At 45.3% G+C, this 57671-nt stretch carries 50 protein-coding genes and 1 tRNA gene (2 of these 51 cut by a window edge); 30 read left to right on the top strand and 21 right to left on the bottom strand.

Annotated features, from left to right (window positions below; genetic code table 11):
• A protein-coding gene (locus tag R7O03_RS02005; RefSeq protein WP_017819703.1) for a glycerophosphodiester phosphodiesterase family protein crosses the window boundary here: on the bottom strand, positions 1 to 537 show its 5' portion. Its footprint begins 174 nt before the window's first position; only the first 537 of its 711 coding nucleotides appear in the window; it begins with the start codon at positions 535 to 537; its stop codon lies beyond the left edge, outside the window.
• A 231-nt stretch (positions 538 to 768) separates the two neighbouring features.
• On the opposite strand from R7O03_RS02005, the gene R7O03_RS02000 reads away from it, so the two are divergent.
• The 19 genes from R7O03_RS02000 (at position 769) to R7O03_RS01910 (ending at position 17804) form a co-directional block, all read left to right on the top strand.
• Positions 769 to 1434 carry a response regulator transcription factor gene (locus R7O03_RS02000; RefSeq protein WP_005386018.1) on the top strand — a complete coding sequence of 222 codons (666 nt, stop codon included), beginning with the start codon at positions 769 to 771 and terminating at the stop codon, positions 1432 to 1434.
• Entirely contained in the window at positions 1434 to 2807 is a 1374-nt protein-coding gene (locus R7O03_RS01995) for a sensor histidine kinase (RefSeq protein ID WP_005374264.1), read from the top strand. The genes R7O03_RS02000 and R7O03_RS01995 overlap by 1 nt, the downstream gene beginning before the upstream one ends.
• 207 nt (positions 2808 to 3014) lie before the next feature.
• The gene (locus R7O03_RS01990) at positions 3015 to 5114 is read left to right on the top strand and encodes a TonB-dependent siderophore receptor (protein WP_318131367.1); all 2100 of its coding nucleotides are present in this window, start codon (positions 3015 to 3017) and stop codon (positions 5112 to 5114) included.
• Positions 5115 to 5188: 74 nt separating this feature from the next.
• A complete protein-coding gene (locus R7O03_RS01985) occupies positions 5189 to 5956 on the top strand; it encodes a DUF3450 domain-containing protein (protein ID WP_053304675.1) in 768 nt (255 codons plus the stop codon).
• Entirely contained in the window at positions 5957 to 7324 is a 1368-nt protein-coding gene (locus R7O03_RS01980) for a MotA/TolQ/ExbB proton channel family protein (protein WP_171345943.1), read from the top strand.
• Positions 7324 to 7878: a MotA/TolQ/ExbB proton channel family protein gene (locus R7O03_RS01975; RefSeq protein WP_017635540.1), complete on the top strand. Its 555-nt coding sequence runs from the start codon at positions 7324 to 7326 to the stop codon at positions 7876 to 7878. Before R7O03_RS01980 ends, R7O03_RS01975 begins: the two co-directional genes overlap by 1 nt.
• On the top strand, positions 7875 to 8279 hold the full coding sequence (locus tag R7O03_RS01970; protein WP_005374257.1) for an ExbD/TolR family protein: 405 nt from the start codon (positions 7875 to 7877) through the stop codon (positions 8277 to 8279). Before R7O03_RS01975 ends, R7O03_RS01970 begins: the two co-directional genes overlap by 4 nt.
• Positions 8279 to 8899 (top strand): energy transducer TonB, encoded by a 621-nt coding sequence (locus tag R7O03_RS01965; protein ID WP_005374256.1) that lies wholly within the window; start codon positions 8279 to 8281, stop codon positions 8897 to 8899. The genes R7O03_RS01970 and R7O03_RS01965 overlap by 1 nt, the downstream gene beginning before the upstream one ends.
• Positions 8896 to 10068 carry a tetratricopeptide repeat protein gene (locus R7O03_RS01960; RefSeq protein ID WP_017635539.1) on the top strand — a complete coding sequence of 391 codons (1173 nt, stop codon included), beginning with the start codon at positions 8896 to 8898 and terminating at the stop codon, positions 10066 to 10068. Before R7O03_RS01965 ends, R7O03_RS01960 begins: the two co-directional genes overlap by 4 nt.
• Positions 10069 to 10201: 133 nt before the next feature.
• Positions 10202 to 10831, top strand: coding sequence for a PepSY-associated TM helix domain-containing protein (locus tag R7O03_RS01955; RefSeq protein WP_021035904.1), 630 nt, complete (start codon positions 10202 to 10204; stop codon positions 10829 to 10831).
• Positions 10832 to 10852: 21 nt separating this feature from the next.
• Positions 10853 to 11392 (top strand): DUF2271 domain-containing protein, encoded by a 540-nt coding sequence (locus R7O03_RS01950; RefSeq protein ID WP_054576196.1) that lies wholly within the window; start codon positions 10853 to 10855, stop codon positions 11390 to 11392.
• Between the two features lie 15 nt (positions 11393 to 11407).
• Positions 11408 to 12238 (top strand): DUF4198 domain-containing protein, encoded by an 831-nt coding sequence (locus R7O03_RS01945; RefSeq protein ID WP_025768070.1) that lies wholly within the window; start codon positions 11408 to 11410, stop codon positions 12236 to 12238.
• A gap of 42 nt (positions 12239 to 12280) precedes the next feature.
• The gene (locus R7O03_RS01940; RefSeq protein ID WP_005374251.1) at positions 12281 to 12601 is read left to right on the top strand and encodes a hypothetical protein; all 321 of its coding nucleotides are present in this window, start codon (positions 12281 to 12283) and stop codon (positions 12599 to 12601) included.
• Positions 12598 to 13149 carry a DUF6162 family protein gene (locus tag R7O03_RS01935; protein WP_130546498.1) on the top strand — a complete coding sequence of 184 codons (552 nt, stop codon included), beginning with the start codon at positions 12598 to 12600 and terminating at the stop codon, positions 13147 to 13149. The genes R7O03_RS01940 and R7O03_RS01935 overlap by 4 nt, the downstream gene beginning before the upstream one ends.
• Before the next feature lie 22 nt (positions 13150 to 13171).
• Positions 13172 to 14098, top strand: coding sequence for a metal ABC transporter solute-binding protein, Zn/Mn family (locus R7O03_RS01930; protein WP_130546497.1), 927 nt, complete (start codon positions 13172 to 13174; stop codon positions 14096 to 14098).
• On the top strand, positions 14098 to 14826 hold the full coding sequence (locus R7O03_RS01925; protein WP_017635536.1) for a metal ABC transporter ATP-binding protein: 729 nt from the start codon (positions 14098 to 14100) through the stop codon (positions 14824 to 14826). Before R7O03_RS01930 ends, R7O03_RS01925 begins: the two co-directional genes overlap by 1 nt.
• Entirely contained in the window at positions 14826 to 15701 is an 876-nt protein-coding gene (locus tag R7O03_RS01920) for a metal ABC transporter permease (protein ID WP_005393560.1), read from the top strand. Before R7O03_RS01925 ends, R7O03_RS01920 begins: the two co-directional genes overlap by 1 nt.
• Before the next feature lie 22 nt (positions 15702 to 15723).
• Complete coding sequence (locus R7O03_RS01915) at positions 15724 to 16593, top strand: ABC transporter substrate-binding protein (RefSeq protein WP_318131365.1); 870 nt, start codon at positions 15724 to 15726, stop codon at positions 16591 to 16593.
• A 215-nt stretch (positions 16594 to 16808) separates the two neighbouring features.
• On the top strand, positions 16809 to 17804 hold the full coding sequence (locus R7O03_RS01910) for a porin (RefSeq protein WP_017635534.1): 996 nt from the start codon (positions 16809 to 16811) through the stop codon (positions 17802 to 17804).
• A 218-nt stretch (positions 17805 to 18022) separates the two neighbouring features.
• Here R7O03_RS01910 and R7O03_RS01905 read toward each other — a convergent pair whose 3' ends face one another.
• The 4 genes from R7O03_RS01905 to speA all read right to left on the bottom strand — a co-directional run bounded on the left by R7O03_RS01905 (position 18023) and on the right by speA (position 24947).
• Positions 18023 to 20188 (bottom strand): S9 family peptidase, encoded by a 2166-nt coding sequence (locus R7O03_RS01905; protein ID WP_318070552.1) that lies wholly within the window; start codon positions 20186 to 20188, stop codon positions 18023 to 18025.
• 311 nt (positions 20189 to 20499) lie between these two features.
• Positions 20500 to 21705 (bottom strand): multidrug efflux MFS transporter EmrD, encoded by a 1206-nt coding sequence (emrD, locus tag R7O03_RS01900; protein WP_205391280.1) that lies wholly within the window; start codon positions 21703 to 21705, stop codon positions 20500 to 20502.
• A gap of 409 nt (positions 21706 to 22114) precedes the next feature.
• On the bottom strand, positions 22115 to 23035 hold the full coding sequence (speB, locus tag R7O03_RS01895; protein WP_237305788.1) for an agmatinase: 921 nt from the start codon (positions 23033 to 23035) through the stop codon (positions 22115 to 22117).
• Position 23036: 1 nt separating this feature from the next.
• On the bottom strand, positions 23037 to 24947 hold the full coding sequence (speA, locus tag R7O03_RS01890) for an arginine decarboxylase (protein ID WP_033906546.1): 1911 nt from the start codon (positions 24945 to 24947) through the stop codon (positions 23037 to 23039).
• 323 nt (positions 24948 to 25270) lie between these two features.
• Here speA and R7O03_RS01885 point away from each other — a divergent pair, with 323 nt between their 5' ends.
• Entirely contained in the window at positions 25271 to 25996 is a 726-nt protein-coding gene (locus tag R7O03_RS01885) for an MBL fold metallo-hydrolase (protein ID WP_213972892.1), read from the top strand.
• Between the two features lie 66 nt (positions 25997 to 26062).
• Here the strand turns inward: R7O03_RS01885 and R7O03_RS01880 are convergent, their stop codons facing one another.
• The 3 genes from R7O03_RS01880 to R7O03_RS01870 form a co-directional block, all read right to left on the bottom strand.
• The gene (locus R7O03_RS01880; protein ID WP_005384193.1) at positions 26063 to 26491 is read right to left on the bottom strand and encodes an ATP-dependent zinc protease; all 429 of its coding nucleotides are present in this window, start codon (positions 26489 to 26491) and stop codon (positions 26063 to 26065) included.
• A gap of 65 nt (positions 26492 to 26556) precedes the next feature.
• The gene (gene rimK, locus R7O03_RS01875; RefSeq protein WP_005374224.1) at positions 26557 to 27462 is read right to left on the bottom strand and encodes a 30S ribosomal protein S6--L-glutamate ligase; all 906 of its coding nucleotides are present in this window, start codon (positions 27460 to 27462) and stop codon (positions 26557 to 26559) included.
• A 329-nt stretch (positions 27463 to 27791) separates the two neighbouring features.
• On the bottom strand, positions 27792 to 28406 hold the full coding sequence (locus tag R7O03_RS01870; RefSeq protein WP_025768062.1) for a TetR/AcrR family transcriptional regulator: 615 nt from the start codon (positions 28404 to 28406) through the stop codon (positions 27792 to 27794).
• Positions 28407 to 28561: 155 nt separating this feature from the next.
• Between R7O03_RS01870 and R7O03_RS01865 the strand changes: the two genes are divergently transcribed.
• Positions 28562 to 29575, top strand: a complete 1014-nt coding sequence (locus R7O03_RS01865) for an MBL fold metallo-hydrolase (protein ID WP_186585616.1) — start codon at positions 28562 to 28564, stop codon at positions 29573 to 29575.
• Positions 29576 to 29670: 95 nt separating this feature from the next.
• On the top strand, positions 29671 to 30015 hold the full coding sequence (locus R7O03_RS01860) for a DUF5329 family protein (protein ID WP_025768060.1): 345 nt from the start codon (positions 29671 to 29673) through the stop codon (positions 30013 to 30015).
• Here the strand turns inward: R7O03_RS01860 and R7O03_RS01855 are convergent.
• Positions 29983 to 30882 (bottom strand): LysR family transcriptional regulator, encoded by a 900-nt coding sequence (locus R7O03_RS01855; protein ID WP_005384184.1) that lies wholly within the window; start codon positions 30880 to 30882, stop codon positions 29983 to 29985. The genes R7O03_RS01860 and R7O03_RS01855 overlap by 33 nt on opposite strands.
• Positions 30883 to 32213: 1331 nt before the next feature.
• Positions 32214 to 32552: a YggL family protein gene (locus R7O03_RS01850; protein ID WP_005374208.1), complete on the bottom strand. Its 339-nt coding sequence runs from the start codon at positions 32550 to 32552 to the stop codon at positions 32214 to 32216.
• A 266-nt stretch (positions 32553 to 32818) separates the two neighbouring features.
• Between R7O03_RS01850 and R7O03_RS01845 the strand changes: the two genes are divergently transcribed.
• Positions 32819 to 34855, top strand: a complete 2037-nt coding sequence (locus tag R7O03_RS01845; RefSeq protein ID WP_256896000.1) for a PhoX family protein — start codon at positions 32819 to 32821, stop codon at positions 34853 to 34855.
• Between the two features lie 99 nt (positions 34856 to 34954).
• On the opposite strand, the gene R7O03_RS01840 is transcribed toward R7O03_RS01845, so the two are convergent.
• From R7O03_RS01840 to R7O03_RS01830, 3 genes are all read right to left on the bottom strand, one after another.
• Positions 34955 to 36346, bottom strand: a complete 1392-nt coding sequence (locus R7O03_RS01840) for a glycoside hydrolase family 1 protein (protein ID WP_225496538.1) — start codon at positions 36344 to 36346, stop codon at positions 34955 to 34957.
• A 191-nt stretch (positions 36347 to 36537) separates the two neighbouring features.
• The gene (locus R7O03_RS01835; RefSeq protein ID WP_256896001.1) at positions 36538 to 37665 is read right to left on the bottom strand and encodes a conjugal transfer protein TraF; all 1128 of its coding nucleotides are present in this window, start codon (positions 37663 to 37665) and stop codon (positions 36538 to 36540) included.
• 212 nt (positions 37666 to 37877) lie between these two features.
• Positions 37878 to 39950 (bottom strand): sensor histidine kinase, encoded by a 2073-nt coding sequence (locus R7O03_RS01830; RefSeq protein ID WP_253657308.1) that lies wholly within the window; start codon positions 39948 to 39950, stop codon positions 37878 to 37880.
• 178 nt (positions 39951 to 40128) lie between these two features.
• Between R7O03_RS01830 and R7O03_RS01825 the strand changes: the two genes are divergently transcribed.
• Complete coding sequence (locus tag R7O03_RS01825; protein ID WP_213872760.1) at positions 40129 to 41478, top strand: sigma-54-dependent transcriptional regulator; 1350 nt, start codon at positions 40129 to 40131, stop codon at positions 41476 to 41478.
• 43 nt (positions 41479 to 41521) lie between these two features.
• On the opposite strand, the gene R7O03_RS01820 is transcribed toward R7O03_RS01825, so the two are convergent.
• Both R7O03_RS01820 and brnQ read right to left on the bottom strand, forming a co-directional pair.
• Positions 41522 to 42730, bottom strand: coding sequence for a GGDEF domain-containing protein (locus R7O03_RS01820; protein ID WP_005374203.1), 1209 nt, complete (start codon positions 42728 to 42730; stop codon positions 41522 to 41524).
• Positions 42731 to 42833: 103 nt separating this feature from the next.
• Complete coding sequence (gene brnQ, locus R7O03_RS01815) at positions 42834 to 44144, bottom strand: branched-chain amino acid transport system II carrier protein (protein WP_104980348.1); 1311 nt, start codon at positions 44142 to 44144, stop codon at positions 42834 to 42836.
• Between the two features lie 836 nt (positions 44145 to 44980).
• Between brnQ and R7O03_RS01810 the strand changes: the two genes are divergently transcribed.
• The 3 genes from R7O03_RS01810 (at position 44981) to lhgO (ending at position 49438) form a co-directional block, all read left to right on the top strand.
• Entirely contained in the window at positions 44981 to 45991 is a 1011-nt protein-coding gene (locus R7O03_RS01810) for a TAXI family TRAP transporter solute-binding subunit (protein ID WP_017635521.1), read from the top strand.
• An 88-nt stretch (positions 45992 to 46079) separates the two neighbouring features.
• Positions 46080 to 48203, top strand: a complete 2124-nt coding sequence (locus tag R7O03_RS01805; RefSeq protein WP_009705104.1) for a TRAP transporter permease — start codon at positions 46080 to 46082, stop codon at positions 48201 to 48203.
• 8 nt (positions 48204 to 48211) lie between these two features.
• The gene (gene lhgO / locus R7O03_RS01800) at positions 48212 to 49438 is read left to right on the top strand and encodes an L-2-hydroxyglutarate oxidase (protein ID WP_258614174.1); all 1227 of its coding nucleotides are present in this window, start codon (positions 48212 to 48214) and stop codon (positions 49436 to 49438) included.
• Between the two features lie 47 nt (positions 49439 to 49485).
• Here the strand turns inward: lhgO and R7O03_RS01795 are convergent, their stop codons facing one another.
• The 3 genes from R7O03_RS01795 to R7O03_RS01785 all read right to left on the bottom strand — a co-directional run bounded on the left by R7O03_RS01795 (position 49486) and on the right by R7O03_RS01785 (position 52462).
• Complete coding sequence (locus R7O03_RS01795) at positions 49486 to 49890, bottom strand: cystatin (protein ID WP_213870221.1); 405 nt, start codon at positions 49888 to 49890, stop codon at positions 49486 to 49488.
• A 174-nt stretch (positions 49891 to 50064) separates the two neighbouring features.
• On the bottom strand, positions 50065 to 51063 hold the full coding sequence (gene cydB, locus R7O03_RS01790) for a cytochrome d ubiquinol oxidase subunit II (RefSeq protein WP_318131360.1): 999 nt from the start codon (positions 51061 to 51063) through the stop codon (positions 50065 to 50067).
• A 10-nt stretch (positions 51064 to 51073) separates the two neighbouring features.
• Positions 51074 to 52462, bottom strand: a complete 1389-nt coding sequence (locus tag R7O03_RS01785; RefSeq protein WP_238855207.1) for a cytochrome ubiquinol oxidase subunit I — start codon at positions 52460 to 52462, stop codon at positions 51074 to 51076.
• A 159-nt stretch (positions 52463 to 52621) separates the two neighbouring features.
• Between R7O03_RS01785 and R7O03_RS01780 the strand changes: the two genes are divergently transcribed.
• The gene (locus R7O03_RS01780; protein ID WP_017819725.1) at positions 52622 to 53866 is read left to right on the top strand and encodes an NADH:ubiquinone reductase (Na(+)-transporting) subunit B; all 1245 of its coding nucleotides are present in this window, start codon (positions 52622 to 52624) and stop codon (positions 53864 to 53866) included.
• Between the two features lie 298 nt (positions 53867 to 54164).
• Positions 54165 to 55565: a tryptophanase gene (locus R7O03_RS01775; protein WP_104976313.1), complete on the top strand. Its 1401-nt coding sequence runs from the start codon at positions 54165 to 54167 to the stop codon at positions 55563 to 55565.
• A gap of 78 nt (positions 55566 to 55643) precedes the next feature.
• On the opposite strand, the gene R7O03_RS01770 is transcribed toward R7O03_RS01775, so the two are convergent.
• The 3 genes from R7O03_RS01770 to R7O03_RS01760 all read right to left on the bottom strand — a co-directional run bounded on the left by R7O03_RS01770 (position 55644) and on the right by R7O03_RS01760 (position 56518).
• Complete coding sequence (locus R7O03_RS01770) at positions 55644 to 56255, bottom strand: DUF2913 family protein (protein WP_005374167.1); 612 nt, start codon at positions 56253 to 56255, stop codon at positions 55644 to 55646.
• 32 nt (positions 56256 to 56287) lie between these two features.
• Positions 56288 to 56371, bottom strand: a tRNA-Leu gene (locus R7O03_RS01765).
• On the bottom strand, positions 56336 to 56518 hold the full coding sequence (locus tag R7O03_RS01760; RefSeq protein WP_021035910.1) for a hypothetical protein: 183 nt from the start codon (positions 56516 to 56518) through the stop codon (positions 56336 to 56338). The genes R7O03_RS01765 and R7O03_RS01760 overlap by 36 nt, the downstream gene beginning before the upstream one ends.
• Positions 56519 to 56930: 412 nt before the next feature.
• Here R7O03_RS01760 and R7O03_RS01755 point away from each other — a divergent pair, with 412 nt between their 5' ends.
• Positions 56931 to 57671 carry the 5' portion of a NupC/NupG family nucleoside CNT transporter gene (locus R7O03_RS01755; RefSeq protein WP_017635515.1) on the top strand. It continues 468 nt past the right edge of the window, so only the first 741 of its 1209 coding nucleotides appear in the window; its start codon is at positions 56931 to 56933; its stop codon lies beyond the right edge, outside the window.

The raw sequence follows: 57671 nt of genomic DNA, 5'->3' as shown, positions 1-57671 counted from the left end.
AACTTCTTCCAAAAGGCGTTTATCTTTTCTCGTAAAGAATTCACTTAACACACCCAATCGGTAGCCACTGCAGTATTTGTGCATCGCTCTAATGACGTCATGACTAAAGCTCGATAGGAGTACATTCTCTTGCGGCATTGGACTTTTTGTTAACGCATTGGCGAGAGTCTGCGCCACTTCTTCCGCTGGATGGTTGTCTACTTTAACTTCGATATTCAAGTTAAGCTTATTCTCAGTAGCTAAAGTGAGCAGTTCATCTAGTGTCACGATCTTCTCGCCTGAAAAGTCTGTGCTAAACCAACTACCGAAATCTAATGCTTTTAAGTCTTCCAGGGTGAGCTCATCAACACGCCCTTGTCCATTGCTGCATCGATTGACGGTATGATCATGGCAAACCACTAAAACATTATCTTTGGTAGGCTGTATATCCACTTCCACCCACTTCAACCCCAGGTCAATGGCTGCTTGAATGCTTATTTTTGTATTCTCAGGGTATGAACCTGCCACGCCACGGTGACCAATTAATAACGTTTCCATTCGCTTTATCTTTTGCTTTGCGGTTGCCAGATTGTACTCGTTTTTTCTATGAAGATATATCTAGGTGCATATTGTTAGGAACCTTTAGTACAAGTGAACATTAAACTCTAATTAGTACGTTGCTGCTTCTTGGACTGAGTCCTGTGGACTTAAAGCCTTAGAGTGTGTAGTTGTTTAATTGGTAAATGAGTAATAAAATGCGAACCATTTTTATTTGAATGGTGAGTGGTAATGTCACGAGTTTTGATAGTCGATGATGACGTTCCTTTGTGCGAGCTGTTAGAAGCGGTTTTGCAAGAGGAGGGCTACATCGTCTCTTCTGTACATTGCGGTGAAAGTGCGCTGCAATATATGGAAAAAACGCCTGTAGATCTTGTATTGCTTGATGTCATGTTACCAAACCTTAACGGTATGCAAGTTGCTCGTAGGATCTGTCAGCGCTTCGCGACACCTATCCTAATGCTTACCGCTCTCAACGATGAAAACTCGATGCTTGATGGTTACCAAGCGGGGGCCGATCAGTATATCGGAAAGCCCTTTAATGTCGCTGAGCTTCTAATGCGCATCAAAGCAATTCTTCGTCGTGTTGGCTTGGAACGTCAACGTCAGACGATGTGTAGTACCGTTCAAACGATCAGTGACCAGCTTAATAGCTTACCCCTCACAAGTACGGAAGCTGAACTATTGAGCTACTTGGTAAAAAACCAAGGAGTCGTGATTTCAAAAGCAGAGCTTCAAACTGAAGTGTTAAAGAAAGAGCTGAGTCCTTTTGATCGCAACCTTGATATGCACATCAGTAACATACGTCGCAAGTTAGTTGAAGCGGGGCTTTCCAAGCAACATATCAAAACCTTCCGTGGCAAAGGTTACAGTTATTTAGAGGCTGTAAACCGTTAATGAAGCTCCGGTGTCCACCTTTTATTGCAAAACGTAAAGATAGCTTAGCGTTCAAGTTATTTAGTTGCATGACCGCAATTGTCATTAGTATTTTGGTCGTGCAATCCTTAGCGGAACAAGCTCTGGTGAAAGCCATGTTGAAAGTGCCCGATAGTGTGCGAGAAGAAATGCTAGACCTTGCACATCAAGCCAATGTATTGATTGAGCACGGAGACATGGACGAACTTGCTGACTGGGCAAATGCGCAAAACTTTTATTTATTTGTGTTGAATGAACATCAGCAACCAGTTACGCACCGTCTGATGCATCCGCACTTCGAGTTCAAACTTCAATTTAAGAGAAGCATTGATGATCAACTTGAGGGGAAAGTGAATCGCCCCATCATCAATATTCCTTTAGTTCATGGCAATACTTTAGTGATTCAATTGCCACATCGACTGCACCCTGCAAATGACTTCATTCTGTATTTCTCTATTCTCAAAGTCGTGATTGCAGTGGTTATTTTGGCGCTCTTTTCACTGCTAATGGCACGTAACTTACAGCAACCATTGGATCGATTGAGAGAAGCAAGCAAAAAGCTATCTAATGGCGATTTTAATGTCAGTGTCGTGAAAGAACTGAAGTCGAGCACGCGTGAGTTTAACGAGTTAGCGCAAGATTTCGATCACATGACGCAACAGATTCATTCTCTCGCTGAAAAGCAGCGACTGCTTATAAGAGATGTCTCTCACGAATTGAGAACGCCGTTAGCGAGGCAGAACTTGGTTCTGCATCTTTTGCGAAAGCGTGTTGGAGAAAGTGAGCAAAGTCTAGTGACAAGGCTAGAAGATGAAGCAAAAGAGCTAAACCATTTGATCAGCGATATATTGGAGTTCAGTCGCTTGGAAAATGCGCGTTTCGACAAAGCCACGAAACGCTGTGATTTAGAAGTTTTGCTCTCCCCGCAAGTAGAGCGTTGCAAAATAGATTTGAAGTCAGAACAGACGTTGTCTTTCCGCTCAGAAGCTGTATGTGCTAAAGCTTTTTGTGAAGAAACGCTCGTCATTCGTTGTTTGAACAATCTTATTGGTAATGCCATTAAATATTCAGGACAAGCATCTCAGATAGAAGTTTCTCTGGAAAATTATGTCAAAGAAGGGCAGCAGTTCACCATCATGTCAGTATCTGATGATGGGCCTGGTATTCCAGATAACAAGCTGGTCGATATTTTTGATCCGTTTACGCGCTTAGATGCTTCTAGAGATAAAAAGCTTGGTGGCTACGGTTTAGGTCTTGCGATTGTCAAAGAATCCATGCGTATTATGGGTGGAGCAGTTACGGCGAAAAACCGTGAGCAAGGTGGTCTGAGGGTTACTTTAGTGTTCAAGCAATAAGTATGATTAAGTCGTAATTTTTGTGATTAATATCACATTATCATGGCGCATCATCAGAGAGTACTTTACAAAAGTTTGCAAATGCAAAGAATGTAAATTTAATGCAAATGGTAATACTTATCACTTATATTCACCCGCGAAATAATTAAGAGGGAATCGCATTCAACAAGTATGTGACCCGAAAAATAATAATCGGAGTGAAAGGATATGTTTACTAAGAGCCATTTGGCGTTAGTGATCGGTGCAGTGTTAGCAACACCTGCAGTGGCGGAAGTTCAAACAGACGAACATGTAGTTGTAGAAGGTCGAGAGTTCGGCTACAAGGCAGATACAAACAGTACAGCAATGCGCATGGAAATGACGCAGCTGGAAACGCCGGGACAAGTAGCGGTTATCGATGAAACGGTAATTGATGAGCAGCGTGCAAGTACACTTGGTGAAGTGCTACGTAACGATGCAAGTGTTAGCGCGGGTGGTACAAGCCGTAACCGCGAACGTTTCTCTCTACGTGGTTTTGAACTTAGCAGTTCAGACGGTTTTCTTCGTGATGGTCGTCAACACTGGTCACATTACCGTCAGCCAATTGAGCTTTTAGAGCGTGTTGAAGTGCTTAAAGGTCCATCAGGTCTGCTATACGGCAAATCTGAGCCGGGTGGCTTGGTAAACATGGTTTCGAAAAAACCAACAACTCAAACACAAGCAAGTTTGAGTCAAGATCTAGGTTCGAATGATCACTCACGCACTGTGCTTGATGTGAGTGGCGCACTAAATGATGCAGAGACACTGCGTGCGCGCGCAATTTTTGCCAAAGAAAGCTACGGCTCTTGGCGCAGATACGGCGATGGTACAGAGCCAGAAACAGATCGTACGGTAGCGGGCCTAGTGGTTGAGTACGACATCACCGACAACTTTATGGTATCGGCTCATTACGATCGCACGAAAGACGATGGTAGCGTGGACTCTGGCGCATACATTATTGATGGCAAAGCGGTTCGCGGTGATAAGTACATTTGGGATGCGCAGTGGTCTGAAATTGATAACGAAGTAGAAAACTACGGTGTCGATATTAATGCGCAAGTCACGGATAACGTGAACGTAAAAGCAGGTTACAACCGTCAAGACTTTAAGCGTTTTGATGTGGAGTCTTACCCAGGTTTCGAAACTTATGACCAAGATACTAAGATCGACCATTCTGGTAACGAACGCAAAGATAATTGGGTGTTTGATACTGCATATATAGATGTGACGACGGACTTTTCTCTGTTTGGTACAGATAACACGTTTTTGGTAGGTGCGAACTATCTAGAGTATACCTATGACCGTTTCCAAAAGTATTACAACCCTATAAGTATAGAAGCCGGTCAGACAGTGTCTCGTCCTGGCTACTCTGGGAAAGTTAAACAGTCCACAAGCGAGCACGATACTTGGGGTATCTACGCGCAAAATATGATGACGATTAATGATTACTGGCAAGTGCTTGCAGGTGTTCGTTATGACGAAAAGCGTGATGATGACCTGACCGAAAACCAGGTTTCTCCAAAATTTGGTGTAATTTTCCACCCAGCGACGAATGGCTCGGTTTACGTTCAGTACTCTGAAAGCTTTATGCCGCAAGGTGAAGTCAGCAGTGGTCGTGGCAAAAAGTATATCAATGATGGTGAGAAGCTAGACGCAGAGCGTGGTATCTCTTACGAGATCGGAACTAAGTGGGAACTGTTTGATCAGCGCTTATTTGTATCTGGTGCAGTGTTTGATATCACGTTAGAGAACATCTCGCTGGATGTTGAAAGCGGCAAAGACGCGGGCGGCAATCTCCTACACAAGAAAACGCAAGGTGGTGAGCAAGTTCACAAAGGTGCTGAGTTAATGGCTCAAGGTTTTGTGACCCCAGAGTTGTCGCTAACGGCTTCTGCAATGTATTTGGATGCAGAGTTGACGAAAGCGGATAAAAAATTCGAGGGTAACCGCCCTGTAGACGTGCCAGAGTTCTCGGCAAGTCTATGGTCTAGCTACAAGGTTCAAGACAACACTAACTTAAACCTTGGTTTGATTTATGAAGGTGATCGCTACGGTGATGCAAAGAACACCTTCAAGAAAGATGGCTACGCTCGCGTTGATATGGGCGTGTCATACAAACATAAGTACGATGAAAACTTGGATATCATTGCTCGATTCAATGTCGAGAATTTATTCGATACCGACTACTTCGCAGGTGGTGGTAGCACGAATAGCGAGCAAAAAGGTGCGAGTGGGGTTGTGGTTGGAGAAAGCCGCAACTACATGGCAACAATCCAGTTCAAGTACTGATAACAATTTGATTATTAGAGGGGAAGGGTAGTCTTCCCCTTTGGTCGTTTTTGGAACACAGAAATATAACTCGTATGAATCTAATGAAATCAAGTATCGCTCTGTTGATATCATCGGTTTTGATTCCCGCTCACGCGGCGAACTTAAACGATGCACAAGCTGTGCAGAGTAAAACAAACCAGTCGTCGGCGGTAAGCCAAAAACGTATTGATGCAAGCGCAGAAAAATCACTTACTCTAGAAGCTGAAATTGAGCAGCTGCAAGAGGAAGTCGGTAACTTGAAGATTTATCGCGATCATCTTGCAAGCCTTGTTGAGAGCCAAAATCAAGAAGTTGATAGCTTGAACGAGCAAATTGAGCAGATTGCTCAAACTCGTCAAGGTGTCGTGCCTTTGATGTATCACATGCTTGAGGGCTTAAAAGTGCTCGTCGCTAACGACAAGCCTATACGCAAAACGCAGCGTGAGGAGCGAATTGCAAAGCTGGATTCCATGATGACGCGTGCAGACGTTGCAGATGCAGAGAAGTTTCGTCGTATTTTAGAAGCGTACCAAATTGAAATGGATTACGGCACCAAGCTTGGCGTTTACCAAGGCAAGATTAACCTGGGTGACAATGAAGCTGTGGAGGCGGACATTCTCTATTTAGGGCGTTTGTCTTTGGTAGCGCGTAGCTTATCTGGTGACACATTTTGGAGCTGGTCACAGCAACAACAAGCATGGCAACAAGTGGGTTCTGAGCAAAAATCAGAGCTAGACAAAGCGTTCGCTATGGCGAATAAACAGATCGCGCCGAGTATGTTAACTCTGCCAGTGTCGTTAACCGCTGCGGAGGGCAAATAAATGATGAAAAAATGGTTATCGGTTGCATTAATCTCGACAGCCGCATTAATGCCTCATACAACTTTTGCTAGTGATGCGTTGTTACAAAAGGCGCAGCAAGAAAATCGTCAACAGCAATCGCACAATGTCGCGCGTGAATCAGGTTTTAAGCAAACAGAGCAAGAGCTACAGGCTATAAAGAATAAATTGGTGGCAGAGCGGGCTGCTCTTCAAGCAGAAGCGGACTCATTAAGTGTTACCTTCGGTGAAAATGAAGCAGAACTGGCACAGCTAGAAGAAAAGTTGCGTCTAGAAACCGGGAGCCTAGGTGAGTTATTTGGCGTCGTTCGCCAGAACGCAAAAGAGCTAGAGTCTGAGCTAAAAAGCTCAGTAACCGGTGTAGATGCAAACTCATATCAGAAAGATATCGATGCTATTGTTGCGGCTAAATCACTGCCAACGTTGACCCAACTTCAGGCGATGTGGCGCAGCATGGAAGAACAAATCAAAGCAAGCGGTGAAATGGCAAACGTCTCTTTCACACTGCTAAATGGCGAAGGTCGTGAACAAACGGTTAATGGTGTTCGTCTTGGTTCTATGGCGCTGCTAGATGAGACTGGCTACGTTAAGTGGAATGGTCAACGCGGAGACGCGGTAAACTATCTTCGTCAGCCTGAGAACGGTCCAACAGCGAATACTATTTCCTCTGGTGACATTGATGCACTTGTCATTGATCCGTCACGTGGCATTCTTCTTGAACAGCTTGCAAACTCACCGACTTTGGCTGATCGCCTAAATGCGGGTGGCGTTGTCGGTAAAATCATCCTTGGTTTATTGGCTATCGGCCTATTGATTGCGCTCGTACGTGGTGCATCACTGATGATTTCGCGCCAGAAAATCATGAAGCAGCTGAAAACCCCAGCTCAGCCAGGAAACAACCCTTTGGGTCGCGTGCTTGCGGTATACCAGAAAGACAAGCATCGCAGCGTAGAAGCGTTAGAACTACGTCTTTTGGAAGCTGTTGTTGATGAGCAAACCCACCTAGAAAAAGGGTTGTCGATGCTTAAGCTTCTTGCTGCTCTAGCTCCTATGCTTGGCCTACTAGGCACGGTAACGGGTATGATCGAAACCTTCCAAGTCATCACTCAATTTGGTAATGGTGATCCGAAAGTAATGGCGGGTGGCATTTCGATGGCACTTGTGACTACCGTACTTGGCCTTGTTTCAGCCATGCCTTTGTTATTAGCGCACAACGTATTGAGCTCTCAAGCAGAAAATATTCGCAGTATCTTAGAAAAACAAGGCATCGGTTTAGTTGCAGAACAAGCTGAGCGTGATATGCCGAGTAACAAAAGTCACTCTAACACCTTAGCGGAGAACGCAGCGTAATGGAGCAGATCCTACTCAGCACATTGGGTTTGATCAGTGAGGATTGGGCCACAACCTTGATGAGCTTTATGCAGCAAGGTGGTCAAATCCTATGGTGGCTGGCCGCCGTCGTGGCGGTGTGCTGGCTGTTGGTTATGGAGCGAGTTATTTATCTCACAACGGTTTTCCCTGGGGTAAAAAAACAGCTTTGTGAGCAGTGGCAAGCAAGATCAGAGCACCACTCTTGGTACGCGCATCAAATCCGTGAAGGATGGATTGCAAAAGCGCAAATCGAACTGCGCCAAAACCTATCGACTATTAAGCTACTTGTGGCGGTTTGCCCAATGCTAGGGTTGTTAGGGACGGTGACAGGCATGATTACGGTGTTTGACGTAATGGCATCGCAAGGCAGCAGTAATCCGAAATTGATGGCTTCTGGTATCTCACTTGCTACGCTGCCAACCATGGCGGGTATGGTAGCAGCGCTTGCGGGCATGTTTATTCATGCTCGCCTTAGCAAAGTGTGTGAACGAAAAGCTATCCAGTTAGAACAATCTTTAAGGAGTCAAAAGTGAGACTCGGACGCAGACCTAACCAACAAGATGAAGCTCAAGTCGATTTAACCTCGATGCTTGATATCGTCTTCATCATGTTGATCTTCTTCATTGTGACCAGTTCGTTTGTACGTGAATCCGGTGTAGAAGTGAATCGCCCTCAGGCTTCTAATGTAGTAAGTCAAAAAGACGCGGGCATTTTTATCGCAGTAACGGCAGCGAATGATGTGTACATTGACAAACGAGTGGTTGATATTGAGCGTGTTGAGGCCTCTATTGAGCACCTGTTACTTGATCAGCCTGATGCTTCGTTAGTTATCCAAGCTGACGAGCATGCTTACAATGGCACTGTCGTGAAAGTGATGGACGCTGCAAAGGCAGCAGGTGTGAAGAACATTGCATTGGCGGCGGAGAAACCTTAATGGGCAGGCTGTTACTTGCACTACCAGCATCACTGTTAATTTCTGTGAGCTTGTTTAGCTTTATGGCGTGGATGGTTGATAAAGGCAACCAGCGTGCACCAGAAGCTTCAGAAGCCGTTCGTTTTGATATGGTGATGGTAGAGAATGAAGCAGACGTGCAGCGTCGTCAACGTTCAGTGCCGGAGCAACCAGAACCACCTCAAGCGCCGGAGCCAATGGATCTGTCTCAAGCTGACACTCAAATGGAACCAATGAGTCAGATGACGCCAGTCAGTGCTTTAGGTTTAAACACAGCCCTTGAAGGCATCGCGATTAGCGCCCCAAACTTGAAGGGAACAATGGGCAACCAGCAAGCACTGCCGTTGTATCGTGTTGATCCTCGCTATCCAAGTAAGGCGCTGAAACGTAGAGTGGAAGGTTATGTCATTATGCGTTTCACGATCGATGCAACTGGACGACCAAAAGATATTGAAGTGATCGAGGCTGAGCCCGAGCGCATGTTTGAAAGGGAAGCAATCCGTGCGCTTAAAAAATGGAAGTATCAGCCAAAAGTTGAGGATGGTGTGTCAATTGAGCAGTTCGGACAAACCGCTAAAGTGGAGTTCAAGTTAGCCAAATGATGAAAAAATTCTTAATCGGTACGGTATTAAGCCTGAGTGCACTCTCAACCATTGCCAGTGAGTTAAGCCAATACACCGCAGCGAGAGTTCAACGAGCACATAATTTGGCTCAAGAAGAGAAACTGAAAGAAGCGATTTCATCTCTTGAAGCTATGGAGCTTTCTCGTGGATATGACCAAGCTTATGTCGCTCGAATGTTGGGTATTTTTTACTGGCAGAACGAACAAACTCAAGCGGCGATTAAGCAACTTGAGTTGGCAGTCAATAGTGGTTTGCTACAAGATGAGCAAGCATGGCAAACCCGAAAAATGTTGGCTGATATACTGCTGAACGAGCAACGTTTTTCTAAGGCGTTACCTCATTACTATGCCTTGAGCAAAAACATTCCTAAAGGTCAAAAAGCGCATGAGTTATGGCTGCGTATTTCCCAATCTCATTATCAACTGAGTCAGTGGCAAAAAGTGCTTTCAGCAATGGCTCGTTATGAGAAATTTGGTCAGCCAGACAAGCTTGGCGCATTGTCGATAAAGCTTTCTGCTGAGCTAGAACTGAAAAAGTGGAAGCCGGCAATCTCGACCATCAAACGCTTAATCGTGATTGAACCTGAACGAATTGAATGGTGGCGTCAGCTTGTTGCTCTATACCTACGGGTTGATGACAACAAACGTGCCCTAGACTCTTTGGCGTTGGCAAAACTGAAAGGGTTACAACTTAGCCAAGATGACTTAAAGCTGCTGGCACAATTGTACGCGAAACGAGGTATTCCTGAGAGAGCTGCGTTGGTGATGAACGAGCTAGAGGATGTAAACTCGAATAGTAAGCTAAAAGCTCAGCAAGCAACGTATTGGCAAATGGCAAAAGAGTGGGAAGAGTCTATTGATAGCTGGCGTATTGCAGCTCAGCTAGATAGGCAGTATTACTGGAACTATTCTCAATTGTTGGTGCAAGAAGGCCATTATAAAGATGCCATTGCCGCGCTCGATAAGGTCAGAGGTCGTAAAGCGGATGTTGCACTTATCAAAACTCGCGCTTACTACAAACTTAAGCGGTTTGACGATGCGCTCGCTAATGCCAAAAGAGCGAATGAGATTAAGCCATCGAATCAGGCAAAAAGTTGGGTTAAGTATCTATCTCAGCTACGCAAAGTAGAATCGACGCAGAACTCATAGCGAACATTTTTATTAAATACCCGAGCTCAGTCTCGGGTATTTTTTTGTTTAAAGTAAACAATGTAAATTAAATGCCAATACGAATGATTATCACCTAAATTATGCCCCACATTTATTGGTGATGATTGTTTCTATGTTGCTTAAAAGCAAAGGTGTTCAAACTTGGGCTCGCCGCCTACATATCTATATTTCGATGGCTCTTCTCTTAGTTACGCTGTTTTTTGCAGTAACTGGTATTACCCTCAATCGCCCCGAATTGTTTGAACGCAGTGAACCTATCATTCAACAACATACTCTGACGGTTCCGCACTCAGTTCTATTCTCACATTCAGATACCTTTCAACCTAATCGTGAAGAACTGGTAGCTTTCTTGACTAAAGAAACCGAGCTTCGCGGCACTCCCTCCGCACTAGATGTGTATACCGAAGTTGAGCAAGGTGAGTTGTTACTCGGAGAGCTTTCTATGGATTTTAAAGGCCCGGGTTATAACGCTACGGTCTTTATTGATATGACTACTGGTGCAGCAGACGTCGAAACGACGCACTACGGTATTGTTGCGCTGCTGAACGATCTACATAAAGGACGCAACAGTGGTGGGATTTGGAAGTGGTTTATCGACGTCACTGCGCTTTTGATGGTGTTTTTTGTTCTTACAGGCGTGTGCTTGTTACTGCCTAAGAAGAAGACGCTCAGAACGTCAATGCAATGGATGAGCTTTGGTACGTTACTGTCGCTCGTAATTTATTTTGTTGCTGTTCCATAACAGCTTTTTTAGAGAACACTTATGTTGAACACAGGAAGATTTTTCCGCCGTAATCACTTTTGTAAAGCCGCTTTGATCGCGGCTTTTACTCCTTTCTCTCTTTCCGCGGCGCCTCTACCAGATAACGCGAAGGTCGACTTCGAACTCGAACTTCCAAAGATAGATACCTCAATGTATGCACGCCCTTATGTGGCGGTTTGGGTTGAAAACGATCAGCGTAAACCGGTTAAAACCATTCAGTTATGGGTAGGGAAAGACGAATGGTTAAAAGATCTACGCAGCTGGTGGAGAAAAGCGGGTCGTTATGATCGTGAACTTGTTGATGCGGTGACTTCTGCAACACGTCCTGCTGGTCAATACCGCTTTGTCTGGGATGGAACCAATGACTCAGGGGAGCGTTTGGAACAAGGAAATTACACGTTGTACGTCGAAGTCGTTCGTGAACACGGTGGGCGAAACTACTTACGTCAAAAAATAACGCTAGCGGACAGTGACGTGCGCTATGAGCTTAAACCAACACAAGAGACGGGTGTCATCACCGTCAATTATCAAGTTAAGTGATTAAAGGACACAACAATGAAAACCAAAATGAAAGCAGTGGCATTGGCGAGTGTAATGGCAATGGGATTGGCTGTAACCACCACCGCACAAGCACATCCACGTTGGGTTCTGCCCTCTCACTTTACGGTTTCTAAAGAAGGCGGTGACTGGCTGACATTTGATGTTACTGCCTCTCACGGAACGTTTGTTTTTGATAAGCCTGCGGGTAGTGACCAGGCGTTTGTGGTGATGCCGGATGGCCGCTCTGAGCGTCCTAACTTTGTTGTTCGTGGCAAGCGTCGCTCTATGTTTGATTTCTTTTTTACAGAAGAAGGCACGCACAAAGTTGCGATTAATAATCAGCCGAGCTACTACACACAATACAAAGCGGGCCGTCGTGATACGGTGAAATGGGCGCGAGCAAGCAAAGCTGAGCGTGGTGATGTGCTTCCCGAGCAAGCGCGTGATGTGGTTACTCAACTAAGTTACACCCGAGCAGAAAGCTACATTACGGTTGGTATGCCAACGGACAAAGCGTTGGAGATTGAAGGCAAAATGCTAGAGATGAAACCGATCACGCATCCATCGGACATCATTGAAGGTGAGCCTGTGACTTTCCAGTTTTTCTTTAACGGAGAGCCACAAGAGGGCGTTACTGCTGAGATTACACGTGAAGGGACCATGTACCGAAACCATCAAGAACAAATCGATGTGGTGAGCGATAAAGATGGCAAAGTGATTTTCACGCCAGAAGTCGCCGGGCGCTACTTAATGAAAGCGAACTACAAAGGTGAATTGAAAGATAATCCATTGGCGGATAAAGCGAGTGCCAATGTTCACCTAACGTTTGAAACTCAACTTAACTAATCGAATTAGGCTCAGCAATTGCTGGGCCATTTTGGAATTATCATGAATAACACTTCTCTTCTAAAAGCGGTTTTGCTTTTTTCTGGATTTGCGTCCTTTCACGCTGCTGCACATTTTCCTCTGATGAGCTGTCACTTGGCGCAAGATAAAGTGATTTGTGAAGCGGGCTACTCGGATGGATCCACAGCGGTCGACTACGATGTCGAAATGTACGATTACGACGACAATCTGATCGCCAAAGAAAAAACAGATAAGCGTTCCATCGCAGAATTTACTCACCCTGAAACAGATTTCTATTTGGTATTTGATGCCGGACATGAAAGCCCGGTGGAAGTGGATATCGTTGAGCTGAAAGAGAAATGAGTGTACAGAAAGTTCGCCCTGATGATGGTAACCGAGAAGGAAAGTGGGTCGCACTGACAATCGCAGCAATTCTCAGTTCAGCAGCCATACTTATGCCCTACCATCAGGTCGCGACTGAAAAGCCAGACATGCAGTCTCATCAAGTGTTAATCACGGATTTACATCAAAATGAGTTGGGGTTGATCGCTGAACTTAAGCTCGCTCATGAAGAGATTCGTGATTTGCAGTTAGATACCGGAACTTGGCCTGAGATCTCTGATATGGAGGCGCTTTGGATTGCTCCTTTCGTGAAAGACCAAAATTGGAAGCGTAAAGGTTCTCATCAGTGGCAACGAATTGATGACGGTGTCTACATTGGCGTGAAGACCAGTGCCCAAGGCTCTGCTTCCATGCTGTTGGATAGCCGCAGTTCTCAAGCTGATATTTGGTTTAATGATTCTAGCCGTTCGTTAAATGTGGAGGGACTAAGCGAGCTAGCAAAACGCCACGATTTCGGTTGGAAACAAATCGTTGTGTCAGGCTCTTCCTCTCACTCTCACGCCCATTAAGACAACATAATTGATAAGTACTATGATCAAACGCTCTCTTTTACGTCGTATTCTTACAGCCACCGCGTTATTGACGGTGTCTTCTACTGGCTTTGCTGCCGAAAAACTCAGTATTGGTATTACGCTACAACCTTATTACAGCTATGTTAAAGCCGTTGTTGGTGAGAAGGCGGACATCATTCCTTTGGTTGATGCTGGTTTTAATCCTCACAACTATTTGCCACAACCTAATGATCTTAAGCGCTTAAATGAAATGGACGTAATAGTGATCAATGGTATTGGTCATGACGATTTTGCACTGAAAGTGATCAAGGCTTCTCAGCGTGATGATCTCGTGGTTATCGAAGCGAACAAAGAAGTGCCTTTATTGCCCGCTATGGGGCAGTCTGTTGGTCAAGGAGCAGTGAACCCTCACACCTTTGTCGGTCTATCAACAACCATTCAAAAGGTTTACACCATCGCGAGTGAGCTAAGCCAATTGGACCCAGACAATGCTACGTTCTATCGCCAAAATGCTCGTAAATACGCGAAAACATTTCGCCTGATGAAGCGTGATGCAATGTTGTCTCTTGGTGAGTTGGACACGGCTGGTATGAAGGTGGCGACAACCCACAATGCTTACGGATATATCCTTCAGGAGTTTGGTGTTGACGTTGCCGCTGTCATTGAGCCTGCTCATGGCGTTGAACCAAGTGCAAGTCAGCTACAGGAAACGATAGAGAAAATTCGTGAATCGGGCATTGATGTTCTGTTTTATGAGCTCAATATGCCGAATCGCTTTGTTGATACCATCGAAGAGGCGACTGGGGTGCAGCTTTATCGCTTTTCTCACATGACTCACGGTGAGTATGAGGCTGATAAAGTCGAGGTTGAGATGCGAGATAATGTGGAAACACTAATCGAAGCCATGAAATTTGTGGCGAGTAAGCGAGCAGGGGAAAAGGCGTAATGACTGGACCTTCCGTTTCCTTAAGTAACGTGGGCCTAAAATACGCCGACAATATCATTTTGCAGAACATCAGCGCCGAATTCGAGAACGCGAAATGTCACGTGATTATGGGACCGAACGGCGGTGGTAAAACCTCTTTGCTTCGTTCGGTACTTGGACTCACGCCATTTTCGGGAAACATAGCGCTCAATTGGCCAGAACCATCAGCTGCATCGGGGAAGATAGGGTATGTGCCACAAAAAGCGATGTTTGAAGCAAGCCTCCCGTTAACCGTGATGGATTTTGTACTGCTTAACCAAACTCGTATCCCTCTATTTTGGCGACGTAAAACGAAACAAACTCAACATGCCCTGGCCCAGCTGGATCGCGTGGGTATGGCAACGCGTAGCGACCGTCGTATGGGGCAACTCTCTGGCGGTGAGCAACAGCGTGTTTTGTTTGCGCAAGCTTTACTGGATGAGCCCAATTTATTGGTTTTAGACGAACCTACAACTGGCATGGATGAGCAAGGTGTTCGATATCTTGAAGGTTTGATTCATGAAGTCGTTGGAGAAGGCAAAACGGTGCTGGCAGTACATCATGACGTGACCGCAGTGCGCCGTTTAGATGCGCAGGTCCATGTCGTAAATCGTCAAATTGTGGCGTCAGGTCACCATTCAGATGTGCTAAGCCCTGATCGTATAGAAACATTATTTAAGCACTACACAGCAAAAGTGGAGGCTGCATAATGGATTGGTTGCGAGAGTTAGCGGTTAGCGGCGTTGAAGCTGGATGGTTAAGCGATAGCTTTTCTTATGCTTTCATGGTGAACGCAATTGTGGCAGCGCTGATATTAGGGCCATTACTTGGTGGTCTTGGTACATTAGTCATCGCCAAGCGACTGGCTTTTTTCTCTGAAGCGGTTGGGCATGCTGCGCTTACCGGAATCGCGATTGGTGTGTTGCTCGGTGAGCCGCCAGAGAATCCGATCATCGGATTGTTTAGCTTTTGTATGATTTTTGCGCTGTTGCTTCACTTTGTTCGTAATCGTACGAATGTACCTTACGACACACTGGTTGGGGTTTTTCTTGCACTAGCGTTAGCGGTTGGTGCTGCGCTGTTAATGTACGTTGCTCGCAAGATCAACATTCACATGTTGGAGAACGTGTTGTTTGGCTCGATCTTGACTGTGACGGACAACGATATCCTTATTTTAGCGATCAGTTGTTTGATCATATTACTGCTTCTTATTCCAACGTTTAACCGCATTTTGCTGACTTGTATTAGCCCGGATATTGCACGTGTACGCGGCTTTAATACCAGCTTTTATGATTACTTATTTGTCATGATGATCACCTTGGTCACCATCGCCGCGGTAAAGATTATTGGCGCTGTATTGGTTGGTGCATTGCTACTGATTCCTGGTGCAACGGCTCGGTTATTGACTAAACGCATGGGCAGTTTTGTTCTCCTTTCTTCTTTATTGGCAACCATTGCGTGTTTAGTAGGAACCATACTGCCGATGGAGCTTGAGCTACCAGTGCCATCAGGCGCATCCATCATCATTGTTTCTGCGGCATTTTTCCTAACAGCAACGGTTTACCGAATTATCCAAAAAGCGTAACCCTTTTTATAAAGTAATGAACATGAAGATAAAAAAATTAGCGATAACTTTTGGTTTGGTTATAGCGACGACACTTCCATCGTTGGCAAGCGCCAAAGACATTTTAACCAGCACTCCCGTCACGTACATGTTGTCTGAGCAACTCATGAAAGGTACAGGGATAGAGACTCAGTATCTGCCTCCAAAGCGTTACGGCGTTGAGCGTCTTGAGAACTGGTTCGCAAATAAAGGTACAGAGCAAGTTAAGCAAGCGGGTCAAGCCGCGACGGTTGCTGTTACTCTTGGTGCGATTTGGAAACAAGACCCGACTTATGTTTACGCTCGACAGGGCAACATTCACTTGATTGAAATCGATGCATCGCAGGCCATTTCTCCTAGAGCTCAAGGAGTTGCAGTACTGACATTGGAAAACGGGTCAACATCGAAGTACGCATGGCTGAACCCTACAAACTTAATCCGAATGGCGGGCATTGTTGGAGAGGATCTACAATGTGTATATCCTGAACACCAAAAGGCGATTCAAACGAATCAACAGGCTCTTATGCTCAATGTGCGTGAACTGATCAACCAACAACAGGCAGAGATCTTCGATAAAGGCATCGATTCAGTGGTACTGATGAGTGAGTCATTAGAGGACTTTGCCTCTGGCAACCAATTGTTTGTGGTTGGGCGCGAATTTAAGCCGGAACTCGAGTGGACAGAAGAAGACAAATTATCTTTAAAAGCTCAGTTTGAACAAGATAAAACGCTATGGTTAGTGACGGATAAACGACCGTCGAAAACCTTGACATCGCTTATTAAACCGAGCCGCATACTGCAAATTGATGTTATTGACCGCTGGGGCAGTAAGGGTATCAAAACTGAGAAGCCACTCGCACGTTGGGAGATGTGACACGTAAAAAGCCACAGATTTTATGATGGGGAATGAAAAGTTCCCTATTTTTTTGTGACTCAGTTCAAAATGTGAACATTAATACCACTGGTTGCATAAGAAAGTGTTTGTTTCATTTCTATTTCATTACTACTTTGTTATGTGTTCGTTGCGATTGATTCGGATTTAATCTGTTTCTAAGCGAACCGGTACAAACAACTATACGGATGTTAACAATGAAAATGAAAACTCTAGCCGTTGCAGTGGCGGCACTAGCATGTGGTTCACAGGCCTTCGCAGCAGAAGTTTACAACAGCGATGGTACATCTTTATCGATCGGCGGTCACGTTTCAGTTGGCGTGGGTGAGTATTTCGAAGAAGATGTAAAAGTTCACCAAGTGTCTCCACGTATTAACGTTGCGGGTAAGAAAGACATTGGCAACGGTATTACTATCGACGCTAAAGGTGAATGGGCGCTTAACTACCTAAATGGTGGTGAACAGTCATTCAAAACTCGTCTAGGTTACATCGGTGCTACTCATGAGCAGTTTGGCCGTTTAGTAGCAGGTACTCAATGGTCACCTTACTACGATGTCGCTGGCGTTGCGGATCTACCAATCGCGTTTGCGAACGACTTTTTGTACGACAACCACGGCAACCTAGGCTCAGCTCGTGCTGATAAAATGCTTAGCTACCGTAAAGGTTTTGAATTTGGTGAAGGTTTTGCTTTCAACCTAGGTCTAGGTTGGCAAGGTGAGCAAACTTCAGATGCAACAACATACGAGCAACGTGGTCAAGTTGCATTGAGCGGTTCTGTAGCTGGCTTTGGTCTAGGCTACGTATACAGCGGTGGTGATGTTAAAAACGCGACTCTAGGTACTAAGAACGCTGAATCACACCTATTCTCTGTAAACTACGGTCAGTACGGTTCAGGTCTATACGCAGCAGTAGTATACGGTATGAACGAGTACTTCTACCAAATGCGTAAAGACACTTCTCAACTTGAAGCTCTTTTGGCATACGGCGTAAACGATTGGACATTCAGCGTTAACTACGAAGGCGTAGAAGACGAAGAAGACAATAAGACAGTTTCAAGCGAAACTGCGCTACAAGCAGAGTACGCTGTAACTCCTGCTTTCGTAACGTTTGCAGCTTACCAGTTTGATCTAGGTAACGACTACAACAATGAAGAGAACGACTACTGGACTCTAGGTGCTCGTTACTACTTCTAATAAATAGGCCAGTTTCTACTGCCTAAACACATTTATTGTGTTAACGCCTACTCGTTGTGAGTAGGCGTTTTTCTTTCTGCTATCCTTTGGCTATAAGAGACGCTAGTCATTCTGTGCTTAGGTAACCCCACTCTTTGTTTAGAGAGTGCGTCTATAAAAAATGCCCGCAACTTGCGGGCATTTTTGTTGTTAGAAGAGATGCAGTTCTATTAATACGCTTATTTTTTATCGAGTAAATCGAGGAAGAAGGCATACTCTAGCGCATCTTCTTTTAAGCGCTTAAATCGACCAGATGCGCCGCCGTGTCCGGCTTCCATATCGGTTTTGAACAACAAGACGTTATCGTCTGTCTTCATTTCACGAAGTTTGGCGACCCACTTCATTGGTTCAAAGTACTGTACTTGAGAGTCGTGCAAGCCAGTCGTTACCAACATGTTCGGGTAGTTTTGCGCCTTGATGTTGTCGTAAGGCGAGTAACTCAACATATAGTCATAGTATGTTTTGTTATTTGGGTTACCCCATTCATCATACTCATTGGTGGTCAATGGAATTGATTCATCTAGCATAGTGGTTACCACGTCCACAAACGGAACATGAGCGCCGATACCGCGATACAGTTCTGGTGCTTGGTTGATGATAGCCCCCATTAAGAGACCTCCTGCAGAGCCACCAACAGCGAAGACTTTATCTTTCGCGCCATAGCCTTGTTCAACCAAACCTTTAGTCACATCAATAAAGTCGTTGAATGTATTTTGCTTGGTTAGTTTTTTACCGTCTTCATACCAAGGGCGGCCAAGCATTTCAGATCCACGAATATGAGCAATGGCGTAAACAAAGCCGCGATCCAATAGACTCAAACGTGTCGAGCGGAAAGTTGGCTCAATGGTTGCGCCATAAGATCCATAACCATATTGGTAGAGTGGATTTGTACCATCTTTCTTAAATAAGTCTTTACGATACACCAAAGAAACGGGTACTTCTTTACCGTCACGGGCTGTGACCATGATGCGTTCTGATTGGTAATTGTTAGGATTAAAATCACCAAGTACAGGTGTTTGCTTCATGACTTCTGACCCGCCCGTTTTTAGTTCGAAATCGTAGTAGGTTCCTGGAGTGGTTAAACTGCTGTAATAAATACGAACTTTCTCGTTATCCAGCTCTAGGTTACCTGTCAAATAGGCAGCAAACGCATCGTCATTAAATGTGAGGGGGAATTCTTTTCCTGTTGAAAGCTGACGTACAGTGACGCTTGCTAGGCCGTTAGAGCGCTGCTCATAGACGATGTGATCATCGAATAACTCGAAGTCGACAAGTTGAGTGTTGTTGTCTGCCGCAATCACATCTTGCCATTTAGAGCGGTCATGCATGTCATTTTGATGAACTTTCATCAAACGGAAGTTGACGGCTTGATAGTTAGTATAAATGTAGTACCAATCGCCTAGCTTAGAAATACTGTATTCAATGCCATCTTCACGAGGATAGAACGGTTTCGCCTTTGCTTTAGGGTTGTTCGCATCAATAATAGAGACCCCACTGGTTTCTGTACTCGAATGCCAGATATAAATATCTTCGCCATCTTTGCTTTTGCTTAGTGAGGTGTAATAGGCGCTGTCGGTTTCCTCAAAAATCAGCTCATCGCTGCTTTGTGGTGTGCCCAATACATGACGATAAACTTGGTAGCCCAATAAGGTCTGTGGATCTTTTTTGATGTAGTAAAAGGCGTTGTTATCGTTCTGCCATGCGACAGCGCTTGAGGCCCCTTCGATTTCATCTTGTAGGTAATTGCCTGTTGTCAGGTCTTTGATCTTAAGGGTGTACACGCGGCGGCTTAATGTATCTTCGCCATACGCCAATAAGTTTTCATTCGGACTAACGTATAGGCCGCCGATACTGAAAAATTCATGTTCTTTTGCTAGTTCATTGACATCTAAAATGATTTGTTTGTCTTTGCCTGCAAAGTCTTTAGCTCGCAAATGGACTTCGTACTCGTTATCTCCGGTCACTTCACTGGAGTAGAAGTAGTTGCCTTTACGAACCGGTACTGAGTTGTCGTCTTTTGCGATGCGCCCTTTAATTTCTTCAAATAGCGTATCTTGAAGTGTTTCAGTGTGCTTTAGAACGGTTTCTGCGTACTGATTTTCTTTCTCTAGGTGCTGCAAAATTTCAGGGTCTTTACGTTCGTCGTCACGCATCCAGTAGTAGTTATCAACGCGGGTATCGCCATGAATAGTCATCGCGTGAGGGACTTTTTTCGCAACCGGAGCTTGAGTTTGTTGAGCAACGATCTGTGTTTGGGAGTATTGAGTCATGCTGGGGGTTCCTTGATTGCTGCATCCGGCGACAAGCGCGACCGAGACGGCCAACGTAGTTAAAGTGAAACGCATCTGATTTTATCCTTATTGTACACCCAAGTGGCCTCATCCTGAGGGCTGGGCTTTCATTTTGTTAGTGTTTTTCAGTTGTCCATTCTTTGTTATGGGGTATGCCGAAAAAGTGAGAATCCTCAATATTTTCGAGTTGGCTACTCAATTTGAAGGAAGCTGAAAACACATTGTGTAAGCAGCTGTTATTTTTAACAAATATCAATTCGAAAGTTAAATCATTCTCATCGGGAAATCGATATAGTGTGATATGAAAAAAGGGACACACTTGTTGAGAGTGTCCCTTTTGGATTTTGAAAGTAAGCTGATAATGATCAGATAACTTGCGGTACTTCGTTTGAGTGATTGTGTGCTCGATTCACCCACATTAACCCAAGCATTGCAATTACCGACATTGCCATCATCAAAATGCCCAAAGGCATCTGGTTATGCGCTGGAAATAGTGACGCGAGCAAAGTTGCGACACCTGCCCCCAAGTTTTGCATGCCACCCAATGTCGCGCCTGCTGTTCCTGCATGGTATGGGAATGGCGCAATCGCTCCAGTTGTTGCTGCTGGGAAGAGAATACCCGCACCCAAAAAATACACGGTTGCGCCTCCAACCAGCGTTAATGCCGTGGTTAAACCAAACAAGCCTGGGATGAGCACAATAGCAGAGCCTACAAAAATAGAGACCAAGCCTACATTTAGAGCACGACGCTCAGAGCGATGTCTTGCGATGTAGCTAGATAAGCCTGCACCCACCAAGTAACCTGGGATCGGCAATATAAACAGCAAACTTACCGTTGTTGCTGGTAATTCTAATACCCCACCTAACAACACCCCAGCCGCCGCTTCGAATACACCCACACCAGCGAATGTTGCAACCAGGCAAATCAAAAAGCCTTGAAAGCGACGGTCAGACAAAACGTGTTTGTAGCTTTTGGCTACTGGTTCGAATTTGCGTTTCTCTTTTGGTAGCGTCTCCATCATGCTTGTCATCATGGTGATCACAACCGCGATAGCAAATAGCGCTAAGAACAAGTAGCTCGACCGCCATCCGAAAGCTTCTGTTAGGTAACCGCCTAATACTGGTGCCATTAATGGTGAGAAAATCACACACATGCTAATTAAGCTGTTTGCTCTGTGTAGATCAGAGCCTTCAAAGCAATCGCGAGTCAGAGTGCGTGACATCGCACCGCCGCAGCCAATACCTAAGCCTTGGATAAAGCTACCAATCAAGAACCATTCAAATTGATGTGCAAATAATGCTACCAGTGTACCCGCGATGTAGATAAGCAGCCCGACGATGATGATCGGTTTGCGTCCCAAGCGGTCCGATAGTGTGCCATACGCAAATTGCGACAAGCCATATGGGATTAGGTAACAAGCCATCACAGCTTGAAGTGATGACGCAGATACCAAAAACTCGCCCGCCATATGACCGATTGAAGGCACGTACATTGTCTGGGTCATTTGACCCACGGCAGTCAATATAGCGATTAAAAAGGTAAGTTTCGCTAATGGAAACGAAGCAGACATTTGCGTATCTCTCCAAAAAATTTAAGACGTAAAAACCCTTAGCGCTCTTTTACAGAGTGCCAACTGAATTCTTGTGTTGCGGGGGTATTTGCGCGAGATAATAGTGCTTGCTTGTATAATTAGCAATCGAAAAGTGTGAAGTTGAGCAAGATAAAAATCTATGATTTCAATTAGAAAAACTAATCCGATTTTGTTTTCAAAAAGCGGTGCATTTCTTTGTCTAATTACGTTAAATTTTTTACTTTTCGTGAATAGAATGAGCCTTATAGGTAACTGGTTTTAATGGTTAAAGTGCAAAAATAAAGCGTCTGCTCGGTTGAGCTGAGTTCACGATGAAACGAGTGAATAAAAGGTAGAGGAAAGCATCAGAAAGAAAAGGGAGCCGAAGCTCCCTTAGAAATGATTATGTCTATTCGCGCTCAGATGCGTATGCGTAAAGCATTTCTAGTGCGATGGTTGCTCCCGCTAGTGCGGTAACATCACTGTGGTCGTATGGAGGCGATACTTCGACAACATCCATACCCACGATATTCATGCCGGCTAAACCACGAATAATTTTCAGCGCTTTGTCTGAGTTCAAGCCACCACAAACTGGTGTACCAGTTCCCGGTGCGAAGGCCGGGTCTAAGCAGTCGATGTCAAAAGTGACATATATTGGCTTGTCTGCGACGGTGCGACGAATTTCTTCTAGGATCTCGTTCACCGGCATGTCATTCGCTTGCATCGCATTAATCACATTGAAGCCGTGATCTTGCTGTTTGTACTCCGTACGAATGCCGATTTGTATTGAGTTCTTCGCTGAGATCAAACCTTCTTTCGGCGCATGGTAGAACATCGTACCGTGGTCGTATGAACTGCCATTTGCATAGGTGTCCGTATGAGCATCAAAGTGAATCAAAGCCATTTGGCCATGATGCTTCGCATAGGCACGTAGGATAGGTAGCGTGATGAAGTGGTCACCGCCCAATCCCAACATGGTTTTACCACTTTTTAGAATTTCACTGGTTGCCGCTTCAAGGCGGTAAGTAAAATCTTCCGCATCACCGCAATCGAACACGAGATCACCTGCGTCGATCACTTTCAGTTTATCCAATACGTTGAAGCTCCACGGGAACTTCTTACCTTCCCATGCCAAGTTGACTGAGGCACGGCGAATTGCATCTGGACCCATACGCGCACCTGGACGACCAGATGTTGCCATGTCCAGAGGGACTCCCAACACCACAACGTCTGCGTCTGCCGATACCGGGTTACGAATGTACGGCAGACGTAAAAACGACATAGAGTTGGAGTAAAGCGAATAATCAGTTTTAGTAAACAAATCATTCATATCAGAAGTCCTCTAAATAGGTATATCCTGCTAGACCTTGTTCTAGTTCTGCTAGGATTTGTGCTTGTTCATTGGCTTCAACTCGCTGTGAAACCAATTGTTTATAATTGTCACGAATCGCATCCACGTCGATATGAACGTAGCGCATCATGTCTTCTACACTATCACCTTCGTTGATGTAACTGATCTCAAATTGACCATGTTCATCAACATTGACTACAGCACTGTGGGTATCACCAAATAGGTTGTGCATGTCACCAAGGATTTCTTGGTATGCGCCTACTAGGAAAAAGCCCATTAGGTACGGTTTGTCTTTGCTCCAAGCTGGTACAGGTAGCGTGCTCTCGATGCCTTGACCATCAACGTAGTGATCGATCGCGCCATCAGAGTCACATGTGATGTCCAACATCACTGCACGACGTTCTTCCGCCTCGCCAAGACCAGAAAGTGGCAGAACAGGGAACACCTGATCAATACCCCAAGCATCTGGTAGAGATTGGAAGAGAGAGAAGTTCACGAAGAACTTATCTGCAAGACGTTCGCTCAACTCGTCCAGAATCGGACGGTGGAAGCGATTCTTAGTGCTCATCTTTCGGCTTAATTCGAAGTAAATGCGTAGTGACAATTGTTCTGCCCACGCACGTTGTTCCAAGTTAAGCACGCCTGTAGCAAATTGAGAGTGCACTTCTGCCAAATCACTTTGGGTATCATTGTAAATCTCAATTAACGCACGAGCGTCTGTACCATCTTGTAAGTTTTCCCAGTTTCGCCACATGTTTTGTAGCAAAAGCGGAGCGTCATCATCAAGCTCATGTACTTCTTCCGGTAGGTACGACTCGGTACCAATTACGTTAGAAATCAATACAGCGTGGTGCGCTGTTAGCGAGCGACCCGATTCCGAAATGATCACTGGCATTGGTTGTTCGTATTGCAGACACACATCGCCCACTGTGTTCACGATATTACGTGCGTATTCTGCAAGGCCGTAGTTCATCGAATTCGATGATTGGCTGCGTGTGCCGTCATAATCCACTGCCAAGCCGCCGCCCACATCGAAGTACTCGATGTTTGCACCGAGTGCGCGTAGTTCGCAGTAGAAACGTGCAGACTCGTTCACACCATTGCGTACATCACGGATGTTTGCCATCTGTGAACCAAGGTGGAAGTGAACCAGTTGCATCGCGTCTAGGTTGCCTTCGCGTTTAAGACGTTCAATAACGCTAAGCACTTGCGATGCTGATAAACCAAACTTCGATTTTTCACCGCCACTTGCTTGCCATTTCCCTGCGCCTTGAGAGGCGAGGCGAATGCGTAAACCAAGGCGCGGTTTTACGCCCAAACTTTTCGCTTCTTCTAGTACCAGATCCAGCTCAGAAAGCTTCTCTAGTACGATGAATACCTTGTGACCCAGCTTTTCACCGATCAGTGCAAGACGCACATACTCACGGTCTTTGTAGCCATTACACACGATTACGGAGCTACCTTGTTGAGCCAATGCAAGTACCGCCAACAATTCTGGCTTGCTACCCGCTTCAAGACCAAGCTGCTTGGTTTCTAGTTGAGCTTGGCTCGCTAGAATTTCATCCACCACTTCACGTTGTTGGTTTACTTTAATTGGGTACACCAACAAGTATTTGTTTGGATATTGGTATTCTTCAATTGCTTGGTTGAATGCGTGGCAAATACCATGCACACGTTGGTGCACGATTTGCGGGAAGCGTACTAATACAGGCAGATTTAACTGCTTCGCTTCTAGCTCATTTACAATAGCGCTGAAAGGGATTTGATGTGCACGATCACTACGTGGTGATACATATACTTCGCCTTGGTCATCAATGCCGTAGAAACCTTGGCTCCAGTAGTGAACGTTGTAGTCCGCGCGGATGCGGTCTAATTTAGTTGCTTTTTCCAACTCGATTCTCACAAAAATGTACTTAACTCCTTAATTAATTAGAAGGAAAAGTACAAAAAAGCAAATCATGAGGCATTTACCTCATACCCTGACACGAACTCCGTGTGCGCGCATTAACGGATAAAAGGGCCCTTGAGTCTAATGATTAAAATCTATCATCTCGATTATGATTTGTTGTCGTCGCTACGTGTGAATATTTGTTTACCGAAGCGTCCATTCTGCTGTTATAGTTGGTCTGACCAGTAAGGATTCGGTCATGAAGCATCTCACTAAAATAAGGACATATTTTGCAGCTGCACAGAATTCAGGGGTACATTCAGACCATGTATCTCGCCGAATATCCCGATAGATTATTGTTGCTTGATGGTGCCAGTCGAGCAGACGTTCCTCATCTTAAAGACTTTATTGAACATCAACTCCATCGTCCTTTTTCTGATCTAAAGTTGGTTGTTGTGACCCACATGCATCCAGACCATGCTGGTGGTGCGCACAAACTACGTGACTTAACAGGATGCAAGCTATTGGCCGCAAAGCGAGAGAACCAGTGGTATAGCGGTGTAGACGGTTGGCTAATGCATTTGACCGATTTGATGTTAGCACGCTGGATGGCGAATCGGATGCGTAAACCAAAGCAAAACCTGTGGTATTCCCGCAAGCTAAAGCCAGATATTGAACTTATTGATGGAGAGTTTATTCCTGGATTTGATGATTGGCAGGTGCTAGAAACACTAGGGCATACCGACCGAGATCTGTCGGTTTATCATTCTGAACAAGATGTACTGTATGTGGCGGATTTAATGGTGCAGGTGAAACAGCATCTGATTGCGCCGTTTCCCATATTTCATCCGAATCAATATCGGCAATCATTAAAGCGTGTGTTTGAGATGAATCCGCAATGTTTGCTTTTGGCACATGGGGGAGAGGTGACTTTGGATGAAAAAGCGTATCAGCACATTTTGAATACAGCGCCGACTAAGCCAATGACGCACTGGCGAGTGACAAAAGTTAAAGCGAAGGGATTGTTGTTTGCGTTATTTCGTAGGAAGTAGGCTAAGATAAAGCCAGACGAGTGATGCTCAACAAAAACGTTCGATCACTCATCTGAAGCTACGGGGTTAAGATGCCAATAAGTGAGATTGGCTAGGATCAACGAGCACTTTGTCTGCCATACCCTGACGACCTAACAACATCATGTAAGTCATTTTTTCACGGTTAGTCAACGTAATGTCGATTGGCCATTGTTGGTCGCCCATACGCAGCATCGTTGTGATCACGCAGCGGTGCTCAAAAGTACCGTTAGAAGATTTAACCTTACGGTTTGCTTTTAGTTTCGCTGTGCAGCGAACCACTTGTTCTAAATGGTATACATCTGGGTGCAGATCGAATGCAACATAAGACTGACCATCTTTTTCAAAGCAATCAATATTGTCTACATGTAATGAAGAGGTTTGAGCGCCTGTATCAATACGCGCTTCAAGGTGAGTAATCCCTAACTCTGGCAAGCAAATAGCTTCGGCATTCCCAATGATCATTTTCTGATTCATAGTGTCATCCTAGCGACGAGTAACAAGAGAGCCGGTTTTTGGCTCTCTTGTGCGTTAAACAAAAATCAACCTTTACCGCGAGTACGGTTTGAATTTGGCTTAGCGTTTTTCTCGATAAAATCGAAGATCATACCTGCAATGTTTTTACCAGTTGCTAGTTCGATGCCTTCTAGACCAGGGGAAGAGTTCACTTCCATTACCACTGGGCCATTTTTAGATTGAAGGATATCCACACCACAAAGGTTCAAGCCCATCACTTTCGCTGCATTTACAGCGGTCGCACGCTCTTCTTTGCTCAAACGCACGAGTTGTGCAGAGCCACCACGGTGAAGGTTAGAACGGAACTCGCCTTCTTTTGCTTGGCGCTTCATTGCGGCAATCACCTTATTACCGACAACAAAACAACGGATGTCCGCGCCTTTTGCTTCTTCGATAAATTCTTGCACCATGATGTTAGCTTTCAAACCCATGAAAGCTTCAATCACGCTTTCTGCCGCTTTATTTGTTTCAGCAAGTACAACACCAATGCCTTGAGTGCCTTCTAGCAATTTAATCACTAGAGGTGCGCCACCAACGTTTTTGATCACGTCCTGAATGTTGTCAGGATGGTGAGCAAAGCCAGTGCGTGGCAAACCGATGCCTTTACGTGATAGCAGTTGTAATGAGCGCAACTTGTCACGAGAGCGGCTGATCGCGACAGATTCGTTGACACAAAATGTACCCATCATTTCAAACTGACGTACAACAGCAGTGCCGTAAAACGTAATAGATGCCCCAATACGTGGAATAACAGCATCGTATTGCGGTAATTCTTCACCCTTGTAGCGGATCTTAGGGTTGTTGCTCGTAATGTCCATATAACAGTGAAGCGTGTCGATCACATCGATTTGATGCCCACGTTCTTCACCCGCCTGTTTTAGGCGCATGGTTGAATATAAATTCTCATTACGAGAGAGAATAGCAATACGCATGGCAATTCCTTAGTAAGTCAGTACCAAATTAAAATATAAGTATAGAGCATAGAATGCAGTAGGCAGGTGATCATGTTATGACATAACCTACTTACTTCAACGATTTAGAATTGTGGTTGAACAACCACGTCGTCAGAGGTGCGCACCTTAGGGCGTTTTTTTGTGAGATGAAAACGAAAAAGCATCGTCGACACGACAAAAATATTTTATCGAACGCTCACGCCTTGCGGTATGAGACTGTCAAGGGTGAGATAAATAAAATTGAGCAAAAATTTCATCGCTTTGTCACGAATTATCGCTTAAAAAAGCGGCCAATTTGACCGCTGTTTTTAGCTGTTTTGATAGTGACTTAAAAAAAGTTCCGCCGTTTGGGTAGCTAACAGCCTAGATTCTTCATTCGACAAAGAGGGGCGAATTCCCATTAACTGCGGCCAGAATGCACTGCCTTTAAGTAAGTTGTGCAATTGAGTGCTTGCTATATGTACATCATCAATTTGCAAAGCGCCACTGTTCGATTTCTCAGTAAGCCAGCGGTATAGGGCGGTTTCCTGTTTCGACATTTGTTCTGCTTGTTCTTTGAGATCTTCCGGCTTAAATAAGAAGTGCCCAAATGCCACTTTTGCCAGCTCAATATAGTTTGGTTCCGTTACCACAATGATCTCGCTGTAGAGTAATTCAATCAATTGATCTTTGAGTGGCAGAGTGGCCAAGCGTTTAATATCGCTTTCCATCATTGACGAACGCCAAAGCTCAGTCAGCAACTCCGTCACGATCGCTTCCTTAGAAGGGAAGTGATTATAGACCGTGCGCTTAGAGACTTGTGCGATTGCAGAGAGCTTATCCATGCTGGTGTTTTGCACCCCAAACTCTTGGAACGCTTGCCTTGCCGCGCATAAGATGGCTTCTCTTTTGGTTTCGCTACGACTTTTTCTTTTTACATTCATAAGCTTGCTAATTTAAGAAGATCATTTCTTGATCTATTTTACACTAAGTAGTTTACTTTTGATAATTAGAATGTAAACTGCACTGTGTAGTTTACTTTTGTTCGGGTTAACTTTTTATGAAAAAAACTTTGCTAGCCACAGTAGGAGCGTTCGCGATGGGTACATCCATGATTTCTTGTTCTAATGTTGATACTGAAAAAGCGCCAACATACCCGGACAAATTTGCAAATACAGAGTTGGAATACAAAAGCGGTTTGGGCGACATGTTCGAAATCATGAAAGCGTATTTTACGACTGGGCGCCTTAACCCAACACCAACGATTGAAATTCCAGTGCATGCGATCACAGCGCGGCAACTGTTAGAAGAGCAAGATGACGTCATCTATCGTCTGGGTCACTCAAGCGTATTAATGAAGCTCGATGGAAAACTGGTGATGACCGACCCTGTATTCAGTGATCGCGCGTCTCCTGTGAAATGGGCTGGGCCAAAACGTTTTCACAAAACTCCCATCACGATAGAAGATTTGCCAACTATCGATGTGGTGGTGATCAGTCATGACCATTACGATCACCTAGATAAAGCTTCTATTAAAGTGCTAGGCGACAAGGTGGGCACTTTCTTGGTGCCGTTAAAAGTTGGCCAATTACTGGTGAATTGGGGTGTACCCAAAGAGAAAGTGATCGAACTAGACTGGTGGGAGTCACACTCTGTTGACGGCATTGAATATACACTAACTCCGACTCAGCATTTCTCTGGTCGAGGTTTGACAGACCGCGATACGACTCTGTGGGGCAGTTGGGTTATCAATGCACAACAACACAAAGTGTTCTTCAGTGGTGACTCTGGTTACTTCAATGGCTTTAAAGAGATTGGCGAAAAGTACGGTCCGTTTGACTTCACCATGATTGAAACAGGTGCGTACAATGAACTCTGGTCAGACATTCACATGTTCCCAGAGCAAAGCGTTCAAGCACACATCGATGTGCAGGGCAAAGTGATGATGCCGATCCATAACAGCACGTTTGATTTATCAATGCACGATTGGAATGAGCCAATGCAACGCGCGTTAGATATTAGTGAAGAGCGCGGTGTAACGTTAGTGAGCCCTGAGATTGGTCAACGCTTGGCGATTGCGGAGCCTCAGCCTGCTCAGGCATGGTGGCAATAATTGCTGAGCTAAACAGTCAAACACCAGAATAGTTAAGTCACTTATCAGTAGTTACTATTAGTAGTTATGTGGTCAGGGATAAGGATAAAGGTGCGATGAAAGCAAAGTGGACGTTGTTACTTACATTAAGCATTCTGCCTACCTTTGCACTAGCAGGGGTAGAGCAAGATATTTCGACGTTGATAAAACGAGTTGAGCAATCCTCTTGCACCTTTATCCGCAACGGCAAGGCGTACACTAATCAAGAAGCGGCAGAACACATGCGCAATAAATGGGATTACGCCAAAGATGACGTTGATTCCGTGGATGTGTTTATAAAAGAGGTCGCGTCAAAGAGCTGGTTATCTGGCAAACCATATTGGGTGGATTGCCAAGACAAACGCATTACCAGCGAAGAGTGGCTAACATCATTGATGCGCACCACCGATCACATCCAATAACACTTCTTTGATGGTCTGATAGCGCAGAGGTAGAGCACGACTGCGCTTACGAACTAGAAATAGCTCTTCACATACAGTGTTTTTCAATTGAGCAATGTGTAACGTGTCTTTTAGCGGAAAATTGTCGACCGCACTTTGAGGCAGCACGGTGAAGCCAAGTCCTTTGCTGACAGGTAGCAAAATTTGGCTCAATTGATTTACGTAGCCGGATAATGGTAAATCGCTCATCTTAATTTCTTGGAGCTGTGGTTCTTCACACTGGTCAAAAAACAGCGTCATGTAATGCTCAGCATCAGGGTGGCTAATGACACCACAGTCATGCAAGAGTTGTGGCGTTATCTGCTTATTTTGATAATGCTTTGGCAGAACCAAGCACAACCTCTCTTTACCAATTCGCTCACTGTGAAACAGACCTTTGTTGGGAACATCAGTCACGATACCAATATCGATGTGCCCTTGCGTTATGGCGTTGAGAATAGATTGATTTGGCGCGGCTTCTAAATGTAACGATAAGCTCGGGTGCTGTTTTTGCTTCTCCAAAATGGGCCCATACAACATTAACGCCATTGCACCAGAACAAGCCAGTTTACAATGGCCTGAAAACGCATCATCAAAACTGAGCTCTTCGAGCAACTTCTTCTCTCTATCTTCTAACTCGAGCGCATATGCGTAGACAATCCTGCCTTGCTCGGTTAATTCGAAGCTTTTGTTTTCGCGCTTGATCAAGGCATGCTGACAACTTTGCTCTAATTTTTTGATGTGTTGGCTGACGCCAGGCTGAGTCATAAAAAGTTTTTCTGCCGTTTGCGTAAAATGACCGACTTCAATCAATGTCTTAAATGTATGTAACCAAACAGGATTAAGCATAGTGTGTGATTTTCTGAGAGCTTTGTTGGGAGACGTAAAGAAAATGATAGCACGGTGTTTTATGAAAACAGAGAAGACTTAAACGATAAAGATGAATCGTTATCAATACATTACAGACAAAATAAAACCCCGCCTGGTTTCCCAGACGGGGCTTATTCTTTTTCGCAGCAATCCAGCTACTAATAGGTGCTCCCTGCATCTATCCTTGATTGTGGCTAAGTCCTTTAACCGAGTTCCTTGTTCATCGCCTTCCTAGCGGTGTCCATTCTTGCCTATCATCCTGACGGGCGAACTCTATCCTAGAGCTTAATTACATCCTTGCTGACAACTCATCCTAAGCTATCAAATCTTCATCCTGAAGATACCCAATCCTTTAGGCTTTTTTCCTGTTCCCGCCAACATCCTGTCGACAAATTGAGTATTGATGTTTTGCTGATTTGACTCAATTAACTTTTCTAAATTATTTTTACTTATTATTTTAAGTGAATTTAAATATTACTTTTAAATCATATGTTTAATGTTTTTTCTGGCATTGCTCTTAGAGGTGATTAATCTGTTTGCTTACAACTCTTGTAAGAGATCTCGCACAAGTTTGGTGGTGAATGTATTAATGTGCGCTTTTTGTTCCGAGTTCTGTGGATTGAACTGGATCACAATGCGTTAAAAGGGAGGCGATAAAGATGAAAGTGAATTGATCTTGAGTAGAGATTTGTTTGAAAAGAAATAAAAAATCTTGCGGTTTTTATAAACAGTATGGTAAATCTGAAATGCCCACCTTGTTAATCCTTATTAAGATTCAATGACAGTATAAGTAGGGAACTTGATTGCCATTTTTCTGTCATATCTGGTGAGTAAGTTAACCGTGTCAGATAGATAATATGCCGTTTGCCAGTAAAAATAGGCTGCAAGATATCGGTAATTATCATTATGTTGTGAAATTGGTCACGGTTAAATGATTGATTCCCTTATAGATTGAAGGGGATACGACCTTAGACAATAAGCTCCATGAGGAGCGTTACTTATATAAGATGAGGGACTTTACTATGAAAAAGACTAGAAGAGCTCAGCTACATCGTGTGCGTATTCAATACTGGAAAGACACGAAAGACGCACCAGCTAAAAAATCATAGTTAATTATACCTAAAGGCACGAGCTGGCTGTGGAACGCAGTTTCCCGTTGATTGCCAGCTCAAAAACGCCACAATCACTCCGCGCAACTTCCCAAGCACCCTATTTTTACTATCGCATTCTTCAAAAAATAAAAAAGCCAGTCTTAAGACCAGCTTTCTCTACCATTTACTGAGCTCTGCGTATTACAGGTTGCCCTTTAGTTACAGGTAGTTGGCGTCAACTAGTTCGCCCGCTTGCGCGCTTTTCACTTCTGGGCGTGCTTCTAACCATTTGATAACTTGCGCTTTCTGTTCTTCAGTCGCACTGCCGTAACGGTCAGTAGAACATAGGAAGCCTTCAAACAGTTCTAGACCACCGCCACCGAAGCAAAGGCCAAGCTCGTCAATGTAGTCGATAAAGTCATCAACGAATGCATCGTAACGGTCGAAGTCGTTAATGTCTGTTTCACAGCTGATCTCGAAACCTAGGATTGCGAACTCACCTAAGAACAGCTTTTTACGGATACGACGGCTCTTGTTATCGATCTTGTCTAATTTCATGATTATCTCTCGTAGATGATTTGATTTCGTACACCTTATACCTTCTATCACACTTTAGCCCAAGTAAAATCAGAATGAAGCGATACAGTTGGTGATTATGTGACCAGAATTTAATTGCTTCGTTAGCTGTGTTGGTTGGTTTGCAGTATTGTTGAAACACAAGTTTCATATGTTTTAAGCACTTTTGTCATTTTTCTTATCCAAACTTCTTGCCGTTCAACTAATCACTTATTTATTAATTAAACTATAAGATCGGGAAAGTAAAAATGAGCAAGGAAACCTTTGACGCGACGCGTTATAACCAAAGTGAAAACAAACCATTTGAAGAAGTATTAGAAGCGAGCCTATCTCGACGCAGCATTCTGAAAGGTGGTTTAGGTATCAGTGCGATGACAGCGTTTGGTGCTTTCGGATTGGCTGGTTGTAACTCGTCTGACTCAGGGAGTACAGTAAGCAGTGGTTCGGGCGCATCTAAAGCCGTTCTTAACTTTGAATCTATCCCTGGCTCACTCACTGACGCAGTTTCAATTCCACAAGGTTACACCGCACAAGTACTAGTACCTTGGGGAACACCACTTAATGCACAAGGCAGCGCATGGCAAAATGATGGTACCAACACCAGTACCGATCAGTTAAATGCGCTAGGCATGCACCATGACGGCATGCATTTTTTCCCATTGAACGATAGCACTACAGATGGCTTGCTATGCATTAACCACGAGTACATCGACACAGCAGCACTGCATCCAAACGGTCCGACGGTTGAAAATGGCGTACGTACCATTGTAGATGAAGTGCGCAAAGAGATTAACGCGCACGGTGTATCAGTGGTTCGCATTCAACTGGAAGATAACATGTGGAAGTTGGTTGATACCGACCCACTAAACCGTCGTTATACTGGTGCGACAGTCATGGATTTGTCTGGCCCGGTAGCCCACACATCTTTAACTGTCACTCGTTTCTCGCCAGATGGCAGCCAAGCGCGTGGTACGTTAAACAACTGTGGCAACGGCTACACGCCGTGGGGCACGTACTTAACGTGTGAAGAGAACTGGCCAGGTTACTTTGTTAATGCCGGGACTCGTACAGAAGAGCAAGATCGCATTGGTGTCGATGATCAAAGTACACGCTACTTGTGGGAGACATTAGCAGGAAATGCAGAAGAGCGTCTTGATGAGTTCTCTCGCTTTAATGTGGCTCCAACAGGAGCAAGTGCGATGGATGATTACCGTAATGAAGCCAATGGTCACGGTTACATTGTCGAGATTGACCCTTACACGCAAAACTCACGTGCGAAGAAACGTACTGCGCTAGGTCGTTTCCGTCACGAGGGCTGTACTTTCGGTAAGCTTGAAGAAGGCAAACCAGTGGTATTTTATTCTGGCCACGATTCTCGCTTTGAATACCTATACAAATTTGAATCTGCGGCAGCGTGGGATCCAGCAGATGCTAACCCTGATAATCGCTTGGCGATGGGTGACAAGTACATGGACGAAGGCACACTGTATGTGGCGCGCTTCAATGAAGACAGCACAGGTACTTGGTTACCATTAACGCTTGATAGCGTAACAACCGCTGGTGGTACGTTAGCGGATCACTTTAACTCACTGGCTGAAATTATCATCAATACTGCTGGCGCGGCGGATTTAGTTGGGGCAACACCAATGGATCGACCAGAGTGGTGTACGGTTGATCCATTCACGGGTTCAGTATATTTAACATTGACGAACAATACGCGCCGTACAGATGAAACCAATCCTGCGAATCCACGTTTGAATAATAAGTTTGGTCATGTTATTCGTTGGGATGAAGGTGCTTCAGCAACTGACTTTACTTGGGATATCTTCGTGTTTGGCTCTCCGGCAAACGGTGATGCGGACACTAACCGTTCGAGCTTGACCGAGCTTAACCAGTTCGCGAGCCCAGACGGATTAGCGTTTGATGGCCGTGGTATTTTGTGGATTCAGACTGATAACGGCGCAGATGAAGTTACGTCTTACACCAATGATCAAATGTTGGCTGTTGTGCCATCTAAGCTAACAGATGAGAATGGTGATCAAGCTGTGATTGGTGCGGATAATCAAGCTGAATTGAAACGCTTCTTTGTCGGACCAAATGGTTGTGAAGTAACAGGCTTTACCATCAGCCCTGATTACAAATCATTGTTTGTGAATATTCAGCACCCAGGTAACTGGCCATACAGTGAAGATGCAGCCGAAGAAACGCCTGCTGGTGTTTCTGTGCGCCCACGAGCGGCGACAGTGGTTATTCGCCGTGAAGACGGTGGAGAGATTGCAGTTTAATCTCTAAATGAATAAACACCTTAAAATTCAAGCCCTGCAATTGCAGGGCTTGATGGTTTAGGCGAATGCCTAGTTGCACTTTATACCTAGACAACAGGCTTAGCTTTTCAATGAACCGCCTGAAGTACGAATCACGTCTTGATACCAGAAAAAGCTTTTCTTACGTTTACGTTCTAGCGTTCCTTGCCCATCATCATGACGATCGACATAGATAAAGCCGTAACGTTTGCTCATCTCAGCGGTTGAGTTCGCGACCAAATCGATTGGCCCCCAGCTGGTAAAGCCCATCAACTCAACGCCATCCAGAATCGCTTCGTGTGCTTGCACAAGGTGGTCGTTCAAGTAAGCGATGCGGTAATCATCTTGAATCTCACCGTTTTCATCGATTTCATCACGTGCACCTAAGCCGTTTTCTACGACAAACAGTGGTTTTTGGTAGCGATCGTGAAGGAAGTTCAGCAGAATGCGCAGGCCTTTTGGATCGATCAACCAGCCCCATTGGCTCTTCTCAAGATATGGGTTTGGTACGCTATCGACAATGTTACCCACTTCCTTCTGTTTCGGGTCTGCACTTGCACAGCCACTTGCGTAGTAGCTGAATGAGATGAAATCGACACTTGCCGATGCAATTTCTTCTAAGTCGCCTGCTTCCATCTGAATTTCGATGCCGTTTTCACGGAAGTAACGCTTCATGTAGCCAGGGTACTGACCACGTGTTTGCACATCACCGAAGAACAACCACTTGTTGTTTTCATGCATTGCTGCCAGCACGTCATCAGGATTACAGGTGTATGGGTAGTTGATTGCGCCAAGCAGCATGTTACCAATCTTGCCGTTTGGTACGATTTTCTGACACAGTTTTACCGCTTTTGCGTTTGCGACTAGCTGGTGGTGAATCGCTTGGTAAATCTCTTGTTCATTGGCGTCTTCTTGCAAACCAACACCAGTAAATGGTGCGTGTAGAGACATGTTGATTTCGTTGAAGGTTAACCACAGCTTCACTTTGTCTTTGTAGCGTTCCAGCACGGTGCGAGCATAACGTTCGAAGAATTCGATGACGCGACGATCGCCCCAACCGCCATAGTTTTCAACCAGTGCGTAAGGCATTTCGTAGTGAGATAAGGTCACGAAAGGTTGGATGTTGTGCTCGGCAAGTTCGTCAAAAATTTTATCGTAGAACGCCAAACCTTCTTCGTTAGGTTCTAGTTCGTCCCCGTTCGGGAAGATGCGGCTCCATGCCAAAGAGAGACGCAGACAGTTAAAGCCCATCTCTTTGAACAGCGCGATGTCTTCTGGGTAGCGATTGTAGAAGTCGATCGCCACGTCTTTGATACCCGGTGTACGCTCTTCACGGGTTTGATGCGGACTCAAAATACCGTTTGGCAGCATGTCTGATGTCGATAACCCTTTACCCCCAAGGTTGTACGCCCCTTCTACTTGGTTTGCAGCAATGGCACCACCCCAAAGAAAATGTTCAGGAAACTTAATCATGCTTCTCACTCTTTATATTTAGGAAATATTTGTGGATTTATTGCTTGAGAATAGTGTAGGAGACACCTCGATACTTGTATCGAGATCGTATTTTTATCAGTTCATCACCAAACGTCAGTAATGATAAACATTGATATATAGGATGGTTGTTAACAATGCCAACCTAAGTGAATTTAGATTGGCATTCATATTCAAAACGTAAATGCTAAATTCGCCGCCGCGCCAAACTGGTTATCGCCAGCGTAAGAGCCTGCGAGGTCTAAACTGATCACATCAAAAGGACTGATGCCAATGCCACCTGTCACTGAGTTATCGAGATTATTTTCTAGGTCAATTTCATAACCAGCGCGAAGTTGTGCCCACCCCCAAGCATTCCCCTCGATACCGACACGAATAAACTGAGTGTCATCGTCGAGCTCTTTAAAGCGCTTTTGTGTGGTGAGATCGGCGTCTAAGCTCAGAGCTACATAGTTCCCGACATAACCGATGCCAACTGTCGCTTGTGGTGTGAGTTCGTAGGTATAGTTGCCCAGTTTTGTTTCAATATCTTGCTCGAAGACGTCTTTTAATGAAAGGCCTGCTCTAAATGCGTTGTGATACCAAGCGACCCCAAGATCCATATTGAAAGTATTCTTTGATACTTCACTTTTGTCGTAATCCTCGATATCAAAGTCGTCTAGTGTTGTACGTTGTGTGTAGGTTTTAAGTTGTTGGTATTTTGGTGTAATACCAAATGCGAATTGTTGTTCGCCTATAGTGTAAGCACGAGATAGAGCAATACCATATTCCACATTACCGAAAGCAGCTAGGTTAACGGCAGAATTGAGGTATCGATCTGCGGTGTTTGTTGAATCTGAGATATCGGGTGCAGCAAGTATCTCCACATAACCAGTGCTAAACAGGTTTACAGACATGTAGCGCGTCGGAATAGCAATTGCGAGGCTTAGCCCTCCGTTAATGACAACTGGGACGCTCTTATCCAACTGATCGAGGAGGCGATTAAGCTCGGCCTCGTTCGCTGGAGTAGGAATGCCCTGAATACTATCATAAAGGTCTTGGGCGTCATCTACGGCTGACAACGCTTCATCCTCGTCGTGGATATTGACCCCGACAGCCGGAATGAGCAGACCGATATCATCATTTTCTCGATAGAGGGCCCCCAAGGCTGGGTTATGTAGGGGCGCGGTCAAATAGTCAGCAGAAACGACGCCTGTATTTCCCATACCATGACTTCGAGCGTCGGCAGCGTAAGGTGCAGAAAAAGCGTGAGGTGATAATACAAAAAGCGCTCCTGCTGCAGCTAAAGTTATTTTTATCATAACGCATCCATTCTTATTTTAAATAATCACTTATCATTAAATTAGACGGTGGGAGCTAAAACTGGTGTCAACCACCAAAAATTGTTCTGATGAATGGTATGTGGCGATTCATCAAGTTAAGCGTAGGTTAGGCAACTCGCTTTATAAAGTTGAACAGGGTTTATATTGCTCTCTTATTGAGAGAAAAGGATTGAGATATGGGAGAAGTTGGGTCAGCTTCGGTGAGGAGCGAGTTTAAATACTAAGATGAAGGACATTCCTTCAGTAGTGTTGAGCTGTGCGCTGACTTTCCCTTGCATATCACGCATATTGTTGGCCGTAATCGCTAAACCCAGCCCCAATCCTTCACCAATTTTCTTTGAGGTTTGGAAGGGTTCGAACATGGATTCAAGCATCTCATTCGACACGCCGCAGCCATTATCACTGACGATCAGTTCGACCTGATTGTCGGTTGGGTTGACGATCAAGCTGAGCTGCGGGTTGGTGGTATGGTTCATTGCGTCTAGCGCATTCGAGACAAGATTGCCGAGCACCTGAAGCAGTCGTTGTTCTTCACCCATGATATTAGGTAAGTCATGAGGAACACGAACACGCACATCCACTTTGTCTAATTGGGTTTGATAAACGCGTAGGGTTTCTTCGAGTGCGGAGGTAAGAGAAATTGCTTGTAGGCTTTCTGGTTTGTTATAGGCGAACGTCTTTAACTGGCTGGTCATGCTTGCCATGCGATCAATCAGCTTCTGCACCAATACGTTGTTGGCTTTCATCATCTCGGTTTCGCCACGTTCTGCTAACAGTTCATTTGTTGTGAGCAGGGTACGCAAGCCTGTCAGTGGCTGATTGAGCTCATGAGTAATCGCGCTCGACATGCGACCTAAGGCGGCCATTTTGCTCGATTCAATCAACTGGCTTTGCGCCTCTTTTAGTGCTTGAGTTCGCTCTTCTACTCGCTGCGCCAGTTCTTGGTTGACCTGTTGCAGTGATTGCTCGGCTTTTTTCCGCTTGCTGATGTCGATGATCGTCGCAAGGAAATACTGCTCGCCATGCCAAGGGAAACTGGTCAGTGAGAACAAGACAGGGAAGACGCTACCGTCACTGCGTCTGGCAATGGTTTCGACCGTACTGATCTCTGCGAGCTCTTTATGTTTAGGTAAGTCCTTGAGCAACTTAAGTGTGGTGGAATTAGGATTGCCTGCATCGAATAACTCCCAAGCAAAAGCGTGTCGATTGACGCTTTCTGGTAAACAGAACAAGCGCTTTGCCATTGGGTTGAGATCGAACAGTTGTCCTTGTTCATCAATCAATAGCAAACCAACGTGAGTTTTATTGATCATCTGTTTCAAGCGGCGTTGGGACTCTTCCAACAGGGCTTGAATTCGCTGTTGATTGATGTGCTTTTGGCGACGTTGTAGACCAATGATGACGAGTAATACAACTAACAAGAGCAGCGCCGCTACGCTCCAACCAATCACGTTGATGGTTTGTTGAATCGGCTTAGAAGGGGTGAGGTAGCTGACGTACCAATTCAAATCATCCAATTTTACGGTGTGCGCAAAATAGCGTTGCTGATTGAGCGTCCACACACTGATATTGGTGTTGTCGTATAAGCGCTGCGTTTCTAACTGAACGGTGTTGCTCGGTTCGTTAAACCAGTCAGCGTTATAGAGCGAGCTGCTTGATAGGAAAAAGCGTTGCTGGCGATTTTGCAACGTAATGATGTCTTGGCTAGTGATAGTCTGTTCGGTCAACAGACTGAGGTTGATTTGCACCACCACAATGCCTGCGATATCCAGACCGTCGTAGATAGGAGCTGCAAGGTAATACAACGGGCTCGAACCTTTGGTTTTGTTCACCAAGGAAACCCCACCGCCTTGATTGTGAATTTGTTCCACAATGGCTTTTCGGTCAGACAGGCTAAAGCGCTCTTCGATTAAACTCGAGACCAATACTTCGCCAGAGTTAGACAGGATTAGCCAACCTTCCGTATTGGCGGCTTTGTCGAGTTGAGTCAGTTGGGTTTGCAACGGTTCGTAATAAGTCCGGTTTCCTTTCACAAACGCGATGGTTTCCGGGTTATTGGTGACAAGGTAAGGCAAGTGATAGAAGCGTTTGAGTGCACGGCGAACTTCACCAATATAGTCGAGCAGTTTTTGTTGAGCTTCGGTTTGAGTTTGTACGCTCAACCATTGACGAGCAACCTCTCTGCTGGCGCTATAACAAGACAACATCAGCACTGCTGCAATTACGACCACAAGCCACGTTTTGCCATTCCTTTTGCGCTGCATACTGACTCCATTCAGCTAGTGCGTTCTCACCAACAGTCATTAAAGAGTGCGCCTAACTGGTTGGATGTTAAAGACTTGTAAGCAAGAAGTGAGATCTAGCTCCTTTTCTCCTCAGTGGTTTTTGCTACCGTTAATAAAGAGCGATTTCTTTCCCACCCCATAAAGCAGGCAGTAACTCATGGCTTTTGACGACACCCCTAAAATTGCACTTATCGAAGACGATGACATTGTTCGTCAGGCTACCAGCCAATGGCTGCAACTGGCGGGGTTCGATGTGACCGCATTCAGTTTAGGCGAAGAGGGCAAAGCGGCCATTCTTAGCCAAGAATTTGATGCGATTGTCAGTGATGTTCGCCTGCCGGACACCGACGGCTTGTCGATACTAGAAAGCCTGATTGCTAATCACATCCCAACGCCAGTTATCTTGATCACCGGACATGGTGACGTCGATATGGCAGTAGGGGCGTTACAAAACGGTGCGTTCGATTTTATTGAGAAACCTTTCCAACCTGAGCGTTTATCCCAACGAGTAACCGAAGCGGTCGAGAGCTATCGTGCACAAACGTCTACTCAAGATCGCCAAGAGTACCTATCTAGCGTTAGCGGCTTAGAAGAGGTGTTGATTGGGCGAAGCCGAGTGATGCAACAGCTTAGAGAACAAGTAGCCAAGTTAGCACGCATTGATACTAACGTGATCATTTACGGCGAAACAGGTTGTGGTAAAGAGCTGGTGGCGACCAGTTTGCATAATGAAAGCCAACGCAGATCCTATCATTTTGTGCCAATCAACTGTGGCGCTATTCCTGAGAACCTGTTTGAAAGTGAGCTGTTTGGGCATGAAGCAGGGGCATTTACCGGAGCGGGTAAAAAGCGCATTGGTAAGTTGGAATACGCGGATAAAGGCACTTTATTCTTTGATGAAATCGAGAGTATGCCGCTGTCCATGCAGGTGAAAGTGTTGCGTTCATTACAGGAACATACGGTAGAGCGCGTTGGGGGCAACCAACAGATCTCAGTTGATTTGAGAGTGATCGCCGCCGCGAAAGAAGATCTCAATGATCATGACGAGTTTCGTCAGGATTTGTACTATCGTCTTAATGTGGCGCAGATCTATTTGCCACCGCTACGTGAGCGAGAAGAAGATGCGTTGATCTTGTTCGAACACTTTGCTCTGAAAAGTAATCCTGAGAGTCGTCTGCTGAGTGAAGCCGATAGAAAGGCCATTCTTGCTTACTCTTGGCCCGGTAACGTACGTGAGCTTAGGAATGTAGCGATGCGTTTTGCATTGGATGAAACCGTCTCCGTGATGGAAATTCTCTCCAGTCGACCATCCTCAACAACCGAAGAGACGCATGCGGGCGTGCCGTTGGCGATTCAGCTACATAACTTTGAACGTAAGGTGCTACATGATTCTTTAGTCAGGCATCATGGACGCATCAATGAGGTGATGCAGGAGTTGGATTTACCACGTCGAACCCTTAACCAAAAGATGCAGAAGTTTGGTTTGAATCGCTCCGACTATACTTAGTGCGATTTCTAGCTAATTCGAAATTACTGGCATAACAAACACGTTATGCGCTTTTGGCTGGAGCTGGGACAAACTTATAATTTAGGTCTTTACCTTCTCCAAACAAGGTAACGAGGTTCCTTCCAGTATGTTTAGAGCTATATAACGCTTCGTCTGCTTCAGCAAGCGCCTCTTGAAGTGATTGCCCCTCAGATAACTGACTGATACCAAAGCTCATGGTCACTTCAGTTTTAAATGATTGCAAAGCGGTTTCAGTTTCGACCGCAAGGCGAATTTGCTCTGCGACAATTTTGGCTTGCTGTGCTTTTTCGAGCAAAACAATCATGAACTCGTCACCACCAAATCGCACAATGCAGGCGGACTCAGGAAGATGCTTTTTAAAAATAGTGGAGATCGTTGCCATGACGGAGTCGCCAACCGTGTGACCATAGTGATCATTAATCGCTTTGAACTTGTCGACATCAGTCATAATAATGCTGATTGCTTGGCTTTTTTTATGTGCTTTACTAACCAAGTTTGGAACGATTTCTTCCATGGCTCGACGATTATATAGCCCTGTGAGTGCATCTAAATGAGAGAGATCATTAATGGATTGCACCAAGCGTCCGTTAATTAACCACAGCATACTAAAGCTCAAAGCAACGATCAGGCAGATGCTAAATAAGAAAGTCAGCTGATGGATAAGGCCTGCGACCATAAAGCTTGGTAACTCACCTGAAAAAGTACTCCAAAGCGCCCTAAATCCCATAAAAAAACTAAATCCAAAGAAAGAGTAAGCCATTGCTTTAACAGGGAGCTTTAAGTCCTTTTGGGTACCTTTAAGCATAGCGACACCACTAAAGAAGGTGACGATACAAATATACATGCTCAGATAAATAATACGGCTTTTGATAGAAGGATCATGGAAGGTGAAATAGTAAAATGAACCACTGAAAACAGGTGTTAACAAGGTGAGACAGTGAGCCAATTTTAAAGGGTATTGACGAAAAATGCTTACGCTATATAGCGTAAGCAAGAAGCCGACTAATATGAGAGTGTTGGCTATGACGATGGTCAGCCAGTCTGGCGCAGAGCCTCTAAAGCCAAGTAAAAAAGGGCCTAAACCAATAAACAGTAGTGATATCGAGAAGGTTTTTAGGCCTTTGACTCTACCCTGAGTGTATTGATAACAAAGCAGACTAATAGAGTAAATGCAAGAGAACAGAATAACGATAAAGTTCAGTGTTCTGATGTCTAGATACTGATTATCCATAGGCGACCCATATCAATCTTTCATTCAGGCAACTCCTTTGCCTGATATCAATAAGCGAGCTACATAGTAACGCACTTATTGAGCGATGTCTTATGTTAAACGGCTATTCATTCACCAGCTCGAATTGTTCGGTTTGGTTGGTTTTCGTCGTAAACAGCAGACCAACAATCATCATAAATACGCTAGGCACAATCCAGCTAGCAAAGTCATTGTACAGAGGCATGTAATTACCCATCCACTCATCAGTGGAACTTGGCATGTAACCTAGGATGTGCAGCGCATCAACACAACCAAACATTAGAGCAGTGAACGCGGTTGCGACGACCATGATTTGCGACATCTTGTCGCGCACCGGTGCCATGATCATCAACGCAATCGCTACTGGGTGAAGCGCCACAACCGCTGGTAATGTGATAGCCAATAGTTGCTCTAGACCTACGTTGGCGATCAAACCAGCCAATACCATGGTCGTGATAACGCAGCCTTTGTAGTTCACTTTGCTGAAAGTGTTGTCGTAAAACTCACTGCCTGCGGTGGTTACGCCGATAGCAGTAGTCAAACACGCCAATACCATCACGGCACCTAGTAATAGTGAGCCAAATGCGCCGAAGTGGCTGAAGGTGAATGCCGTTAAAATGTCGCCACCATTGCTGAACTCAGAACCCAAGTATGAGCTTGTCGAACCAATGTAAGCCAATGAGATGTAAACAAATGCCATGGCAACCGCGTACATCAAAGCTGCAATTAGCGTGTATTTTGCGGTCGCTTTCGGGCAATCTACACCCATGCTGCGAATCGCACGGAAGATGATCCAACCAAAACCGATAGAACCTAGCGCATCCATGGTCATGTAGCCTTGGGTCAAGCCTTCAGCAAATGCGCCAGATACGTATGGTCCCGTTGCGGCAGTTAGCTCGCCTGCAGGAGAAACCAAAGCCGTCACAGACATGATGATTAAGATCGCCATCAATGCAGGCGTTAAGATCTTGCCTAGGTTGTCGACCAACTTACCCGGATATAGGGCAAATAGAATGGTGATAGCACAGAAGGCAATAGTGAAAGGCACCAAAGCGGCATCACCAAACATTGGTGCAAAGCTAAATTGGTAAGCTACGGTAATCGCACGTGGGATCACGAACGCAGGACCAATCACAATAAATACCATCACCCAAAAACTGGTCGCCAAAGGTTTAGGTAGGGCGGCGGTTAGTTTGTCTGAACCGTTTACTATAGCCACCATCACCAGTGCCATTGCAGGCAGGCCTACGCCCGTTAAGAGGAAGCCAGACATCCCGCTCAGAAAGTTTTCACCTGCTTGGTAACCCAAAAATGGAGGGAAGATCAGGTTACCCGCGCCTAAGTACATGGCGAAAGTCATGAAGCCCAAAGCGGCGATATTGCGTGCGCTTAACATTGTTATTCCTCTTATGTTTCGCTTGGAAGAAACTGAAAGGAATGGGAGGAGTATGTGGTGTTCCCGTCAGCTTCTTCTCAAGCTGACAGAAAGTTTAGATATAGCCTGTCAGCTCTGAATCAGTTCCAGAGAGAGCAGGAGGATCGCAGCAGCAACGCCAGATGGGCGTTTTAAAGCGAATTGTAATTGCGCAGTTGCTGACATGGGTGATCCTTAAAGACGAAAAAATACCAAGGAATACGTTTGCCTTGGCGTGTTGTTACACTAACGAACATAGGGCCATTGGCACAACCCCGAAGTAGAAAATAAGTTGATACGGTCAATGTTTATTTCTTAACTGGTGGATCGAGCTGCTTTTTAAATTAAAAATTAGAATAAATGACTTTTCATTTTTGTAACATGGCTTTCTTTGCTGTATTTTTGTGCTATTTGTAGTCGTTTAGGCTATAAACCTCAGCTGATAAATTGAGCAGTTTAGAATGATGCGCTTTTTCTTCTTATTGTTAAGACGCTCATTAGTTGCAATTCAATCCAAAATTGCATCGGCAAAATATTGCTTATTAGTGAATCGTGCATTTATTTTGTCTTGATCACATTTTATTAACCTTTTGCGATCTAGGCATGCAACCTTCTCATCTTAAATAGGCAAGATCTTGCTCATTGCTTTACTATCAAATCAGCATGATTTTGCTCATTTTTGATGTCTTTCAGCACTTAGTTCAATAAATACAAAGGGTTAAAAGTTGGCATTTCAATTGCTCTAGGGAATGTGTTGTTAATAAAGATTTAACATGATGTAAATCCCTAATCGTGAAACGACTACACGGAGAGTAATAATGAAAATGAATAAGCTGGTAAAAGCTTTGGCTGTCGCTGTGACTTCTTTTGGTATTGCTGCTAACGCTGCGGCAGAGGACCGTAGCTACATTCTTGCAACGGCATCGACAGGTGGTACTTACTACCCTGTGGGCGTAGCGTTGGCGACGTTAAGCAAAGTGAAGTTGGCACCAAAGCACCACTTCTCCCTTTCTGCAATCAGCTCTGCGGGCTCTGGTGAAAACGTCAAACTGCTGAACGAAAACGAAGCACAGTTCGCGATTCTACAAGGTCTTTACGGTGCGTGGGCTTGGTCTGGCGAAGGTCCTTATGAGAAAAGCGGTCGCCAAGAGCAGCTGCGTTCAGTCTCTATGCTGTGGCAAAACGTTGAGCACTTTATTGTTCGCTCTGACCTAGCAAAAACTGGCACGGTGACTGACCTGAACAACCTAGATGGCAAGAAGTTCTCTATCGGTAAGAAGAACTCAGGTACTGAGAACTCGGGTCGCCAAATCATGAAAGGTCTGAAGGTAGATCCTGATAAATTCAATCTTGCTTACATGGGTTACGGTGGCAGTGCGAGCGCACTTCAAAACGGCACCATTGACGGCATGAACACGCCTGCGGGTGTACCTGTTGGTGCGGTTACTCAAGCTTTTGCTGCGCTGGGTAAAGACATTTCGATTCTTTCGTTTACTGACGAACAAATTAAAGAGGCGAACGGTAACTACAATCTATGGACGAAGTACGAGATCCCTGCGAACACGTATCCAGGTCTAGATAAGCCGATCACCACCATTGCACAGCCTAACTTCTTGGCAGTTCGTGAAGATATCTCGGAAGAGGACGTTTACCAGCTAACCAAAGCGATCTACGAGAACCTGCCTTTCCTACAAGGTATTCATAAAGCAACCAAAGCAATGGCAATTGAGAAAGCAATTGCAGGCTTGCCAGTGCCTCTTCACCCAGGTGCGGTGCGTTACTACAAAGAAATGGGCATCGAAATCCCATCAGACCTAATGGCGAAATAACGCCTACTTGGCCCCGAGTTTTGGCTCGGGGCATTTTATCCCTACCGATTTCTAAGATGGAAAAAGCCGCCAGAGCTTGGAGTATGAGATGAGCGACTCAATAGAAAAGGAATTGCAGAAGTTTGAGCTGCCCACGCGCACTGATTTTCCGTGGGTAACCACCACAATTACAGTGTTTGGCGTTGTGTTGTCTGCTTTGCACATTTGGTTTAATACCTTATCGACGTTACCAGAGTTATGGATTTCCGCGACCCACTTTGCTGGCTTTGCGGTGATTTGTGCGCTTTGGTATCCGGCTCATATCTCTCTCAAGCAGAGTAAGATTGCACTCGGTATCGATGTGTTAATTGCCATGGGCGCGGTCGCGTGTTTGCTTTACATTCCCTATGCCGAAGATGCGCTGTACGAACGCGGTGTTAAGTTCGTGACCAGCGACTGGGTCTTCGCCATTATGGCAATTTTGATTGTTATTGAATTGATTAGACGCACCATGGGCTGGTTTATTCCAGTGCTGATTGTGGTGTGTCTCAGTTACGTTGTGCTTTGGGGTAAATGGGCGACAGGTATTTTCCACTTCCCGGGTTTGAGCATGGAAACCTTGCTCTACCGCAGCTTCTATTCTTCTGAGGGCATGTTTGGCTCTATCTCGCGCATCAGTTGGACTTTCGTATTCATGTTCATTCTGTTTGGTGCGTTTCTTGTTCGCTCTGGTGTTGGTGATTACATTATCAATGTGGCACGTGCTGCGGCTGGCAAAATCATCGGCGGCCCCGGTTTTATTGCTGTGATTGGCTCCGGTTTGATGGGCTCAGTATCTGGCTCTAGTGTGGCAAATACGGTTTCAACTGGTGTTATCAGTATTCCTTTAATGCAAAAAGCAGGTTTCCCTTCGCGCTTTGCAGCGGGCGTTGAAGCTGCGGCGTCGACAGGTGGTCAGTTGATGCCACCAGTGATGGGCGCGGGTGCTTTCATCATGGCGTCTTACACGCAAATTCCTTATGTTGATATTATTGCCGTTTCTTTCATTCCTGCTCTTATCTATTTCTTGTCTGTGGCGTTCTTTGTGCGTATCGAAGCTAAACGCAGCGGCGTTCAAAAGATCACGACCAGCGATGAATCTTTACTGAAAGTGTTGATCAGCGGTTGGCACAACCTTATCCCGCTGGCGGTATTGGTTACTTTGTTGGTTCAAGGCTTTACGCCAACTTACGCTGCTGGCTTGTCGATCATTTCTGTGGTCGTGGCTTCTTGGTTCTCGAAAGATCACAAGATGGGACCAAAAGCGATCATCGAAGCGCTATCGCAAGGTGCGAAGAACATGGCGACAACAGCCGTATTGCTGGTGGGTATTGGTTTGGTGATCAACGTGATCAGTACAACAGGCATCGGCAACACGTTCTCACTGATGATCGACGGTTGGGCGAATGGCGACTTGTTCATCATGATCGTTCTGATTGCGCTCGCTTCTCTTGTTTTGGGTATGGGTTTACCTGTAACAGCGGCGTATATTGTATTGGGCACATTGTCTGCCCCTGCGCTTTACAAGTTGATTGCAGAAAACCAATTACTTGAATTGATGGTATCGGGTCAATTGCCTGAACAAGCAAAAGCCATCTTTATGTTGGCGGCGCCAGAAAAGCTGGAACTGCTTAATGCTCCAATGGCGTTGGAAACCGCGAAAGAAATGGTGGCGTTAGTACCTGCAGACTTTATGGAAACCCTACTAGAGCAAAGTTTGGGTATGGAAGCGGTAGGCTTGGCATTGCTGGCTGCTCACCTCATCATCTTCTGGTTATCGCAAGACAGCAACGTAACGCCTCCAGTGTGTTTGACCGCCTTTGCTGCGGCAACCATCGCCAAAACACCGCCAATGCGTACCGGTTTGATGGCATGGAAAATCGCTAAAGGTTTGTATCTTGTACCGCTGCTGATTGCTTACACAGGCTTAGTAAGTTGGGATGTAACGTCGGTAATTACCGTGGGCTTCTTCGCCATCATCGGAACCTATGCATTGATTGGTGCGATTGAAGGCTACTTGGAAGGTCCTCTAAACATTCTGACTCGTCTCTTGTTGGTAGTGGTGGGTACATTGCTGGTTTGGCACGACATCCCAATGTTGGTTCGTGTGGCAAGCTGCGCGGTATTTGTCGCGGTGTTCATTTACAGTGGTCGCAAGTTCAAATTGCAACAATCTCAACTATCGGTTTTATAAGAGGTCGTATGAAATCAGTCTATGACTACATTATTGTCGGTGGCGGTATCGTCGGCGTATCGACAGCATGGCAACTGCAACAACGTCACCCAGACAAATCCATTTTATTGGTTGAGAAAGAGTCCGGTTTTGCCAAGCACCAAACCGGACACAATAGCGGTGTGATTCATGCTGGGGTGTACTATGCTCCGGGCAGCTTAAAAGCCGACTTTTGTAAGCGTGGGGTAGAGCGAACCATTTCGTTCTGTGCTGAGCACGATATTCCGGTGGAGAACTGTGGCAAGTTGTTGGTTGCCACTAATGAGCAAGAAGTCGAACGCATGAATGCCCTCTATGAGCGCTGCCATGTCAACGGCATCGACGTAAAGCTACTCGATGAAGTTCAACTCAAACTGGCTGAACCAAACATCACAGGCTTGGGCGCGATTTATGTCAAAACCACCAGTATTGTCGATTATCGTTTGGTCACTGAGCAGATGGCGGAAGAATTCAAAAAGCTCGGCGGTCAAATCAGCTTGAGAACCAAAGTGGTGGCTGCCGAAGAGAAGGACGAGGAAGTCCAACTGACCTGCATTTCAGACGGTCAAACGATGCAGCTTAATACTAAGTTCTTGGTTACTTGCAGCGGCTTGATGGCGGATCGAATGACTAAGATGATGGGTATTCCAACTGACTTTCAGATCATCCCTTATCGTGGTGAATACTACCGCTTAGATAGCAAACACGACCAAGTGGTGAATCATCTTATTTACCCAATTCCCGACCCTGATTTGCCATTCTTGGGCGTCCACCTGACTCGTATGATTGATGGCAGTGTGACTGTTGGTCCAAATGCGGTGCAAGGCTGGAAGCGAGAAGGGTACGATAAGGTCAACTTCAGCTTGCAAGATACCATGCAAATGCTGAGATTCTCCGGTTTCTGGAAGGTAACACAAAAGCATCTAAAAACCGGATTGGATGAGTTCAAGAACTCGTGGTGGAAGCCGGGCTATCTCAAACTGGTCAATAAGTACTGCCCAAGCATCAAGGTCGAAGACCTCAAACCATATCCTGCGGGTATTCGTGCACAAGCAGTGTTATCCGATGGCTCTTTGGTTCATGACTTCCTGTTTGCCGAGAGCGCAAGAAGCCTGCACGTTTGCAACGCCCCCTCTCCAGCAGCGACATCTGCAATGCCGATTGGGGAGTACATTTGCGATAAAGTGAATGAAAAGATAGAGGCGAAAACGGTATAAAACAAAGGCGATGTAACTGTCGCCTTTATTGTATTTGAATCTGGGAATTAGGAGTTGCCATCTTTAGGGCAGAGTTCGCCTTTCTTGGCGTGTCTCTCGATCATGTAATCGCCGCGAGCACTGTGCAATACAATTGCATTCCAGACTTGACCATCTTGCAACTCGAACTCAAACGCATAATGGGTGCCGCCGACCATTTTGGTTCTCACCTCATGAATTGCTCTCAATTTATCATCGGCATTCATTTGATAAAGCACCATGTTGAGTGAGCGTCTGGCGTCAGGAGTTGCCTCAGCAAGTTGCCAATGACCCTGCTCGTTTGTTGCGGAGCAAATAGACCGCATTTTACTTTTCATGGCGGATGACATCTGCTTGTCTACGGCCAATGCATTTGGTGAAAACAGTGGAACCGTCAAAAGAATCAAAGTTACCAGAAACTGCTTTAAGGTCATAAAAACACTCCGTTGTTTTACTCTTGCTTGAGTATAGACCTCAATAGCTTCAGATGTGGTGCAGTTGACTCCGGGCCTACAATATCGCAGTTCGTATCAACGAACTGATAACAAACAAGGCGACCACGCTTGCCAGCCAAATGCCAATGAACCACAAAATGGGTTTTAGTTTCATCAGTGATATCCTTCTCCACGTTTCATCTTGCCGCGGAAAACCCAGTACGAATAAGCCGTGTAGGCTATGATCAGAGGAAGTAATACCACCGCACCGGCAAGTAAAAATGCCAAACTTTTGTCTGGCGCAGCGACGTCTTGATAAGTGAGTGCGAATGGGACCAAGTAAGGGAATGTACTGACACCGAAACCCATCGCGGACACAAGAAACAGGCCGATCGCAAGAACGTAGGCTCGGACGGCTTTGTGGTCGAGTAAGGCTTTGAATAGCTGCCAAATAAGTGCCGCTGCAATAATTGGTAAAATGAAAAACAGTAGCGAGTTTGGTAATGAGAACCAACGTTCAAATACGATATTTTGGCTCAATGGCAGCCACAAACTGGCGATGAATATACAGGCTACCATCGCTAGTCCCCATCGTCGCGCGACCACGTAATAGCGCCCCATCAGCTCTTCTGGAAGCTTGATTAATAACCAGCATGAACCGAGCAGAATATAAGCACAAACAAGCGCCAGGCCACAAAATACGCTAAATGGCGAAAGCCAATCAAACCATCCACCTGCGTATGCTCGTTCACTAACCTCTATACCTTGGAGCAGGGTTCCGAGCATAATGCCTTGCATCAATGCCGCGGTGAGTGAACCAATGAAAAAAGCGCTATCCCATAAAAACTTTCCGCGTTGTGTTCGGAAGCGATACTCAAAAGAAACCCCGCGCAGAATTAACCCGAGCAGCATTAAAATCAGGGGAGCATAGAGTGCTGGCATAATGACCGCGTAGGCGAGGGGGAACACGGCAAAAAGCCCACCTCCGCCAAGAACTAGCCAAGTTTCATTCCCATCCCAAACAGGAGCGATGCTGTTCATCATCATGTCGCGCTCTTCATCGTCATTAGTGCTGAGAAATAGGATACCAATACCGAGATCAAAGCCATCTAACACGACATAAATCAGAACAGCGAGCCCAATCAAAGCGTACCAAATTAATGCGTAATCCATGAGTAAGCTCCTAGGTTAGATGGTTAGAATGTGTGATGGCATCGGTTTTCGTGCCATCAGGAAGTCGGCTATCTAGACCTTCTTCATATCGAGTTGGAGACTTGCGCATCAAACGTAGGAGATAGAAGAAGCCAGCTCCAAAAACCACAAAGTAAACCACGATGAACGCCGTCAGGGAGACGCTCACCGCGGCGGCATCAATAGGCGATGCCGAATTGGCTGTGGTTAAAAGACCGTATACGGTGTAAGGCTGTCGACCGACTTCGGTAGTTATCCAGCCTGCTAAAACTGCAATGAACCCCGCTGGGGCAAACAGCACACAAATACGTTGAAGTGCCCTCGAATCAAAAAGTTTGCGACGTTTTCTTAGCCAAAGGCTCCACAAACCAATAACAAGCATGCCAAAACCAAGCGCGACCATTACTCGGAAAGACCAGAAAACGATAGAGACAGGAGGGTGTTCCTCCTCTGGAAAAGCATCTAATCCCTTCACTTCACCGTTGAGGTCATGAGTTAAAATCAAACTACCGAGTTTGGGGATTTCCAGTGCGTATTCCATGCGTTTTTCTTCATCGTTAGGGCTACCGAAGAGGATCAATGGCGCGCCTTGGTGAGACTCATAGTGCCCTTCCATCGCGGCGACTTTGGCGGGTTGATGTTCAAGGGTGTTTAATCCATGCATGTCTCCAGCAACGATTTGAATTGGTGTCACGATGGCAGCCATCCACATTGCCATCGAGAACATAATTCTGGCTAGAGGGTTATGGTTTGCTTTTAGCAAGTGATAAGCGGCAACGCCGGCTACAACAAAGGCAGTAGTAAGGTAAGCGGCGAGCAACATATGAACGAGCCGGTAAGGGAAGGAAGGGTTGAAGACAATCGCCCACCAGTCTTCTGGGATAAACTGTCCGGCTTCGTTGATACTATAGCCCGCTGGTGTTTGCATCCAACTATTAACCGAAAGTATCCAAAACGCAGACAAAAACGTCCCGAATGCAACAATACAAGTCGCGGCGAAGTGAAGCTTCTTACCCACCTTATCCATACCGAAAAGCATCACGCCTAAAAACCCAGCTTCGAGGAAAAACGCAGTAAAAACTTCATAACCCATTAGCGGGCCTAGGATTGGGCCTGTTTTGTCGGCAAACACGCTCCAGTTAGTACCGAATTGATAGCTCAACACGATGCCACTCACCACACCCATACCAAAACTGATGGCAAAGATTTTGAGCCAGTACTTATAGATTTGCATGTACTGTTTGTTGCCCGTTTTTAAGTACAAGCCCTCTAATACAGCGAGATAACTTGCCAAACCAATCGTAAAAGCTGGAAAAATAATGTGGAAAGAGACAGTAAAGGCAAATTGGAATCTAGCTAGGTCAATGGCGAGTGTGTCCATGAGCGGTCCCTTTTTCGTTGGATAAACTGTTCGCCGGATTTAAAGAGGAGACAGAAGAGTGGCGAACAAGGTGAAGTACGAAGAAGGAAGACGAAGAGATTAAAAAACGATCGCTTTTTACACATGTGCGTACCATCTTTTAGATAAAGGAGGAGCGTTATGAGCCTTAAACATTACTTTGAGAAAGCGACACCTAAGTTTGGTCCAGGTGGGAAGTATCACAAGTTCTACCCACTTTTCGAAGCTGTCGAAACCATTTTTTACACGCCTGGTAAGGTAAACCAGGGCATGACTCACGTTCGAGATAGCATCGATTTAAAACGTATTATGATCATGGTGTGGTTGGCGGTCTTCCCTGCCATGTTCTGGGGTATGTACAACATAGGACAGCAAGCGAGTGATGCCTTGTTGTATGGAATGGAACAAGCCTCAGCTCAGCAAGCGCTTGTTTCTTCATGGCAACTGAGTTGGGTATGGGGCTCGTTAGATGCGGTTTCACAAGCGGGGTGGGAAAGTAAAATGTGGCTTGGTGCTACTTACTTTCTCCCGGTTTATGCGACGGTGTTTATCGTTGGTGGTTTCTGGGAAGTTCTGTTTGCTATTGTGCGAAAGCATGAGGTGAATGAAGGTTTTTTTGTCAGCTCTATACTCTTTGCGCTGATCCTTCCTCCGACAATTCCACTATGGCAAGCGGCTTTAGGTATCACTTTCGGTATTGTTGTGGCGAAGGAGATTTTCGGTGGTACTGGACGAAACTTCCTAAATCCAGCTTTAGCAGGGCGAGCGTTCTTATACTTTGCCTATCCTGCCAACATGTCCGGTGGTGCTGTGTGGGTCGCGGCTGATGGTTACTCTGGCGCTACTCCACTTAGTCAATGGTATGAAGGCGGGCAAAGTGCTTTGATAAATAATATGACAGGACAAACAATTTCATGGGGAGATGCTTTTGTTGGTAATTTACCAGGCTCGATGGGTGAAGTCTCCACGTTGTTGATCGCACTAACAGGCTTGGTTCTCATCTTTATGAAGATTGCATCGTGGAGAATTGTTGCGGGCGTGTTGGTCGGTTTAATCGGAGCTTCACTACTATTGAATGCGATCGGTTCAGACTCTAACCCCATGTTCTCCATGCCGTTCTACTGGCACTTCGTGATTGGTGGGGTTGCGTTTGGTACCTTCTTTATGGCGACAGACCCTGTCTCGGCAGCTTTTACCAATAACGGGAAATGGGCATACGGACTATTAATCGGTGTGATGACGATTTTTATCCGAGTGCTGAACCCGGCTTATCCAGAAGGCATCATGTTAGCGATTCTATTTGCTAACTTATTCGCGCCACTTTTCGATTACCTAGTCAAAGAAAGTAATATCAAACGCAGAATGAAAAGGGCGAGACCTTCTTAAAATGAGGGTAACCTCACTGAAAATTGATTGAAAACTGCACTATATTGAAAAGGTCAGAGACATGGGGTTTCTGGCTTTTTATTTTTATCAGGAGGACGAAGACGATGAGAATAAAGGATATTCTCGATAGCCGTTTGGTGCTGTCGTTCTGGTATAACCTAGACTACTGCTTGTCTCTTCTTAGTAAAATCTCTTCTCGTTGATTTCCTCAATGCAATCGCATTGAAAAGCATTCTATCTATTTGTTTTTTAGTCTTACGTGAAACTGCGTAGGGCAATGCGTATAAGGAAGTTAACAATGAAACGTATTCCAGAACCTTTTCGTATCAAAATGGTTGAGCCAATCAAAATGACGACTTTGTCAGACCGTGAAGTCGCGTTAAAAGAAGCGGGCTATAATCCATTTCTTCTTCGTAGTGATGATGTTTATATCGATTTGCTGACTGACTCTGGCACTGGTGCCATGAGTGATAATCAGTGGGCTGGCATCATGATGGGGGATGAATCCTATGCGGGGAGTCGAAATTACTACAACCTGTGTGATGCAGTGGAGCACTTCTTCGGTTATAAGCTCACCGTGCCTGCACACCAAGGGCGTGGTGCCGAGCAAATTTTGTTCCCCGCTTTGATTGAGCGTATGCGTCAGGTGCGTGGTGGTGAAACGCCAGTATTTATCTCGAACTACCATTTTGATACCACAGCGGGTCACATTGAACTCAATGGCGGTAAAGCGATTAACGTGGTAACGGAAGAAGCATTCGACACCACTACGCCTTATGATTGGAAGGGCAATTTTGATATCGATAAGCTGGTGGCAACAATTGAAGCGCACGGTTCGCATAACATTTGTGCAATTATCACCACGATTACTTGTAATAGCTCCGGTGGTCAGCCTGTGTCGATGGAAAACATGCGCAGTGTGTACGAGATTGCAACCAAGTACGATATTCCAGTGGTGATTGACTCGGCTCGTTACTGTGAGAACGCCTACTTTATCAAGCAGCGTGAAGCGGGTTACGAGAATAAATCGATTCTGGAAATCATCCGTGAGATGTACCAGTACGGTGATATGCTCACCATGTCAGCTAAGAAAGACCCGATGGTAAACATTGGTGGCATGTGTTGTATTCGTGATCATAAGGAGTTGTTCCAGGCGGTGCAGACGCGCTGCGTACCCATGGAAGGATTTGTAACATACGGCGGCATGGCTGGGCGTGATATGGAAGCGCTCGCTCGCGGTTTGTATGAAGCCGCGGATGAGGATTTTCTTCACTATAGAATTAGCCAAGTTCAATACTTAGGTGAGCGCTTACGTGAAGGCGGTATTCCGATTCAATACCCAACGGGTGGTCATGCGGTGTTTGTGGATGCCGCTAAGATTTTGCCACATATTCCAGCTGATCAGTTTCCTGCGCAGGTATTGTGTAATGCTTTGTACTTGGAAGCGGGTATTCGAGCAGTAGAGATAGGATCGTTGCTGCTTGGTCGAGATCCGGAAACGGGTAAACAAAAAGCGTCAGAGCTTGAGTTGATGCGTTTGACCATTCCACGTCGTGTCTACACAAACGATCATATGGATTACATTGCGGATGCGATTATCGAACTGAAAAATCGTGCACATGAGTTAAAAGGGCTCACTTTCGAGTACGAGCCACCAGTGCTGCGCCACTTTACTGCTCGATTTAAAGAGATCGATTAACTCAAGTTTAAATCTAGATAATCAAAAGGCCGCGAGTTTCGCGGCCTTTTTCGATTCGTTTATTTCTTAGCGTTACAGTTAGGCTAACTCTAACGTGATGCGAACGAACTGGTCGTCTTGATACTGCACTTCATAATTGAAGGTACCACTGGCGTAAATGCTGCCAAGGAAAAGTGAGCGTTGACTCATTGGTCCGCGGAACAGCATCGAAATAGGAGCTATTAGGGCGTTATTATCATCGAAGTGCTGATTTAAGTTCTCAGAAAGCACACACAGCAAACAGCCGTGTTGGTCGTGAGATAAGTCGACGTCTTCCGGTCGAGATAATAACACGGTAGTCCCCAGTTTCTTCTCAATCTCGTTGATCAGCAGCAAGTAGCTATCTAGATCGGGTTGAGGGTTGCTGGGTTTGTCTGCACCGACGCAGCGCTCGAGTAATGCTTCCAGATTTCCGTTCTCACCTTTTGCCTGCTGAGTCAAAGATTTTAACGGCTTTTTAATCAGCTTATAGCGATTACTCTTCAGTTTTGGTTTCAGCCATTTCTGAAGTAAGTCATTACGTTCTTTAAGGGAGAGGCCATGCGAGGACGCGTGAATTTTAAAGTGCAGGTGTAATAAAGCGTGAACCGCAAGCTCACTCAGAAGTTGGTTAGCATCTGTAGACTGTCTTGCCTGCTTAGAACTTTGCATTACACTCGAACAAAATTAGGGAAGAAGGATAATGGTGCCGAGAGAGGGACTCGAACCCTCACACCAAAGGCACTAGCACCTCATGCTAGCGTGTCTACCAATTTCACCATCTCGGCATCATGATGCTCTGAATACTCAGAGGCCTCGAAAGAAGCAACGCGAATTATAACCAAAATCCACCTGTTGGCGAGAGCAAAATGACGAATTTTGGCTCTTTCGAGTTTGATTGCATATTTATTGGTCACTTTTATGTTTTTTACCATCAACGCCTATCCTTATGCCCTTACTTTTATTAATGGTATGACGACAAAAGAGTACTTTTGCCTAAATTTTGAACGCTTGAACGTTTGCGTAAATAAATGTGATGAATATCTCTTTTTGTTGGCTATACTTGCGTCCCGTTTAAGCGGGAATTAGGGTTTAGTTGTTCAGGACCCTTACCCATACAAGCCGTCACATGGAGCAGGCCAAGCAACATGCTCGCCAGCAGTGAATGACCCCACGGACCGGACCAGCTACGTTCAATTGCTTGTATAAGGTAAAAATAAGATGTCGAACTATTCGTTCTGTCTACATTCTGGATCTAAAAGTGAGTTATCACTCGCTGCGTTGTCCCTTTCTTCTGCCAATTCCTTTGGCTCTTTTTTCTTTTTCAACGTTTAGTAGGTCCAGCTCATGAGTGTTCTATTTAGTCTATTTGGTATTGTTGCACTGCTAGGTTGTGCTTTCCTACTTTCTGAGGGTCGTTCTTCCATTAATTGGAAAACTGTATCTCGCGCCTTGATGCTACAAATGGGGTTTGCTGCTTTGGTGCTCTATTTCCCGTTGGGTCAAGCGGCGCTGGCGAGTTTAAGTAATGGTGTCGCGGGGCTACTCAGCTTTGCTGATGAAGGGATTAAATTCCTCTTTGGTGACCTCGCTTCTTCTGGCTTTATCTTCGCTATCCGTGTCCTTCCTATCATCATCTTCTTCAGTGCTCTTATCTCCGCCCTTTACTATTTGGGCATTATGCAAAAAGTGATTCAATTTATTGGCGGCGCTATCCAGAAGTTCTTGGGTACGAGTAAAGCAGAGTCTTTGGTTGCAACAGGGAACATTTTCTTATCTCAAGGCGAGTCACCACTTCTTATTCGTCCATTTCTTTCTAACATGACTCGCTCTGAACTGTTTGCCGTGATGGCTGGTGGTATGGCTTCAGTGGCGGGCAGTGTGCTTGGTGGTTATGCTGGTTTGGGTGTCGACCTCAAATACTTGATCGCGGCAAGCTTTATGGCAGCACCAGGTAGTTTGATGATGGCAAAAATCATCGTTCCTGAGCGTCAAACGCCAAGCGATTACAACAATATTGAGCTAGATAAATCAGAAGAAAGTAACGTTATTGATGCGCTAGCAAGCGGTGCCATGGGCGGTATGAAA

It is taken from the genome of Vibrio sp. Vb2960, from assembly GCF_033337665.1.
GTDB classification, from domain to species: Bacteria; Pseudomonadota; Gammaproteobacteria; order Enterobacterales; family Vibrionaceae; genus Vibrio; species Vibrio alginolyticus.
The sequence above is the reverse complement of the archived record's forward strand: the minus strand, read 5'-3'. Positions and strand labels throughout refer to the sequence as shown.

Coding starts and splice junctions, on each gene's coding strand:
- R7O03_RS02000 (WP_005386018.1), top strand. CDS start 769: ATGTCACGAGTTTTGATAGTCGATGATGACGTTCCTTTGTGCGAGCTG.
- R7O03_RS01995 (WP_005374264.1), top strand. CDS start 1,434: ATGAAGCTCCGGTGTCCACCTTTTATTGCAAAACGTAAAGATAGCTTA.
- R7O03_RS01990 (WP_318131367.1), top strand. CDS start 3,015: ATGTTTACTAAGAGCCATTTGGCGTTAGTGATCGGTGCAGTGTTAGCA.
- R7O03_RS01985 (WP_053304675.1), top strand. CDS start 5,189: ATGAATCTAATGAAATCAAGTATCGCTCTGTTGATATCATCGGTTTTG.
- R7O03_RS01980 (WP_171345943.1), top strand. CDS start 5,957: ATGATGAAAAAATGGTTATCGGTTGCATTAATCTCGACAGCCGCATTA.
- R7O03_RS01975 (WP_017635540.1), top strand. CDS start 7,324: ATGGAGCAGATCCTACTCAGCACATTGGGTTTGATCAGTGAGGATTGG.
- R7O03_RS01965 (WP_005374256.1), top strand. CDS start 8,279: ATGGGCAGGCTGTTACTTGCACTACCAGCATCACTGTTAATTTCTGTG.
- R7O03_RS01960 (WP_017635539.1), top strand. CDS start 8,896: ATGATGAAAAAATTCTTAATCGGTACGGTATTAAGCCTGAGTGCACTC.
- R7O03_RS01955 (WP_021035904.1), top strand. CDS start 10,202: ATGTTGCTTAAAAGCAAAGGTGTTCAAACTTGGGCTCGCCGCCTACAT.
- R7O03_RS01950 (WP_054576196.1), top strand. CDS start 10,853: ATGTTGAACACAGGAAGATTTTTCCGCCGTAATCACTTTTGTAAAGCC.
- R7O03_RS01945 (WP_025768070.1), top strand. CDS start 11,408: ATGAAAACCAAAATGAAAGCAGTGGCATTGGCGAGTGTAATGGCAATG.
- R7O03_RS01940 (WP_005374251.1), top strand. CDS start 12,281: ATGAATAACACTTCTCTTCTAAAAGCGGTTTTGCTTTTTTCTGGATTT.
- R7O03_RS01935 (WP_130546498.1), top strand. CDS start 12,598: ATGAGTGTACAGAAAGTTCGCCCTGATGATGGTAACCGAGAAGGAAAG.
- R7O03_RS01930 (WP_130546497.1), top strand. CDS start 13,172: ATGATCAAACGCTCTCTTTTACGTCGTATTCTTACAGCCACCGCGTTA.
- R7O03_RS01925 (WP_017635536.1), top strand. CDS start 14,098: ATGACTGGACCTTCCGTTTCCTTAAGTAACGTGGGCCTAAAATACGCC.
- R7O03_RS01920 (WP_005393560.1), top strand. CDS start 14,826: ATGGATTGGTTGCGAGAGTTAGCGGTTAGCGGCGTTGAAGCTGGATGG.
- R7O03_RS01915 (WP_318131365.1), top strand. CDS start 15,724: ATGAAGATAAAAAAATTAGCGATAACTTTTGGTTTGGTTATAGCGACG.
- R7O03_RS01910 (WP_017635534.1), top strand. CDS start 16,809: ATGAAAATGAAAACTCTAGCCGTTGCAGTGGCGGCACTAGCATGTGGT.
- R7O03_RS01905 (WP_318070552.1), bottom strand. CDS start 20,188: ATGCGTTTCACTTTAACTACGTTGGCCGTCTCGGTCGCGCTTGTCGCC.
- emrD (WP_205391280.1), bottom strand. CDS start 21,705: ATGTCTGCTTCGTTTCCATTAGCGAAACTTACCTTTTTAATCGCTATA.
- speB (WP_237305788.1), bottom strand. CDS start 23,035: ATGAATGATTTGTTTACTAAAACTGATTATTCGCTTTACTCCAACTCT.
- R7O03_RS01885 (WP_213972892.1), top strand. CDS start 25,271: ATGTATCTCGCCGAATATCCCGATAGATTATTGTTGCTTGATGGTGCC.
- R7O03_RS01880 (WP_005384193.1), bottom strand. CDS start 26,491: ATGAATCAGAAAATGATCATTGGGAATGCCGAAGCTATTTGCTTGCCA.
- rimK (WP_005374224.1), bottom strand. CDS start 27,462: ATGCGTATTGCTATTCTCTCTCGTAATGAGAATTTATATTCAACCATG.
- R7O03_RS01870 (WP_025768062.1), bottom strand. CDS start 28,406: ATGAATGTAAAAAGAAAAAGTCGTAGCGAAACCAAAAGAGAAGCCATC.
- R7O03_RS01865 (WP_186585616.1), top strand. CDS start 28,562: ATGGGTACATCCATGATTTCTTGTTCTAATGTTGATACTGAAAAAGCG.
- R7O03_RS01860 (WP_025768060.1), top strand. CDS start 29,671: ATGAAAGCAAAGTGGACGTTGTTACTTACATTAAGCATTCTGCCTACC.
- R7O03_RS01855 (WP_005384184.1), bottom strand. CDS start 30,882: ATGCTTAATCCTGTTTGGTTACATACATTTAAGACATTGATTGAAGTC.
- R7O03_RS01850 (WP_005374208.1), bottom strand. CDS start 32,552: ATGAAATTAGACAAGATCGATAACAAGAGCCGTCGTATCCGTAAAAAG.
- R7O03_RS01845 (WP_256896000.1), top strand. CDS start 32,819: ATGAGCAAGGAAACCTTTGACGCGACGCGTTATAACCAAAGTGAAAAC.
- R7O03_RS01840 (WP_225496538.1), bottom strand. CDS start 36,346: ATGATTAAGTTTCCTGAACATTTTCTTTGGGGTGGTGCCATTGCTGCA.
- R7O03_RS01835 (WP_256896001.1), bottom strand. CDS start 37,665: ATGATAAAAATAACTTTAGCTGCAGCAGGAGCGCTTTTTGTATTATCA.
- R7O03_RS01830 (WP_253657308.1), bottom strand. CDS start 39,950: ATGCAGCGCAAAAGGAATGGCAAAACGTGGCTTGTGGTCGTAATTGCA.
- R7O03_RS01825 (WP_213872760.1), top strand. CDS start 40,129: ATGGCTTTTGACGACACCCCTAAAATTGCACTTATCGAAGACGATGAC.
- R7O03_RS01820 (WP_005374203.1), bottom strand. CDS start 42,730: ATGGATAATCAGTATCTAGACATCAGAACACTGAACTTTATCGTTATT.
- brnQ (WP_104980348.1), bottom strand. CDS start 44,144: ATGTTAAGCGCACGCAATATCGCCGCTTTGGGCTTCATGACTTTCGCC.
- R7O03_RS01810 (WP_017635521.1), top strand. CDS start 44,981: ATGAAAATGAATAAGCTGGTAAAAGCTTTGGCTGTCGCTGTGACTTCT.
- R7O03_RS01805 (WP_009705104.1), top strand. CDS start 46,080: ATGAGCGACTCAATAGAAAAGGAATTGCAGAAGTTTGAGCTGCCCACG.
- lhgO (WP_258614174.1), top strand. CDS start 48,212: ATGAAATCAGTCTATGACTACATTATTGTCGGTGGCGGTATCGTCGGC.
- R7O03_RS01795 (WP_213870221.1), bottom strand. CDS start 49,890: ATGACCTTAAAGCAGTTTCTGGTAACTTTGATTCTTTTGACGGTTCCA.
- cydB (WP_318131360.1), bottom strand. CDS start 51,063: ATGGATTACGCATTAATTTGGTACGCTTTGATTGGGCTCGCTGTTCTG.
- R7O03_RS01785 (WP_238855207.1), bottom strand. CDS start 52,462: ATGGACACACTCGCCATTGACCTAGCTAGATTCCAATTTGCCTTTACT.
- R7O03_RS01780 (WP_017819725.1), top strand. CDS start 52,622: ATGAGCCTTAAACATTACTTTGAGAAAGCGACACCTAAGTTTGGTCCA.
- R7O03_RS01775 (WP_104976313.1), top strand. CDS start 54,165: ATGAAACGTATTCCAGAACCTTTTCGTATCAAAATGGTTGAGCCAATC.
- R7O03_RS01770 (WP_005374167.1), bottom strand. CDS start 56,255: ATGCAAAGTTCTAAGCAGGCAAGACAGTCTACAGATGCTAACCAACTT.
- R7O03_RS01760 (WP_021035910.1), bottom strand. CDS start 56,518: ATGGTAAAAAACATAAAAGTGACCAATAAATATGCAATCAAACTCGAA.